This is a genomic window from Cupriavidus sp. GW821-FHT02F09 (genome assembly GCF_059421605.1).
This window is the reverse complement of sequence record NZ_JBWKVH010000022.1, coordinates 56,706-112,769: the sequence shown is the minus strand read 5'-3', so window position 1 is coordinate 112,769 and position 56,064 is coordinate 56,706. Positions and strand designations below refer to the sequence as shown.

At 65.8% G+C, this 56,064-nt stretch carries 53 protein-coding genes (1 of these 53 cut by a window edge); 29 read left to right on the top strand and 24 right to left on the bottom strand.

Annotated features, from left to right (window positions below):
- Positions 1 to 44: 44 nt before the first annotated feature.
- On the bottom strand, positions 45 to 434 hold the full coding sequence (locus AC07XB_RS23245) for a YfeK family protein (RefSeq protein ID WP_492811097.1): 390 nt from the start codon (positions 432 to 434) through the stop codon (positions 45 to 47).
- A gap of 152 nt (positions 435 to 586) precedes the next feature.
- On the bottom strand, positions 587 to 1,309 hold the full coding sequence (locus AC07XB_RS23240; RefSeq protein WP_492829972.1) for an SDR family oxidoreductase: 723 nt from the start codon (positions 1,307 to 1,309) through the stop codon (positions 587 to 589).
- A gap of 278 nt (positions 1,310 to 1,587) precedes the next feature.
- Between AC07XB_RS23240 and AC07XB_RS23235 the strand changes: the two genes are divergently transcribed.
- Positions 1,588 to 2,523 (top strand): 2-hydroxyacid dehydrogenase, encoded by a 936-nt coding sequence (locus tag AC07XB_RS23235; protein WP_492829974.1) that lies wholly within the window; start codon positions 1,588 to 1,590, stop codon positions 2,521 to 2,523.
- Positions 2,524 to 2,543: 20 nt separating this feature from the next.
- Here AC07XB_RS23235 and AC07XB_RS23230 read toward each other — a convergent pair whose 3' ends face one another.
- The 6 genes from AC07XB_RS23230 to AC07XB_RS23205 all read right to left on the bottom strand — a co-directional run bounded on the left by AC07XB_RS23230 (position 2,544) and on the right by AC07XB_RS23205 (position 8,865).
- Positions 2,544 to 3,917 (bottom strand): ATP-binding protein, encoded by a 1,374-nt coding sequence (locus AC07XB_RS23230; RefSeq protein ID WP_492829976.1) that lies wholly within the window; start codon positions 3,915 to 3,917, stop codon positions 2,544 to 2,546.
- Positions 3,917 to 4,615, bottom strand: a complete 699-nt coding sequence (locus tag AC07XB_RS23225) for a response regulator transcription factor (protein ID WP_174425788.1) — start codon at positions 4,613 to 4,615, stop codon at positions 3,917 to 3,919. Before AC07XB_RS23225 ends, AC07XB_RS23230 begins: the two co-directional genes overlap by 1 nt.
- Before the next feature lie 13 nt (positions 4,616 to 4,628).
- The gene (locus AC07XB_RS23220) at positions 4,629 to 5,687 is read right to left on the bottom strand and encodes a glucokinase (protein WP_492371932.1); all 1,059 of its coding nucleotides are present in this window, start codon (positions 5,685 to 5,687) and stop codon (positions 4,629 to 4,631) included.
- Positions 5,671 to 6,351, bottom strand: a complete 681-nt coding sequence (gene pgl, locus AC07XB_RS23215) for a 6-phosphogluconolactonase (protein WP_492371931.1) — start codon at positions 6,349 to 6,351, stop codon at positions 5,671 to 5,673. The genes AC07XB_RS23220 and pgl overlap by 17 nt, the downstream gene beginning before the upstream one ends.
- Positions 6,352 to 6,403: 52 nt before the next feature.
- Positions 6,404 to 7,852 (bottom strand): glucose-6-phosphate dehydrogenase, encoded by a 1,449-nt coding sequence (gene zwf / locus AC07XB_RS23210; protein ID WP_492371957.1) that lies wholly within the window; start codon positions 7,850 to 7,852, stop codon positions 6,404 to 6,406.
- Positions 7,853 to 8,067: 215 nt separating this feature from the next.
- Positions 8,068 to 8,865: a PaaX family transcriptional regulator gene (locus AC07XB_RS23205; RefSeq protein ID WP_492811105.1), complete on the bottom strand. Its 798-nt coding sequence runs from the start codon at positions 8,863 to 8,865 to the stop codon at positions 8,068 to 8,070.
- Between the two features lie 180 nt (positions 8,866 to 9,045).
- Between AC07XB_RS23205 and AC07XB_RS23200 the strand changes: the two genes are divergently transcribed.
- A complete protein-coding gene (locus tag AC07XB_RS23200) occupies positions 9,046 to 9,846 on the top strand; it encodes a crotonase/enoyl-CoA hydratase family protein (protein ID WP_492829978.1) in 801 nt (266 codons plus the stop codon).
- 137 nt (positions 9,847 to 9,983) lie between these two features.
- Here AC07XB_RS23200 and AC07XB_RS23195 read toward each other — a convergent pair whose 3' ends face one another.
- A complete protein-coding gene (locus AC07XB_RS23195; RefSeq protein WP_492829980.1) occupies positions 9,984 to 10,850 on the bottom strand; it encodes an inositol monophosphatase family protein in 867 nt (288 codons plus the stop codon).
- A gap of 101 nt (positions 10,851 to 10,951) precedes the next feature.
- Here AC07XB_RS23195 and AC07XB_RS23190 point away from each other — a divergent pair, with 101 nt between their 5' ends.
- From AC07XB_RS23190 to AC07XB_RS23175, 4 genes are all read left to right on the top strand, one after another.
- Positions 10,952 to 11,689: a helix-turn-helix domain-containing protein gene (locus tag AC07XB_RS23190; RefSeq protein ID WP_492829982.1), complete on the top strand. Its 738-nt coding sequence runs from the start codon at positions 10,952 to 10,954 to the stop codon at positions 11,687 to 11,689.
- Between the two features lie 100 nt (positions 11,690 to 11,789).
- A complete protein-coding gene (locus tag AC07XB_RS23185; RefSeq protein WP_174425730.1) occupies positions 11,790 to 12,068 on the top strand; it encodes a type II toxin-antitoxin system HicA family toxin in 279 nt (92 codons plus the stop codon).
- 105 nt (positions 12,069 to 12,173) lie between these two features.
- The gene (locus AC07XB_RS23180; RefSeq protein ID WP_150989243.1) at positions 12,174 to 12,878 is read left to right on the top strand and encodes a glutathione S-transferase N-terminal domain-containing protein; all 705 of its coding nucleotides are present in this window, start codon (positions 12,174 to 12,176) and stop codon (positions 12,876 to 12,878) included.
- A 20-nt stretch (positions 12,879 to 12,898) separates the two neighbouring features.
- Positions 12,899 to 13,201 (top strand): cupin domain-containing protein, encoded by a 303-nt coding sequence (locus tag AC07XB_RS23175; protein ID WP_492371926.1) that lies wholly within the window; start codon positions 12,899 to 12,901, stop codon positions 13,199 to 13,201.
- A gap of 92 nt (positions 13,202 to 13,293) precedes the next feature.
- Here the strand turns inward: AC07XB_RS23175 and fusA are convergent, their stop codons facing one another.
- Entirely contained in the window at positions 13,294 to 15,333 is a 2,040-nt protein-coding gene (gene fusA, locus AC07XB_RS23170; RefSeq protein WP_492829984.1) for an elongation factor G, read from the bottom strand.
- 647 nt (positions 15,334 to 15,980) lie between these two features.
- Between fusA and edd the strand changes: the two genes are divergently transcribed.
- Entirely contained in the window at positions 15,981 to 17,807 is a 1,827-nt protein-coding gene (gene edd, locus AC07XB_RS23165; RefSeq protein WP_492829986.1) for a phosphogluconate dehydratase, read from the top strand.
- Between the two features lie 22 nt (positions 17,808 to 17,829).
- Here edd and AC07XB_RS23160 read toward each other — a convergent pair whose 3' ends face one another.
- The 5 genes from AC07XB_RS23160 to AC07XB_RS23140 form a co-directional block, all read right to left on the bottom strand.
- Entirely contained in the window at positions 17,830 to 18,969 is a 1,140-nt protein-coding gene (locus AC07XB_RS23160) for a porin (protein WP_492829988.1), read from the bottom strand.
- A 189-nt stretch (positions 18,970 to 19,158) separates the two neighbouring features.
- On the bottom strand, positions 19,159 to 20,043 hold the full coding sequence (locus tag AC07XB_RS23155; protein WP_492830032.1) for a mechanosensitive ion channel family protein: 885 nt from the start codon (positions 20,041 to 20,043) through the stop codon (positions 19,159 to 19,161).
- A 46-nt stretch (positions 20,044 to 20,089) separates the two neighbouring features.
- Positions 20,090 to 20,623 (bottom strand): hypothetical protein, encoded by a 534-nt coding sequence (locus AC07XB_RS23150; protein ID WP_492371922.1) that lies wholly within the window; start codon positions 20,621 to 20,623, stop codon positions 20,090 to 20,092.
- A 90-nt stretch (positions 20,624 to 20,713) separates the two neighbouring features.
- Entirely contained in the window at positions 20,714 to 21,094 is a 381-nt protein-coding gene (locus tag AC07XB_RS23145) for an asparagine synthase-related protein (protein ID WP_492371921.1), read from the bottom strand.
- A gap of 403 nt (positions 21,095 to 21,497) precedes the next feature.
- Positions 21,498 to 22,751 carry an MFS transporter gene (locus AC07XB_RS23140; RefSeq protein ID WP_492371920.1) on the bottom strand — a complete coding sequence of 418 codons (1,254 nt, stop codon included), beginning with the start codon at positions 22,749 to 22,751 and terminating at the stop codon, positions 21,498 to 21,500.
- A gap of 235 nt (positions 22,752 to 22,986) precedes the next feature.
- Between AC07XB_RS23140 and AC07XB_RS23135 the strand changes: the two genes are divergently transcribed.
- A complete protein-coding gene (locus AC07XB_RS23135; RefSeq protein ID WP_492829990.1) occupies positions 22,987 to 25,173 on the top strand; it encodes a TonB-dependent receptor family protein in 2,187 nt (728 codons plus the stop codon).
- A 49-nt stretch (positions 25,174 to 25,222) separates the two neighbouring features.
- Here the strand turns inward: AC07XB_RS23135 and AC07XB_RS23130 are convergent, their stop codons facing one another.
- The gene (locus tag AC07XB_RS23130) at positions 25,223 to 26,134 is read right to left on the bottom strand and encodes a LysR family transcriptional regulator (protein WP_492371918.1); all 912 of its coding nucleotides are present in this window, start codon (positions 26,132 to 26,134) and stop codon (positions 25,223 to 25,225) included.
- A 179-nt stretch (positions 26,135 to 26,313) separates the two neighbouring features.
- On the opposite strand from AC07XB_RS23130, the gene AC07XB_RS23125 reads away from it, so the two are divergent.
- A complete protein-coding gene (locus AC07XB_RS23125) occupies positions 26,314 to 27,090 on the top strand; it encodes a sulfite exporter TauE/SafE family protein (protein WP_492811121.1) in 777 nt (258 codons plus the stop codon).
- Positions 27,091 to 27,144: 54 nt separating this feature from the next.
- Here AC07XB_RS23125 and AC07XB_RS23120 read toward each other — a convergent pair whose 3' ends face one another.
- The 3 genes from AC07XB_RS23120 to AC07XB_RS23110 form a co-directional block, all read right to left on the bottom strand.
- Positions 27,145 to 28,719 (bottom strand): peptide chain release factor 3, encoded by a 1,575-nt coding sequence (locus AC07XB_RS23120; RefSeq protein ID WP_492371916.1) that lies wholly within the window; start codon positions 28,717 to 28,719, stop codon positions 27,145 to 27,147.
- 136 nt (positions 28,720 to 28,855) lie between these two features.
- Positions 28,856 to 29,821: a YihY/virulence factor BrkB family protein gene (locus tag AC07XB_RS23115; protein WP_492830034.1), complete on the bottom strand. Its 966-nt coding sequence runs from the start codon at positions 29,819 to 29,821 to the stop codon at positions 28,856 to 28,858.
- A 79-nt stretch (positions 29,822 to 29,900) separates the two neighbouring features.
- Positions 29,901 to 30,068, bottom strand: coding sequence for a DUF1328 domain-containing protein (locus AC07XB_RS23110; RefSeq protein ID WP_492371915.1), 168 nt, complete (start codon positions 30,066 to 30,068; stop codon positions 29,901 to 29,903).
- A gap of 267 nt (positions 30,069 to 30,335) precedes the next feature.
- Between AC07XB_RS23110 and AC07XB_RS23105 the strand changes: the two genes are divergently transcribed.
- The 7 genes from AC07XB_RS23105 (at position 30,336) to AC07XB_RS23075 (ending at position 35,932) form a co-directional block, all read left to right on the top strand.
- Positions 30,336 to 30,521: a hypothetical protein gene (locus AC07XB_RS23105; protein WP_492371914.1), complete on the top strand. Its 186-nt coding sequence runs from the start codon at positions 30,336 to 30,338 to the stop codon at positions 30,519 to 30,521.
- Between the two features lie 480 nt (positions 30,522 to 31,001).
- Positions 31,002 to 31,550, top strand: coding sequence for a FapA family amyloid fibril periplasmic chaperone (locus tag AC07XB_RS23100; RefSeq protein ID WP_492371913.1), 549 nt, complete (start codon positions 31,002 to 31,004; stop codon positions 31,548 to 31,550).
- Positions 31,547 to 32,158 carry a FapB/FapC family functional amyloid domain-containing protein gene (locus tag AC07XB_RS23095; protein WP_492371912.1) on the top strand — a complete coding sequence of 204 codons (612 nt, stop codon included), beginning with the start codon at positions 31,547 to 31,549 and terminating at the stop codon, positions 32,156 to 32,158. The genes AC07XB_RS23100 and AC07XB_RS23095 overlap by 4 nt, the downstream gene beginning before the upstream one ends.
- Positions 32,159 to 32,176: 18 nt before the next feature.
- Positions 32,177 to 32,974 (top strand): FapB/FapC family functional amyloid domain-containing protein, encoded by a 798-nt coding sequence (locus AC07XB_RS23090; RefSeq protein WP_492811125.1) that lies wholly within the window; start codon positions 32,177 to 32,179, stop codon positions 32,972 to 32,974.
- A gap of 80 nt (positions 32,975 to 33,054) precedes the next feature.
- A complete protein-coding gene (locus tag AC07XB_RS23085) occupies positions 33,055 to 33,747 on the top strand; it encodes a C39 family peptidase (RefSeq protein WP_492371910.1) in 693 nt (230 codons plus the stop codon).
- 1 nt (position 33,748) lies between these two features.
- On the top strand, positions 33,749 to 34,540 hold the full coding sequence (locus tag AC07XB_RS23080) for a hypothetical protein (RefSeq protein WP_492811127.1): 792 nt from the start codon (positions 33,749 to 33,751) through the stop codon (positions 34,538 to 34,540).
- Positions 34,541 to 34,600: 60 nt separating this feature from the next.
- On the top strand, positions 34,601 to 35,932 hold the full coding sequence (locus AC07XB_RS23075) for a transporter (RefSeq protein ID WP_492811129.1): 1,332 nt from the start codon (positions 34,601 to 34,603) through the stop codon (positions 35,930 to 35,932).
- Positions 35,933 to 35,990: 58 nt separating this feature from the next.
- On the opposite strand, the gene AC07XB_RS23070 is transcribed toward AC07XB_RS23075, so the two are convergent.
- The 3 genes from AC07XB_RS23070 to AC07XB_RS23060 form a co-directional block, all read right to left on the bottom strand.
- Positions 35,991 to 37,361, bottom strand: a complete 1,371-nt coding sequence (locus AC07XB_RS23070) for a sigma 54-interacting transcriptional regulator (RefSeq protein WP_441632568.1) — start codon at positions 37,359 to 37,361, stop codon at positions 35,991 to 35,993.
- A gap of 125 nt (positions 37,362 to 37,486) precedes the next feature.
- The gene (locus AC07XB_RS23065) at positions 37,487 to 37,957 is read right to left on the bottom strand and encodes a hypothetical protein (protein WP_492371907.1); all 471 of its coding nucleotides are present in this window, start codon (positions 37,955 to 37,957) and stop codon (positions 37,487 to 37,489) included.
- 590 nt (positions 37,958 to 38,547) lie between these two features.
- Positions 38,548 to 39,900: an NCS2 family permease gene (locus AC07XB_RS23060; protein ID WP_492371906.1), complete on the bottom strand. Its 1,353-nt coding sequence runs from the start codon at positions 39,898 to 39,900 to the stop codon at positions 38,548 to 38,550.
- A 390-nt stretch (positions 39,901 to 40,290) separates the two neighbouring features.
- Here AC07XB_RS23060 and AC07XB_RS23055 point away from each other — a divergent pair, with 390 nt between their 5' ends.
- Together AC07XB_RS23055 and AC07XB_RS23050 are read left to right on the top strand one after the other, a co-directional pair.
- Positions 40,291 to 40,494, top strand: a complete 204-nt coding sequence (locus tag AC07XB_RS23055) for a cold-shock protein (protein WP_006159057.1) — start codon at positions 40,291 to 40,293, stop codon at positions 40,492 to 40,494.
- Positions 40,495 to 42,178: 1,684 nt separating this feature from the next.
- Entirely contained in the window at positions 42,179 to 43,273 is a 1,095-nt protein-coding gene (locus AC07XB_RS23050; protein WP_174425750.1) for a replication protein RepA, read from the top strand.
- A 218-nt stretch (positions 43,274 to 43,491) separates the two neighbouring features.
- Here AC07XB_RS23050 and AC07XB_RS23045 read toward each other — a convergent pair whose 3' ends face one another.
- Positions 43,492 to 43,695 (bottom strand): cold-shock protein, encoded by a 204-nt coding sequence (locus AC07XB_RS23045; protein WP_043352637.1) that lies wholly within the window; start codon positions 43,693 to 43,695, stop codon positions 43,492 to 43,494.
- 365 nt (positions 43,696 to 44,060) lie between these two features.
- Here AC07XB_RS23045 and AC07XB_RS23040 point away from each other — a divergent pair, with 365 nt between their 5' ends.
- A complete protein-coding gene (locus AC07XB_RS23040; protein ID WP_006159055.1) occupies positions 44,061 to 44,720 on the top strand; it encodes an AAA family ATPase in 660 nt (219 codons plus the stop codon).
- 2 nt (positions 44,721 to 44,722) lie between these two features.
- Positions 44,723 to 45,736, top strand: coding sequence for a ParB/RepB/Spo0J family partition protein (locus AC07XB_RS23035; protein ID WP_492371905.1), 1,014 nt, complete (start codon positions 44,723 to 44,725; stop codon positions 45,734 to 45,736).
- 55 nt (positions 45,737 to 45,791) lie between these two features.
- Here AC07XB_RS23035 and AC07XB_RS23030 read toward each other — a convergent pair whose 3' ends face one another.
- Positions 45,792 to 47,507 (bottom strand): phage integrase family protein, encoded by a 1,716-nt coding sequence (locus tag AC07XB_RS23030; RefSeq protein ID WP_492371904.1) that lies wholly within the window; start codon positions 47,505 to 47,507, stop codon positions 45,792 to 45,794.
- A gap of 500 nt (positions 47,508 to 48,007) precedes the next feature.
- On the opposite strand from AC07XB_RS23030, the gene AC07XB_RS23025 reads away from it, so the two are divergent.
- The 9 genes from AC07XB_RS23025 to AC07XB_RS22985 form a co-directional block, all read left to right on the top strand.
- Positions 48,008 to 48,868: a response regulator transcription factor gene (locus AC07XB_RS23025; protein ID WP_492371903.1), complete on the top strand. Its 861-nt coding sequence runs from the start codon at positions 48,008 to 48,010 to the stop codon at positions 48,866 to 48,868.
- Between the two features lie 230 nt (positions 48,869 to 49,098).
- Entirely contained in the window at positions 49,099 to 49,548 is a 450-nt protein-coding gene (locus AC07XB_RS23020) for a DNA-binding response regulator (RefSeq protein ID WP_492371902.1), read from the top strand.
- 99 nt (positions 49,549 to 49,647) lie between these two features.
- Positions 49,648 to 49,959 carry a hypothetical protein gene (locus AC07XB_RS23015; RefSeq protein ID WP_492371901.1) on the top strand — a complete coding sequence of 104 codons (312 nt, stop codon included), beginning with the start codon at positions 49,648 to 49,650 and terminating at the stop codon, positions 49,957 to 49,959.
- 663 nt (positions 49,960 to 50,622) lie between these two features.
- Entirely contained in the window at positions 50,623 to 51,291 is a 669-nt protein-coding gene (locus tag AC07XB_RS23010; RefSeq protein ID WP_492371900.1) for a phosphatase PAP2 family protein, read from the top strand.
- A gap of 126 nt (positions 51,292 to 51,417) precedes the next feature.
- Positions 51,418 to 52,827, top strand: coding sequence for an undecaprenyl-phosphate glucose phosphotransferase (locus tag AC07XB_RS23005; RefSeq protein ID WP_492371899.1), 1,410 nt, complete (start codon positions 51,418 to 51,420; stop codon positions 52,825 to 52,827).
- A gap of 128 nt (positions 52,828 to 52,955) precedes the next feature.
- On the top strand, positions 52,956 to 53,207 hold the full coding sequence (locus tag AC07XB_RS23000) for an acyl carrier protein (protein ID WP_017225097.1): 252 nt from the start codon (positions 52,956 to 52,958) through the stop codon (positions 53,205 to 53,207).
- Entirely contained in the window at positions 53,204 to 54,403 is a 1,200-nt protein-coding gene (locus tag AC07XB_RS22995) for an acyl-CoA dehydrogenase family protein (protein ID WP_492371898.1), read from the top strand. The genes AC07XB_RS23000 and AC07XB_RS22995 overlap by 4 nt, the downstream gene beginning before the upstream one ends.
- A 10-nt stretch (positions 54,404 to 54,413) precedes the next feature.
- Positions 54,414 to 55,418 (top strand): amino acid--[acyl-carrier-protein] ligase, encoded by a 1,005-nt coding sequence (locus AC07XB_RS22990; protein WP_492371897.1) that lies wholly within the window; start codon positions 54,414 to 54,416, stop codon positions 55,416 to 55,418.
- Positions 55,418 to 56,064, top strand: partial view of a DUF1839 family protein gene (locus tag AC07XB_RS22985; protein WP_492371896.1) — the 5' portion only. Its footprint extends 346 nt past the window's final position; the window shows 647 of its 993 coding nt (coding positions 1-647); its start codon is at positions 55,418 to 55,420; its stop codon lies beyond the right edge, outside the window. The genes AC07XB_RS22990 and AC07XB_RS22985 overlap by 1 nt, the downstream gene beginning before the upstream one ends.

The window sequence follows — 56,064 nt, the reverse complement described above, 5'->3', positions numbered from 1 at the left end:
CGTGCCGTCAAACCCACCTGCAACGGCCAGGAAGGGGCTCGCGCCTACTTGCCCACAGCCTTCTGCCGATAGCGCGCCAGTTCGGCGCCTAGCCACGGTGCGCTCTGCACCGGCTGGGCCTGGCCGCACTTGACCAGGTAAGGCTTGCCGCTGACGCTGCTCTTGCTCGCGCCCAGTTCGATAAAGCTCTCGCTGGTGCTGATGACGCCCTTGTCGGCCAGGTAGTCGTACTTCTTCTTGAGGTGGGCGGCCGCATCTGGCGCCGAATACCAGCTGCCATTGCGGTTGAACTGGCAATTCGAGCCCGCCAGGTAGCCAAAGAGATGGGTGACCTCGGCCTGCGTGGCGGCGGGCGGTGGCGCGGCGGCGGCGGGGGCCATGGGGGCCGCCAGCGCAGTGGCTAGCAGCAGGACGGACAGGAAGGCAGGCTTCATTTTCACGGAGTCGATAAGTCGCATCCGCTGCATTAGAGCGGTATTCCCGCTCCGGTTCAAGGCTTGACAAGCGGCCAGAGCGCCCGCCGCGCGGGCGGAACCAACTGCCGGCGCGGCAAAGCGTACCCGTTTCTGCGTAGCAATCCGGAGCGTCAGCCGATCGCGCCGCCGCCATCGAGCAGCACCGTCGAACCCGTGGCAAAGCCCGTCCCGGCCAGGTAAAGGATGGCCTGCGCCACGTCATCTGGCTGGCCGACGCGCTGCGCCGGGAGCCGCGCGGCCACGTTTTCGAACATGGCCTTGCGCGCGGCGCCGTCCAGCTTGTCCCACAGCGGCGTGGCGATCAGGCCCGGAGAGACGGTGTTGACGCGCACCGGCGACAGTTCCAGCGCCAGCCCGCGGCTGAGCGCGTCCAGCGCGGCATTGATGGCGCCCTGCAGCACGGATGCCTTGCTCGGCCGCACGCCCAGGAAGCCCGAAACCAGCGTCAGCGAGCCATGCGCGCTGATCGGCACCAGGCGCGCCACGCGATAGGCGCCCCAGAACTTGCTGTTCATCGCGGCGTAAGCATCGGCCAACGGCAACTGGCGCACCGGGCCGGTGGGCGTCTGCGCGGCGGAGATCACAACGTGGTCCCACGGGGTGGCGCCGTCCATGAACTGCGCCACGCTGGCGTCGTCGGTGATATCGACCGTGGCGCCGCTGACCGTGCCGGCGCTGGCCAGCGTGCGTACAGCGGCATCGACTTTTTCCTGCGAGCGCGAGGCGATCGTGACGCTGGCGCCGCGCTCGGCAAAGGCAGCCGCGGTGGCCAGGCCGATGCCGGAACTGCCGCCAACCACCAGCACCCTGGCGTTCTTGAAATCGGGAAACATGGCAAGACTCCTTGAATTTCCTTCAATGGCCAATCCATGCGGCAGGAAGGAAGGCCGCATGCTTGCCAGCCATTATGGTCACGGCGCGCCGGCGGATCATCCACCCAGGATTGGAAGCACTCTTGGCAAGCATTTGATAATCGATGGCGCGCCGGAGCACGCCAGCAAGCCCGGCGCGCCGCCGCTACAATGCTGCGGTGCAGCTTAGGCCTCGTCCCGGGGCCGCTCACCCTCCTCCCAGCCGTCGCCAACGGCCCCGAAACAATCTCCTGCCCATCATGAAGCCGCTCCTGCTCGTCCTCAGCCACGTCAGCGCACAGCATCTGTCCTCGATTGCCGAACAATACGAGGTGCTCTACGCGCCCGAGAGCGCGGCCCGTGCCACGCAGGTCCGGGAGGCCGGCGCCCGCGTGCGCGCGGTGCTGACGATCGGCACGGTCGGCCTCACCGCCGCGGAGATCGACGCCATGCCCGCGCTGGAGCTGGTGTGTGCGCTGGGCGCGGGGTACGAGAACATTGCCGTGGCCCACGCCCGCGCGCGCGGCATCGTCGTGGCCAACGGTGCCGGCACCAACGACAGCTGCGTGGCGGACCACGCCATGGCGCTGCTGCTAGCCACCGTGCGCGCCATCCCGGCGCTGGACCAGGCCACGCGCGCCGGCAAGTGGCGCACCGCGCTGCCGCTGCAGCCCAATGTGTCGGGCAAGCGCATGGGGATTCTCGGCCTCGGCACCATCGGCCAGCGCATTGCGCAGCGCGGCCTGGGCTTCGACCTGGAGGTGGGGTATCACAACCGGGCCCCGCGCGACGACGCGCCGTATCGCTATTTCGACAGCCTTGGCGCGCTGGCCGAATGGGCCGACTACCTGATCATCGCCACGCCCGGCGGCGCGGGCACCCGCCACCTGGTCGACGCCAAGGTGCTGGCCCAGCTGGGCCCGGGCGGCTTCGTGGTCAATATCGCGCGCGGCAGCGTGCTTGACACCGCGGCGCTGGCGGATGCCCTGCGCGCCGGCAAGCTCGGCGGCGCCGGACTTGACGTGTACGAGACCGAGCCCGAGCCGCCCGCCGAGCTGTTCGACTGCCCCAATGTGGTCCTGACCCCGCACGTGGCAGGCAGGTCGCCGGAAGCCATCGACGCTTCAGTGCGACAGTTCCAGGAGAACAGCCGGCTGCATTTTGCCGGCGAGCCTGTGCTTACACCGGTCGGCTGACGAGAGGCCCCGCCGCGCGCTCAGGCGACGGGAAACGCCACCCGCACGCGCAGCCCGGGCGCGGCGTCTTCCAGCGAGACGCGCGCGCCGTGCGATTGCGCGATCTCCGCCACGATGGCCAGGCCCAGCCCGCTGCCCCCGGTGGGCGCTTCCGGCACCCGGTAGAAGCGGTCGAACACGCGCGCGCGCTCGGCGGCGGGAATTCCCGGCCCGTCGTCCTGCACGATCAGTTCCGCGCTCTGCGTATCCGATTCTCCTCCGCCCGTCATGGCCCGTCCCCGGCCAACCAGCACATCGACCCTGCCGCCTGCCGGCACATAGCGCAGCGCATTGTCGACCAGGTTGGTCAACAGGATGCGCAGCGCATCGACGTCGCCGCGCACCATGGCCGGCCCGGCCGCGGCGTCGAGCCCCAGGTCGATGTGGCGGTCGAGCGCGGCCTGGGTCATCTCCGCCACCACGCTTTGCGCCAGCGCGCGCAGGTCCACCGGCTCATGCGGGGGCGCTGCCGCGCCGGGCTCCTGGCGCGCCAGCGTGAGCAACTGGGCCACCATGTGCGTGAGCCGCTCCAGCCCCTGGCGCAGCTTGCCCACGGCCTCCTGCCGCTCCTCGGCCGTATCGGCGCGCTCCACCAGCTGGGCCTGCAACTGCAGCGCGGCCAGCGGCGTGCGCAGCGCGTGCGCGGCGTCAGCCACGAAGGCGCGCTGGGTATCGATGGCGTGGGACAACCGCGCCAGTAGCTGGTTGAGCGCCTCGGTCAACGGCGCGATCTCGTCCGGCATGCTGCTGACCGCCAGCGGGGCCAGGGCGTTGGCGTCACGCTGGCGCACCCCGGCGGCGATCTCGCGCAAGGGCCGCAGGCCACGTCCCACGGCCACCCACACCAGCCAGCCGATCAGCGGCAGCAGCAATAGCAGGGGCGCCACGGTGCGCAGCGCCATGCGCGCGGCTACCTCGCTGCGCGCCGACAGCGGCTGGGCAATCTGCACCACGCCGAGCCCGAGCTGCACGCTGTAGATCCGCCATTCGCCCTGCGCGGTCTTGACGTTGGAAAATCCCAGCTCGGCGCGCGGCGGCAACGCGGGATGCGCGTGCGACAGATACAGGCTGCGGCCGGAGCCATCCCAGATATGGATCACGACGTCTTCGTCGGCATGGAACAGGCTGTCGCTAGGCGAGCCCGGCGCGCCGGGCGACTGCTGCGCAACGAACGGCGGCATCACCGGATCGGCAAACTGGCTGGGCAGCGCGGCGGCCACCTGCTTCATCTGGTAGTCGAACAGCGCGTTGGCTTCCTGCCGGGCCTGCCCGTAGATCAGCGCAGTGGCAATGGCGATGCCGGCCAGCAGGCCCAGGGCAAGCCACCACAGCAGGGTTCTCTGGATGGAACGCATCAGCCCGCGCCCCCGGCTTCGAGCTTGGGCACCACATAGCCCACGCCACGGATATTGCGGATCAGCCCCGCGCCGAATTTCTTGCGCAGCGCGTGGATGTAGACTTCCACCGTGTTGCTGCCCACTTCATCGCCCCAGCCGTACAAGCGCTCCTCCAGCTGCGCCACCGACCACACCTTGCCGGGCCGCGCCAGCAGCGCCGAGAGCAAGCCGAACTCGCGCGCCGACAAACGCACCGCCTCACCGTCAAGGGTGGCCTCGCGGGTCACGGGATTGATCACGATGCCGCCGTAGCGCAGCAGCGGCTCCGCCCGGCCTTCGGCGCGGCGCACCAGCGCGTGCATGCGCGCGGCCAGTTCCTGCAGGTCGAAGGGCTTGACGAGGTAGTCGTCGGCGCCGGCGTTCAGCCCCGCCACGCGATCGGCCACGGCGTCGCGCGCGGTCAGGATCAGCACCGGCGTATTCACGCCACGCGCGCGCAGCGCGGCGAGCACCTCCAGCCCGGAGCGGCGCGGCAGGCCCAGGTCGAGCAGGATCAGCGCATAGCAGGCCTCGCCCTCGGGGCCGCCCGACTGGGTGGCCGCGGCCAAGCCGGCCTCGCCGTCCTGCACCCAGTCCACCGCGAAGCCTTCCTGGCGCAGTGCCAGCTTCACGCTATCGCCGATCATGGCGTCGTCTTCCACCAGCAACACTCGCATGGTCAGGTCCGGATCAGGCAGGGTTAGGTTGGTTGGCCGGGTTGGCTTGGCTGGCACCATCGCCATCGCCGTCGACGCCATGCGTGATCGCTTCGTCCAGCGCCTGCGCCAGTCCGGGCAGCGCCGGGTATTGCGCGTTGATGACGTAAACCGGCAGGCTTTCCAGGTACGCGCTCAGCCGCCCCTTGGCGGTAAAGCGCGCGTTGAACGCGGAGTTGCGCAGCGCGGGCACGAAGCGCGGCACGATGCCGCCACCCAGGTAAACACCGCCACGCGCACCCAGTACCAGCGCAATATCAGCCGCCACGGAACCCAGCAAGCCGCAAAACACGGCAAGCGCGCGCTCGCAGAGCGGGTCGTGCCGGTGGATCGCGCCTTCGGTTACCTCTGCCGGCTCGAGCTGGCGCGCCAGGGGCGTACCCGTTTCTGCGTGCAACGCGGCATGTATCAGCGACAGCCCCATGCCCGACAAAAGACGCTCGGCGGAGACACGGCCGAAGGCCTGGCGGGCCGCGCGCCACGCGGTCCATTCGTCTTCGGTCTCCGGCATCAGCTCGATATGGCCGCCCTCGCCGGCCAGCGCCACGGCCGGCCCGGAGCGCGCGGGCACCAGCCCGGACACGCCCAGCCCGGTGCCCGGGCCCACCAGCGCGAGCGGCGCACCGGCCACGGCCACGCCCTGGCGCATCAGCGTCAGGTCCTGCGCGCCAAGGTGTGGCAAACCCAGTGCCAACGCGGTGAAATCGTTGATGGCCAGCAGCAGGTCCAGGCCCAGCGAGCGCTGCATCTGCGAGATGGAAAACGCCCAGGCGTGATTGGTCAGCTTGACGCGATCGCCGGTCACCGGGTTGGCGAGGCCAACGGCCGCGTGGCGCGGCCTGGCGCTACCGGCCGGCAAGCCGCCGAGGTAATGCTGCATGGCAGCCTCGAGCGAGGGGAAATCGGCCACTTTGAGCGCGGTCACCGGGCCGATGCGCTGCGGCGCGGTTTCCAGCGCAAAGCGCACATTGGTGCCGCCGACATCGCCCAGCAGGCGTGGAAAGTTCTGCATGGCATCAAGCCGAGAAGACATCGGTGCCATGCCGGTGCCGGCTCAGCACCAGGCTGATGGGCAGCGCCGGGATGGGTCCCTTGCAGGCGCGTGCGAACACGGCTGTCTTGACGGGTCCCGCGAACGACAGGAAGACGCGCTCGGCGGCCAGTAGCGCCGCCAGGTTCAGCGTGATGCGCGCGTGCGGCGCCTCGCGCGGATGCGTCACCATATAGCCCGGCTGCGGCTCGGCAAGAGCCTGCTGCAACTCGGGCGCCTCGGGAAACAGCGAGGCGGTGTGGCCATCCTCACCCATGCCCAGCACGATCACGTCGGGCTGGCGCCAGGCCGCGTTCAGCCGGGCCACCGCGCTGGCCGGGTCGGCCGCTTCGGCGGCGTCGGCCACCAGCGGCACGAAGGCCGCCTTGCCAGCCGCCTCGCGCAGCAGGTGGCGGCGCACCAGCGCGCCATTGCTGTCGTCATGGTCGGGCGGCACCACGCGCTCGTCGACCAGCGTGATGGTGACCGCGTCCCAGCGGATGGTGCGATGGCGCAGGCGCTCGAACATCGCCACCGGCGAGCGGCCGCCGGACACCGCCAGCACCGCCCAGCCGTTCACGCCGATGGCGATCTCCAGCGCGTGGGCTACCGAGATCGCCATTGCTTCGGCCAGGTCCGCCTCGGAGGTATGTTCGTAGCGTCGCATGGGCAGTGTCTCCTGTTCGAATGAGGGTCTATCAATGATCAACGGGCGCGGCTCACACCTCTTCGTGCCAGAGCGAGCCGTCGCGCGACATCAGTGCGGACGAGGAAGCCGGGCCCCACGTGCCGGCGGTATACGCCTTGGGCGGCACGGTGCTGCCTGCCCACGTATCGATGATGGGCTCGACCCAGCGCCAGGCCTGCGCCTGTTCGTCGCGCCGCACGAACAATCCGAGGCGGCCGCGGATGACATCGAGCAGCAAGCGCTCGTAGGCGCCCGCGCGGCGCACCTTGAAGGAGTTGGCGAAGTCCAGGTCGAGCGAGGTACCCGTGAGTGCCACCGTATCACCGGGCTGCTTGACCAGGAAATACAGGCGGATGCTTTCCTCCGGTTGCAGCCGGATCACCAGCCGGTTCTGCGGCGACAAGGTCAGCGGGCGCGGGAAGATGGCATGCGGCACATCGCGGAAGTGGATGACGATCTCCGCCACGCGCGACTGCATGCGCTTGCCGGTGCGCAGGTAGAACGGCACGCCGGACCAGCGCCAGTTGGCGATCTCGGCCTTGATGGCGACAAAGGTCTCGGTATGGCTGTCGGGCGCGATGCCCTTCTCGTCGAGGTAGCCCACCACCGGCTTGCCGCCCACGGCGCCGGCCCGGTACTGCCCGCGCACGGTTTTCTCGGCCACGTCCTGCGGCGTGATGGGCTTGAGCGCCTTGAGGATCTTGATCTTTTCGTCGCGGATCGCATCCTCGGACAGGCTGGAGGGCGGCTCCATCGCCACCATGCACAGCAGTTGCAGCAGGTGGTTCTGCACCATGTCGCGCAGCGCGCCGGTGTTGTCGTAGAACTCGCCGCGCGTTTCCACGCCAAGCTCCTCGGCGATGGTGATCTGCACGTCCTGCACCCATTCGCGGCGCCACAGCGGCTCGAACAGCGCGTTGCCGAAACGGATCGCCATCAGGTTCTGCACCGACTCCTTGCCCAGGTAGTGGTCGATCCGGTAGATCTGGTCTTCGGCGAAGTACTGCGCCACGGCCGAGTTGATCGCATCGGACGAATGCAGGTCGTGCCCGAGCGGCTTCTCCAGGACGATGCGGACATTGGGATGATTGAGCCCGGTGCGCGCGAGCTGCTCGCAGATGGGGACAAAGATATGCGGCCCGGTGGCGAGATAGCACACCACCACCTCTGGCGAGCGCTGCAGCACCTTGGCCGCCAGCGCGTCGAAGTGCTCGGGCACGCGGGCGTCGGCCTGCACATAGCTGATGCGCGCAAGGAAGGTGGCCCAGGCTTCGGGCGGTGCATGCTCAAGACCCGGCCGCACGCTCTGCTCCAGCGAGCCGACGTAGTCTTCGGTGGAAAGGGGATGGCTGCCGGTGGCAAGAATGCGGGCGTTGGGATGAAGCAAACCCGCGCGGTGTGCATCGAACAGCGCCGGCAGCAGCTTGCGCCGCGCCAGGTCCCCGGTGCCGCCGAACAGCACCATGTCGAAATCGGGCATGCTCACCCTGTACTCCTTGTCTTGGCCAACGTGGGTGCGGCGCAAGAGCCCGGCGGGGCCTGCGGGGTTCCAGGAACACCAGCGCGCGTCACTTTACTGAGTGCCGCGGTGCGCCGCATAAGTTCCGGCCAGTTTAGTTGAGTCGCTGCCGCTTGGCGAGGCGTGGAACGCTTGCGCCACCCGGCGCGGAACCCGAGATTTGCCGCCTGCGCGCACTAGCCGGCCAGCAGATCCACCCACAGGCCGCGAGCCTGGAGCTGGTAGGCGCGCGTGGCCTCGATCAGGGCGCGGCGGGGCGCCGGGTCCATGATGGCCTCGGGCAATAGCGGATCGCGCACGATGGCGCGGATGATGGCACGGCCCACCAGCATGGCTTCGCGCGCGCCGGCATCCGGCGCCATGCGCGCCAGCTTGGCCCGGCTGCGCTCAAGTTGCGCCAGCGCGCGGCGATAGGCGGATTGCAGTGCCGGCACGTCCCACAACTGGGGCATGCGCGCGGCGGCATCGGCATCGAACTCGCGGCCCACGAATAGCAGGCCGGCGCTGGCCATCCCGAGGCGGGACAGCGCGGCGCGCATGGCCGGGGCACCGCCCGCGAGATTGTCCGGGCGCACGTTGATGCCGGCGGCCAGCACCCGAAAGCCGGACAACGACAGCGCGCGCGCATGGTGGCGCCAGGCGGTCTTCTCGCTGCGCGCCACGGCGGCGTCCTGCACCACCAGCCAGTCGCCGGCCCAGTGCCCCAGCCGGCTCTCTTTTTCAAACCAGTGCTCGACCTCATCGTAGACCGGGTTGCCTTCCGGCAACACCGCGTAGCAGCCGCGCTCCGTCTTGACGATGCGGCCCTGGCGCTGCAGGCGCGTCAGCGCCACCCGCACGCTAGGCGTGCCGATGCCCATCACCTCAGCGCCGCGCGCCAGCGCCTGCACCGGCAGGGTACGCTCCGGATGGCCGTAGAGCAGGTCCAGGACCAGGTCGGTCGCCGAGGGCTCGCGGATTTCTATTTCATGCATGGGTCGAAAGCGGGAGCAACGTGGGCGGTAAAGGATGCCGCGAAGGGTAAACCAGAAATATTTCTTTTCTTGGCATAAATATATCATTCGGCGATATATTTATGCATGTGGAAAAACACCTAGAAAGTACCCGATTCGTACAATTCACCCTTGCCAGGCGCAGGCACCGAGGATACGAGCATGGATAGTAAGCCCAGTCAGCCCAACCAGTATGTCAGGACCGAAACGTCCGGCCCGGTCCTCACCATCATTCTGGACCGCGCCGACAAGCGCAACGCCGTGGACGGCCCGATGGCGCTGGCGCTGCGCGAGGCATTCACCCGGTTCGAATCCGACCCGGCGCTGCGCGTGGCCGTGCTGTGGGGCGCGGGCGGCCATTTCTGCGGCGGCGCCGAGCTGTCGGCGGTGAGCGACCCGGCGCGCCGTCACGAACTGGATCCGCAAGGCGGTGGCTCGGGCCCGATGGGCCCGAGCCGGATGGCGCTGTCCAAGCCGCTGGTGGCCGCGGTCAGCGGCTATGCGGTAGCGGGCGGGCTCGAGCTGGCGCTGCTGGCGGACCTGCGCGTGGCGGAGCGCGATGCGGTCTTCGGCGTGTTCTGCCGGCGCTGGGGCGTACCGCTGATCGACGGCGGCACGGTGCGCTTGCCGCGCATCGTCGGCATGGGCCGCGCGCTCGACATGATCCTGACCGGCCGCCCGGTGCCCGCCGAGGAAGCGCTCGCCATGGGGCTGGCCAACCGCGTGGTCGAGCCAGGCCAGGCCCGGGCCGCGGCCGAGGCGCTGGCGCATGCGCTCGCCGCCTTCCCGCAGCGCTGCATGCTGGCGGACCGGGCCTCCGCCTACGGGCAATGGGACCTGCCGCTAGCCGACGCACTGCGGGCCGAAGGCGCCAACGGCACGCCGATCGTGTTCGAGGAGGGCATCCCGGGCGCCGCCCGCTTTGTCGGGGGTGCCGGCCGCCACGGCAATTTCTCCGGCTAGGCAGGCATCGGGAACGGCAACGGGAACAGGGACGGGAACGGGAACGGGGACGGGAACGGGAACGGGCCAAACACGCCCCGGCTCGACAAAGCGTACCCGTTTCTGCGTAGCTGAACCGGGACGCAATGGCCATGGAATCAGCCCTGTGCCGCCAGCGCCGAACGCAGCCCACCATGCATGGCCGGCCCGGCAGCCACGATCCCCTGGCACCCCCAGGTAAACGGCTTGCCATCCAGCGCGGTCACCACACCACCCGCCTCGGTTACCAGCAACGCGCCTGGCAACCAGTCGTAGTAGTCCTGCCCGCACTCCCAGTAGCCATCTAACGCGCCGCCGGCAACCAGCGCCAGCAACAACGATGTGGGACCGTATACGCGCTGCCCAAACACCTGCGGCAACAAACGGCCAAAGCGATCCAGAAAGGCCGCGGTATCGCTACGCACCTGCCCTGGCCAGTTGGGATGCGCCGTGGAGATCAGCGCCGAGGCCAGATCTCCACGCGCATTGGCCCGCAATGGCGCCCCGTCGCAATCAGCGCCCTGGCCGGCCACCGCCCGATACGTCCGCCCGGTGGCCGGGTCATGCACCAGCGCCAGTGCAGGCACCCCCTCTACCACCAGGCACAGCGCAATGGTCCAGCCCGGCATGCCGCTCAAGTAGTGCAGGGCACCATCGATGGGGTCGCAAACCCAGTAAGCGTCGGCATGCTCCGGTGCCTGCTGCTCGCCGCTCTCCAGTTCCTGGTCGGAGAACGGGATCTGCGGCCAGCGCTCCAGCAAGGCCCTTTTCAGCGCCGAGCCGACGGCGCCGCTGTGCTGGTCGAACGCCGCCCGCAGGGCCTGGAAGTCAGCGGGGGCGCTGCGTGGCTGCTGCGTGCGCAGCCGCCGGCCTTGCTGGGCAAGCAAGGTGCTCAGGCTATCGAGCACAGCCACCACGGGCTGGCCGAGACGTTCGGAAAGGGGCTGAGTGTTGATGTTGGTGTTGGTGTTGACGTTGGCATTCACGATGCATCGCTCCTGGCTGGGTTGGAGCAGCCAGTCTAGGCAGTTGCCGCGTTGCCATCTAACGATAGAATGCCAACTTATATTCGAAACGGGCCAAACCGATGTCGCTACGAGAAATCCGGCCGATCGCGCATGAAGCCGCCCGGGAACAGGTGCCGCATGCGCATGCCGAGGGCCAGCTGTTCACCGTGAAGTCCGGCGTGGTCAGCATCGAGGCCGGTGGCGGGCGCTGGCTGATGCCAACCGGCTGCATCGGCTGGGTGCCGCCGTATACATCGCACGGTGCGCGCATCCATGGCGCGATGACCGGAATGAGCCTGTATTTCAACGAGGCATGGAGCCGCGCCGCCATGCCGGAAACCCTCAAAGTGGTACGCCTGTCGCCGCTGCTGGCCGCGCTGCTCGACACGCTGGCGCAAGCCGAGCCGCCGTCCGGGGCGGTGCGCGAGCACTACCTGGCGGTCTTTGCCGATGACTTCATCCGCCAGCCGGCGCAAACACTGTTCCTGCCCATGCCCCAGGAGCCGCGCCTGCTGCGCATGGCCACCGCCTTGCTGGCCAGCCCGGACGACAACACCGGCCTGGATGGTTGGGCGGCGCGCATCGGCATGGCCCGCCGCACGCTCACCCGCCACTTTCAGGCCGACACCGGCTGGAGTCTGGCGCAATGGCGACAGCAGTTGCGCATGCTGGCGGCCATGGAGCGGCTGGTGGCAGGCGAAAGCGTCACTACGGTCGCGCTCGGCCTGGGCTACGCCAGCGTCAGCAGCTTCATTGCCCTGTTCCGCCGTTACACCGGCACCACGCCGCGTGCCTACCTGGCACTGGGCAAGGACTAAGGTACGACAGGCACGGAAGGCCTCTCGCGGGTGCAGCAAGCGCCAACCCACCCGCTCTTGTATGCTACGGCTATTGCCGCCGAAGAAGCCTGACCGCGCCATGAGCCACAAATCCCGCAGCCTCCTGCAGTCGATCTTCAGTCACCCGCTCAGCAACAACATCCACTGGCGCGAGGTGGAGTCGCTGCTGCAACAACTCGGCGCGAAGGTCGAGCCGATCCAGGGCGCCCGCTTCAGGGTGGTGCTCAACGAGTATGAGTTCTACCTTCATCACCCGCACCATGGCAATGTCTGCGCCAAGCAGGAGATCAAGCACCTGCGCGATTGCCTGGTCGCCGCCGGCGTCAGCCCTCCCGACGGCGACGACAAGCCGAAGTGACCCGGCGCTTGACCGGGCAAGCCCCGCGGCGAACCCCGGCACGGCCATCCTCTTCGGCCGCCAAGGCCAACCATTGCCCCAGCCCATCCATTCCTACGGATTTCCATGACCAATCTTTCCGCCTTCCTCGTTACCAATAAGTGGCCCGCCTTGCGCCCGGAGCGAATCCAGCTCTATTCGCTGCCCACGCCCAATGGCGTCAAGGTCTCGATCATGCTCGAGGAAACCGGCCTGCCGTACGAACCGCACCTGGTGCGCTTCGACACCAATGACCAGTACACGCCGGAATTCCTCTCGATCAGCCCCAACAACAAGATTCCCGCCATCCTCGACCCGAACGGCCCCGGCGACCAGCCGCTGGCCCTGTTCGAATCCGGCGCGATCCTGCTCTATCTCGCCGACAAGAGCGGCAAGTTCATCCCGCAAGATCCCGCCGGCCGCTACGAGACCATCCAGTGGCTGATGTTCCAGATGGGGGGCATCGGGCCGATGTTCGGGCAACTGGGATTCTTCAACAAGTTCGCCGGCAAGGAATACGAGGACAAGCGCCCGCGCGACCGCTATGTCGCGGAAGCCAAGCGCCTGCTGGCCGTGCTCAACGGACGCCTCGCGGACCGCGCCTGGATCATGGGCGACACCTACACCATTGCCGACATCGCGACCTTCCCCTGGGTGCGCAACCTGATCGGGTTCTACGAGGCCGGCGAGTTGGTCGGCATCCAGGACTTCCCCCACGTCACGCGCGCGCTCGAAGCCTTCCTGGCGCGTCCCGCGGTGGCAAAGGGCCTGGATATCCCGAAGCGCGTCTAAACCAACCCGGAGCCACACCAGTGCCGCTGATTCAGCTTGACGACCTTGCCGCCGCGCTGCCCAGCGCATGGAAGTCCACAGTCTTGGGCCAGGTCGGCCCCGCCCGCATCAAGGTTCTGCGCATGGATGAACAAGCGTATGAAGCGGAGACGCACGACTACAACGAAGGCCTGCTCGTGGTGAGCGGACGGCTCATGTTGCAAGTGCAAGGCGAAGCCGGCACGGTTGTCGTCGAGCCCGGGCAGATGTACCTCGCCCTTGCCGGCATCCCCCATGCCGTGCTGCCCGGCAGCCACGGCACGCTGGTGATCGTCGACATCTGAGCGAGCCTGTGCGCCCCGGCGGATGATGCCGCGCCGGTGGCCAAGGGGCGGGCACCCACGCGGCGCCCGCCCGATTGCAGCTGCCGTCAGACTCAGCCAGCCATCTCCACCACCGCCGCGGCTGGTGCCGCGGCATAGTGATCGAGCTGCATGGCAAAGCTGGCGCGGCCCGAGGTCAGCGCGCGCAGGCTGCCGATGTAGCCGAACAGGCTGGCCAGCGGCACATGCGCCTCCACCACCGTGGTGTTGCCGCCACCGCGTTGCGATTGCCCGCGCACCATGCCCCGGCGCCGGTGGATATCGCCGATGACGTCGCCCACATGATCGGCGGGCGTCACCACTTCCATGCACATCACCGGCTCCAGCACTACGGGCGCAGCCTGCCGCGCGGCTTCGCGGAAGGCGGACGCGGCCGCGGTCTCGAAGGCCAGGGCCGAGGAGTCGCGCTCGTGATAACTGCCGTCCAGCAAGATGGCCTGGACATCCACCACCGGGTAGCCCGCGAGCACGCCCTGCGCGGCCGCGCGCCGGATGCCGGCCTCCACCGCCGGCACGAACTCGCGCGGCACCGCGCCACCGCTGATGCGGCTCTCGAACCGGACGCCCTCGCCACGCGCCAGCGGCTCGAAGCGCAGCACCACTTCCGCGTACTGTCCCGGGCCACCGCTTTGCTTGCGATGCAGGTAGCGCGCGTCGGCGGCGCGGGTCAGCGTTTCGCGATACGCCACCTGCGGGCGGCCTACCGTGACCTCCACATGAAAGCGCGTGCGCAGCTTCTCCAGCGTGACCTCCAGCTGCAGCTCGCCCATGCCGGACAGCAACGTCTGCCCGCTCTCCGGATCCTGGCGCAGGCGCAGGCTCGGATCTTCCTGCAGCAGCACTTGCAGGCCGCGCGACAAGCCGGCCTGGTCGGACTGGCTCTTCGGCTCGATGGCCACGTCGATCACCGGCTCGGGCGCGTCGATCGTCTCCAGCACCATGGGGTGCGCGGGATCCGTCAGCGTGTCGCCGGTGATGGTGGCCTTGAGGCCCGCTATCGCCACAATATCGCCGGCCACGGCGACCCGCAGTTCCTGCTTGCGGTCCGCGTGCATCTCGTACAGCCTTGCCACCCGCTCGCGCTTGCCATTGCCCGCGTTGAGCACGATGTCGCCGGCAGCGAGCCGTCCGCGATACACCCGCACGAACGTCAGCGTGCCGTGCGCGTCGTGCACGACCTTGAAGGCGAGCGCCACCAGCGGCTGGTCCGCGTGCGCGCTCACTGCATGACGGCCCGCTTCGCCAGGTGCAGGCAGGTACGCTGTCACGGCATCGAGCAAAGGCTCCACGCCCTTGTTCTTGAAGGCGGAACCCGCCAGCACGGGCACCACGGCGCCGCTGATGGTCGCGCGCCGGATGGCTGCGCGCAAGGCGTCACTGGCTGGCTCGCGGCCCGCCAGGTAGTCTTCCAGCAAGGTATCGTCCTGCTCGGCCAGCGTTTCCAGCAAACGCTGGCGCCAAGCCGCGGCCTGCTCCGCCAGCGCCTGCGGCACGGCATCGGTCACGTAGCTCGTGCCGCCTTGCCATAGCAGGGCCTGCATGGTGACGAGATCGACCACGCCGTGGAAATCGCCTTCGCTGCCTATCGGCAACTGCAGCACGAGCGGCACCACGCCGAGGCGTTCCTCGATCATGGCGACCACGCGCAGGAAATCCGCGCCGGTGCGATCCAGCTTGTTGATGAAGGCCAGGCGCGGCACGCGGTAGTGGTCCGCCAGGCGCCAGTTGGTCTCCGTCTGCGGCTCCACGCCGGCCACGCCGTCGAACACCACCACGGCGCCGTCGAGCACGCGCAGCGAGCGGTTCACCTCGATGTTGAAATCGATGTGGCCCGGGGTATCGATCAGGTTGATCTGGTGTCCGCGCCAGAACACGGTGGTGGCCGCGCTGTTGATGGTGATGCCGCGCGCCTGCTCCTGTGGATCGAAATCCATGGTGGCGGCGCCGTCATGCACCTCGCCCAGCCGGTGGCTGGCACCGGTGTAGAACAGGATGCGTTCCGACGTGGTGGTCTTGCCCGCGTCCACGTGGGCAATGATGCCGATGTTCCTGAGATTCCTGCTTTCCTTCCTGCTTTCGTTTCTGCTTTCCATGATGGGCTGCCTGAATGCAAACACCCTGGCGGGTGCGTGCCTGCCAGGGTGCTTGTGGTCCCTGGGAGGCGATCTACGAGGCCTCCCGGACTGCATGTGCAGCCAGGAGGCTATGGGATCGCTTGCGAGGCGGCGCCAGCATGCCGCATGCGGCACGCAATGGTCTCGGTGACTACGCCAGACGACGCCGTTACCGCACCAAGGGACGAGCGCAAGCCCCCGTTCCCTTGGCCGGTTTGAATCGTGGCAATCAACTTGTCGTAGGTACGCATGGCGTGTCAGATGGTGGCGAAACAAAAAAACAAAACCCCGGCGGGCCTGCGGGCCGTCCGGGGTTGGCGATGATCGGTTTCGTCGTTCCCGGAACTGGCCTTGCAGCCTTCCGGGCGGGACGCTCGGAAGACTAGACGTGAATAGCCAGCAGCACGCGTTCACCGTGAGGTGCCGCGGCAAACGCTGCGATGGCGGGGCGTTGCGCTGCTTGCTTCATGTCGTTTGAACTCCAGAGAATGCGGCGGAGTCTAGCACTTGTGGAGAAAACGTGCAGCGGCTCATACTGGCGCCAAGCACGCACCAACCGCGCACCAACCGTGCGCCCCTCCCCAAAGTGCACTAGGCTAAAAAAGGCACCCACGCAGGAGATCCCCATGCCAAGTCACCCAGTCCTGGAACGGGTCACCGCCCGCATCGTCGCGCGCAGCGCCGCCACCCGCCAGACCTACATGGATCGCACCCGCGCCATGGCGGGACAGAAGGTGGAGCGCGCGCAGCTCTCGTGTACCAACCTGGCGCACGCCGTGGCGGCCATGCCTGAGCAGGCCAAGATCCGCCTGAAAGCGCAGGAGCGCCCCAACCTCGCCATCGTCTCCTCCTACAACGACATGCTGTCGGCGCACCAGCCCCTGGCGGAGTATCCACAATGGCTCAAGGAAGCCGCGCTGGAGGCGGGCGGCACCGCGCAATTCGCCGGCGGCACGCCCGCCATGTGCGATGGCGTGACGCAGGGCCAGGACGGCATGGATCTCTCGCTGTTCTCGCGTGACGTGATCGCGCTATCCACCGCGGTGGCGCTGTCGCACCAGATGTTCGACGCCGCGCTGTACCTCGGCGTGTGCGACAAGATCGTGCCGGGGCTGGTGATGGGCGCGCTGTCGTTCGGCCACCTGCCCGCCATCTTCGTGCCAGGCGGCCCCATGACCACCGGCATCGGCAACGAGGAAAAGGCGCGCGTGCGCCAGCGCTATGCCGAGGGCAAGCTCAGCCGCGCGGAGTTGCTGGAGGCAGAGAGCCAGTCGTATCACGGCCCGGGCACCTGCACCTTCTACGGCACCGCCAACTCCAACCAGATGCTGATGGAGATCATGGGCCTGCACCTGCCCGGCACTGCCTTCGTCAATCCCAACACGCCGCTGCGTGAAGCCCTCACGCGCGAATCCGCGCGTCAGGCGCTACGCCTTGTGCATGGCGGCGATCGCTATACGCCCGTGGCGGACGTGCTCGACGAGCGCGCCTTCGTCAATGGCATCGTCGGCCTGCTGGCCACTGGCGGCTCCACCAACCATACGTTGCACCTGGTGGCAATGGCGCGCACTGCGGGCATCGTGCTGGGCTGGGACGATTTTGCCGAGCTATCGGAAGTGGTACCGCTGCTGGCGCGCGTGTATCCGAACGGCAGCGCGGATGTGAACCAGTTCCAGGCCGCCGGCGGACTCGGGCTGGTGATTCGCGGCTTGCTGCAGCTTGGCCTGCTGCACGACAACGTGACCACCGTGGTCGGCAAGGGCCTGGCCGACTACACGCGCGAGCCGGTGCTGCGCGATGGCCAGCTCACCTGGATCGACGGGCCCGAAGCGCCGCTGGACGACACCATCGTGCGCGCCGCCGGCCAGCCTTTCGCGCCGGAGGGCGGCATCAAGCTGCTCGACGGCAATATCGGCCGCGCCGTGCTGAAGATCTCGGCGGTCAAGCCCGAGCACCACATCGTGCAAGCCCCGGCAATGGTGTTCCACACGCAAGACGCGCTGATCGAAGCGTTCAAGCGCGGCGAGCTGGAGCGTGACTTTATCGCGGTGCTGCCATGGCAAGGGCCAGCCGCCTGCGGCATGCCGGAGCTGCACAAGCTCACACCCACGCTGACCGTGCTACAAGACCGCGGCTTCCACGTGGCGCTGGTGACGGACGGACGCATGTCCGGCGCGTCGGGCAAGGTGCCTGCCGCCATCCATGTGTGCCCCGAGGCATTGAGTGGTGGCGGCATCGCCCGCGTGCGCGATGGCGACCCGATGCGCGTGGACGCGCATGCGGGCGTGCTCACGGTGCTGGTGCCCGAAGCGCAATGGGCCGCGCGCTCGGTGACGCCGCCCGACCTCTCAGCCAACCGGCACGGCGTGGGACGCGACCTGTTCGCCAATTTCCGGCGTCATGTGAGCACGGCGGAGGCGGGGGCCTGCTCGCTGTTTGCCGAGGAAGGCTGACGGGAGGTAGCTTGTGCGCGGCTTAGAAGCCATGGCTGATGCCGGCACCGAACCCGGTGCCGCCACCTGCGTAGCGGCTGTGGCGATACGACACCGCGCCATACAGCGTGGTGCGCTTCGATAGCGCATAGTCCACGCCGCTGGTGACGTAGTCGGTCACGCCCGCCGTGCCATATCCCTGGAAATCGCGCGCGCCCGAGAGCTTCAGCGTATAGGCGCCCACGCGCCAGTTCACGCCAAGCGTGGCGGCGCTGCGCCTGGCGCTGGCGTCGCCGAGGAAGGCCTGGCTCGCGGCGCTTAGACGGGTCTGGCTGTACGAGGCCATCAGCCGCACCTTGGTGAACGCGTAGGCCAGCCCCGCGAACCACGTGTTGTCATCAGCCGAATTGCGCTCCGCCGTCAGCATGGCCGACCAGGGTCCGGCATCGTAGTTGAGCGAGGCCGCCAGCGGCCGCGTGCGGTCCCGGTTGCCGGCGGCGTCCGGCGTTACGTTCTTCTCCACGCCGGCGGATACGTGCACGTGCATCCCGCCCCATTTCGGCGAGTCGTAGAACACGCCGTTGTTCAGGCGCGAGTATTCGCCCGCGGGGCCATTGTGATACGGATCGGTGCGATAGGACGGGTGGTACACGTACCACGCCACGGAACTCACGCGATTGAAATTGTCCCAGCTGTCGTACTGCCAGTCGTATTGCCACATCGGCGTCAGCGCACGGCCAACGCGCAGATCGCCGTAGGGCGACTGGATGCCAATAGTGGATTCGCCCTGGAAATACGGCGTGGCGCCGCTGGCTTCGAGCCGGCCATTGCCCATGTCGAAGCGCGTTTGCAGGTTCAGGGTGGCGGCCCAGCCGGGGGCTAGGGTCTCGCTGCCGCGCAGGCCGATGAAGCTGCGCTGCATGGTGCCGAGCTGAATGGGCTGGCCGGGCGCGGGGCGGAAGATGCCGACGTCGGCAAACCCATACAGCGTGAGGCCGCCCTGCGCATGCGCCGCCGGCGCGGCGGGAGCAAGCACAGCGGCGCAGGCCAGCGCAGGCAGGCACCGCGCGAGGCTTGCGCGCGGCGCACAGAGCGAGACGCCTTTGTTTGCGGGAGAGACTTTGCGCAAGCTGAATGGCTTCCGGGCGATGGGGTTCAGTTCGAGCTTGTGTGCAGACAGCAAATCCAATTCCAGAGATTGAAGGCATGCCGTGTTCCGCCGCGTGGCGCAACGAAACGCGGATGCCGGTGAAGAACCCAAAGGGACGAGAGAAATGGATTGGCCAATGGCGGCGCAAGCGCTCGCCACCAGACAGGATCGCCGCCTGGGTGCTTGCGCACCGCTGCGGCGGGATCCGAAGAGGTTGGTTCGTCAGCTCAGGCGATGCGAGGGACTTGGCGCGACGGGCGCGGCCGCTTGCGCGTCCTCGGACACGCGCCACTCCTGCACAGGCACGGCGATGGCGCAACCGGCAGCTTCGAGCACCAGCTTGATGCGGTGGTAGAAAGCGAAGCGCACGTTCCAGTAATCCCCGGCGGCAACCCAGCAACGCACGTTGAGCGTCACGCCCTGCGCAGCGTAGTTGATCACCATGGCCTCGGAGGCCGGGTCCGCCAGGATGCGCGCCTCAGCCACAAGCATGGCGCGCAGCGCATCGAGTGCGGCCTGGATGTCGGCGCCAAAGGTGATGGTGACTTCGATATCGAGCCGGCGGGTGGGATTCTCGCTGTAGTTGGTGATGGCGCTGCCCCAGATCTTGCCGTTGGGCACGCGCAGGCAAACCCCGTCGAAGGTGGTCAGCTCGGTCATGAACAAACCCGTCTCGCGCACCGTGCCGGCCACGCCCTGCGCATCGATGTACTGGCCCACGCGAAACGGCCGCAGCAGGACCAGCATGATGCCCGCGGCAATGTTCTGCAGCGTGCCCTGCAACGCCAGTCCGATGGCCAGGCCGGCGGCGCCGAGCATGGCGATGATGCTGGCGGTCTGCACGCCAAATTGCGACAGCACCAGCACCACCGTGATCACGCGCACGATCCACTGCGTGACGCTGGCCAGCATCGGGCGCAAGGTGGCGTCCACGCGCGGGCGGTCAAACGCGCGCAGCACCGCGGCGCGGGCGCGCCCGGAGAGCCACCAGCCCAGGATCAGGATCAGCATGGCGGCGATGCAGTTCAGGCCTTGCTGCACCACCAGTTGCAGCAGGTACGCCCAGGCTGCTTCCAGCTTGTGGGGCTCGATGAAGTTCAGGTTCATGGATTCGACTCCGGCGATCAGTGTGGAAAAGCTGGACATGCGCGGCTCAGGATGCATCGTCGTTGCGGCGGCGGTGCGCCGGTCCTCCGGCGTCCGGCAGCGGCGTTTCGCTGCGCGCAAGCTGGCCCGGATCGAGCTGGTGCGAGAAGCCGGCCACCGAGCCGATGCGGCGCTGGCGGTCCTCCGGGAAGGTCGGCCCGCTCTGAATATAGACGGTGAGCCATTCCGCAAGGGGCGCCGGCACGGACATGCGTGTGCGCTCGTAGCCATGCGATGCGTCGGCGCCGAAACAGAGCAACGCGGTACGCACATCGTGCTCGGCACTCACCGCCGCGCCTGCGTCGGAATGATAGAAGCGGAACACGTCCCGATGGCTGGGAATGCCGTGCTTGTCGCACAGGCGCGGCAAGCACAGCGGCAACTCCGCCTTGTTGTCGAGATGGCGCGAGACGATAAGGCCGTTGTCGACGATCTCGGGGTTGGCATCGAAGGCGACGAAATCGCCCACCTGTATGCCGATTTTGCGCGGCGCCTGCGGCGTGGTCTTGAGGTAAAGCGGGTCGATCTTCAGTGTCTGCATGCGGGCGGATTCATGGTTCGGTTCGAAGAATTTCAGGAAGAGGTTGGTACGCTATTGGTCGCGAAGAGGTTGGTACGCACGAGCGTGGCATCACGTGGCATCAGGCCGTGAACGGGAACAGCAGGTCAACAAAGCGCTCGGCAGTCGGCTGCGGTCGAAGAAGCCGCGCCGGTGAGTGATGACGGCGCCGCCAGCATCCGTGTTCGCGGCCAGCGGCGAGTACCAGTGGTGGCCGCCCACGGTTTCGAAGCCGAAGGCGTAGGTGCGCAGGTCGGGCGTACCCGTTTCTGCGAGCAATCCGGTGATCAGGCTGGAGTCCGTGCCGCCCGACAACAGCACGCTCATCGGCACCTCCGCCACGGTGCGGCGATGGCCGAACACGCGCGCGCCCAAGCCGAACAGGCCCTCTGCGTCGGGGCCACGCCTGGCCTGATCGCGGTTCATATCGGCAACGGCGTGCAGGTCGGCCATGACCCGATCAAAGCGTAGTTCTCCAGCAATGCCGCACATGTTTGTGTCATTCTCCTGTCACTGGCGGTGTCCGGCCTGCCAGAGCCGGCGATGGCCTGACTTGATGTCACACGATTGCCGGCATTTGATTGAAATTGACGATACTTTCAGGACAAATGACAGGGGAATTGGTTTCCCCCGGGTGCGCGGGAACAGCTGGGCGAATCGGCGCCAGCCCTGCGTGGGCAAGGGCTGGCCCCGAATGAAAAAATTTCGCCCGAGTAGGCTTGGGAGTACTTTCTATGAGGGGAGAATCGTGCGGCACCCCTGCGTGGGAGCACGCAGAATTGGGTACGCTTTGGTGCGCAGGAAGAACGGGTGCCGCACCCGGCCGGTGCTCTGACTGGCCGGTTTGGACCTTATTTCAGGCCGTGACGGGGTGATCGTGCAAGCGGTCGCGCGCGGCTAGCGAGGGGAACAGGCGCATCCATACCGCCACCACCACCAGCGTGCCGATGCCGCCAAGCAGCACCGCGCCAACCGGCCCGAACAGCGCGGCCGTCACGCCGGACTCGAACTCGCCAAGCTGGTTGGACGCGCCGATGAAGACCGAATTGACCGCGCCCACGCGCCCGCGCATATCGTCGGGTGTATCGAGCTGGACCAGCGTGGAGCGCACCACCACGCTGATCATGTCGGAGGCGCCAAGCATGACCAGCGCCGCCATCGACAGCGGCAGCCAGTGCGAGATGCCGAACACCATCGTCGCCACGCCGAAAACGGCCACTGCGCCGAACATCACGCGGCCCACGCGGCGATTCATCGGATGGTGGGCGAGCCACAGCGCGGTCGCCAGCGCGCCGATGGCGGGCGACGAGCGCAGCAGGCCCAGGCCCCAGGGGCCGGTATGCAGGATGTCGCGTGCGTAGATGGGCAGCAACGCGGTGGCGCCGCCCAGCAGCACGGCAAAGAGATCCAGCGAAATCGCGCCAAGCAGCACAGGCCGGCCGCGGATATACGAAAACCCCGCAAACAGCGTAGCGATGCTGACCGGCGTGGTCAGCCGCTGCGCGGCCTGGCGCAGCTTGAGCGCGGTGACCAGGCAAGCAGCCACGGCGAACAGCGTGGCGCTGATGGCGTAGACGACGCCCGGGCCGGCCACGTAGGCGAAACCGCCCAGGGCGGGGCCGATGATGATGGCGGTCTGCGTGGCGGAGCTGGACAGCGCCACCGCGCGCGGAAACATGCGTGGCGTGACCACGCTGGGCAGCAGCGCCTGCAACGTCGGCGTCTCGAAGGCGCGGGTGGCGCCGATCAGGGCCACGAACACGAAGATGTGATCGCGCGTGATCCAGCCCGACAAGCTCGCCACCGCCATCGACACCGCGATCAGCGCTTCCAGCGTCTGGCAGGTGCGCACGATCAGGCGCCGGTCGAAGCGGTCGGCCACATGGCCGGACATCAGTAGCAGCATCACCGAAGGCAGGAACTGCACCAGCCCCACCATGCCAAGCATGAACGGGTCGCGGGTGAGATCGTAGATCTGCCAGCCTACCGCCACAGTAAAGATCTGGTAGCCGATGGTGGTGCATAGGCGAGCAAACCAGAACAGCCGAAATGAAGGGTCGCGAAAGACTGAGTCCGGCTCGGGGGCCGGAACGGAAGCAGGGGTCGACATGGATGGCGGTGATGACAGGACGGGCGGCGGGGCAAAGCTGGCACGAATTCTATCCGAGCCGCGGCGTGCATGCAGGCGCATGCATCACGTTCCACCCCGTTCCATGTATCAACAATGATGCATTGTCGCAACAGGCAAGACACACAGTGAAATCGAGAATGATTCGCATTTATAATGCGAGCCCTCGATGCGGCGGACGCACGGATCCCCGCCAGCGCTTCCCAGGAATTCCATTTTGCAGCCCACCTTCAAGCTCTCCAGCGCCGCCATCGGCGCTGCCCTGCTTTGCCTGACCCTGTGCGTGCATGCGGCCGGCCCGCAGCCCGCGGCCGCGCCGGCAACCGCCCCTGACGCGCCAACCCCAGGTGCTTTCAGCGCCGAAAGCACCCTTAACGCCGTCACGGTGGTCGGCAACTGGCTGGAGAGCCCGAACGAGGCCAAGGTGCTGGAGCACCCCGGCGCGCGGACCATCGTCGACCGCGAGACCATGGTGGAAAGTGGCGCGAGCAACGTGCGCGATGTGCTGCGCCGGGTACCTGGCGTGCAGGTCCAGGACAGCAACGGCACCGGTGGCAGCGACATTTCTCTGAACGTGGGCGTGCGCGGGCTGGCCTCGCGCCTGTCGCCGCGCTCCACCATCCTGCTCGATGGCGTGCCGCTGGCCGTTGCGCCCTATGGCCAGCCGCAGTTGTCGATGGCCCCGGTGTCACTGGGCAACCTGGAAGCGGTGGACGTGGTGCGCGGCGCGGGCTCGGTGCGCTATGGCCCGCAGAACGTGGGTGGGATCATCAACTTCGTCACGCGGCCGATCCCCAAGACCTTCGCGGCAAGCGCCTCGGTGGAGTCCGACATCTACAGCCATGGCGGCGGCGTGAAGACCATTCCGAGTGCTTTCATCGGCGGCACCAACGAGCAGGGGCTGGGCGGCGCGCTGCTGTACTCGGGCGTGCACGGCAACGGCTACCGGGCCAGCAACGACCACGTCAACATCGACGACCTGATACTCAAGGGCGCCTACCGCATCACGCCGGCGGACGAGCTCACCGGCAGCCTGCACTACTACGATGCCACCGCCGGCATGCCCGGCGGCCTGACCTCGGCGCAGTACGCGGCCGACCCATTCCAGTCGGTGCGCCCCTTCGACAACTTCAGCGGACGCCGCAAGGACATCACGCTCAAGTACGCGCACAACGACAACAACCGCAAGTTCGAGGTGCTGACCTACTACACCGAGAGCTTCCGCGGCAGCAATATCGAAAGCGAATCCGGCAACCAGCGTCGCCTGGTCTCGTACCCGCGCAACTACCACACCTTCGCCGTCGAGCCGCGCTACTCGCAGCTGTTCCGGGGCGAGAACGTGAGCCACGAAGTGGGCGTGGGCTATCGCTTCCTGCGCGAGGCCAGCGACGAGCAAGCCTCGCGCACGGCCTTCTATCGGCCAGGCACCGGCTTTGACGCACCCAACGCGCCGTCCACGCTGTACCAGTCACGCACCGGCGGCACCACCGCCAATGCGGTGTACATCGACGACACCATCAACGTGGGCAACTGGACCATCACCCCGGGCCTGCGCTACGAAATGATCCGCTCCTACGTCACGGACAACCTCACCGGGCTGCGCAACGACGTGAAGTCCGAGGAGCCGCTGCCCTCGCTGGCGGTGATGTACCACGTGACCGACCAGTGGAAGCTGTTCGCCAACGCTGGCGTGTCCTTTGGCCCGCTGCAGTATTTCCAGATCGCGCAGACCACCAACGGGCTGACCCCGGAAAAGGCCAAGACCTATGAGATCGGCACGCACTTCGACAACGTCAATGGCTGGGGCGGCGAACTGACCCTGTTCAACATCGACTTCGATGACGAACTGCAACTGCGCGGCGGCACCAGCGGCAGCCCGGACGCCTGGACCAACCTTGGCGCGACCACGCACCGCGGGGTCGAATCCTCGTTGCGCTACGACTTCGCCAAGCTGACGCCGACGCTCGCCGGACTCTCGGCTTACGCTACCTACACCTTCACCGACGCCACCTATAACCAGGGCAACTTCGCCGGGCGCGACCTGCCGTTCTATTCGCGCCACGTCGCCACGCTAGGCATGCGCTACCTGCGCAACCGCTGGATGCTGAACGTGGATGCCTTCGCGCAATCGAAGCAGCGCTCGCCGGGCGACCCGGCAGTCGCCAATGCGCAATACCAGGCCGCGGAAAGCGCCAACGGCGCGCTGGGCGATATCCCCGGCTATGCACTGATGAACCTGCGCCTGGGCTACGACTTCGGCAAGGCGGCGCAAAACCTGAAGATCGCGGTGGGCGTGAAGAACCTGTTCGACCGCCGCTACTTCACCCGCTCCACCGACAACAACGCGGGCAAGTACGTGGGCATGCCGCGCACGTTCTACGTCCAGGCCTCGCTGGCCTACTAGGGCACTAAGGCTGCTAAGGCCACTAAGGCCACTAAGGCGACCAAGGCGACTACCGAGGCGACAGCGCCGCGCGCAGGCTCTGCGCCAGCGCCGCGGAGGCTGGCGCGGCGTCGCGGCGCGACAGCAGCAGCACGCGCGTATCACAACGCGTATCACCGCCGGCATCGGCCAGCGGTACGCACCGCACGCCCGGCGGTGCCAGGCGACTGAGCGAAGCCGGCACCAAGGCCACGCCAAACCCTGCCTCCACCAGCGCCAGCTGCGACAGCTTGCGCGAGATCGCCGCCGCCGCGCGCGGATAGAAACCGCGCTCCAGGCAGCACTGCGCCACGCGATGGCTCAGGCCGCCCCGGTCCGGATGCGGCAGCGACACGAAGGGCTCTTCCCGCAACCTCTCCAACGCCACGCTTTCCTCGTGCGCGAGCGGATGCGCGCTACATACCGCCAGCACCAGGCGCTCTTCATAGAGCGAGTCCACCTCGACGCCGGGAAGCCGGCGCAGCAGCGGCTCGCGCGCCAGGCCCAGGTCGGCGCGGCCCTCCTCGATCTCCATCGCCTGCTGTTCGCTGGATGCCTGCGAGATCTCGAAACGGATCCCGGGGTGCTCTGCCTGGTACTCGCGTAGCACCGCCGTGCAGGCCGGCGTCAGCGGCACCGAGCTGGAATGCAGCAGGCGCACCGTGCCTTGCTCGCCGCGCTCGACCTGACGCGCCTGCGCCGAGGCCTCGGTCAGCTCGGCCAGGATGCGGCGTGCCGCCTCCAGGAAAGCGCGGCCGGCCGGCGTGGTCTCTACATGGCGCGGCTTGCGCACCAGCAGCACCACCTGCAGCATGCCCTCCATCTCCTTGATCTGCCGGCTCAGCGCCGACTGCGCGATAAAGAGCCGCTCCGCGGCCAGGCTGAAGCTGCCGGCATCGACAATTTCAACGAAGTAGCGCAACTGCTTGAGGGACGGACTCATTGAATGGGCGGGCTCATGGGACGCACGGGCTGACATCGGCCTGGATCGTGCGCGCAAGTGTGCCATGGCGCGCGCGCCGCGCCCAGCACGCTGCCATGCCGCTTTGCGATGGATCGCGGGGCGCTTTGATATTGGTCCGCGCACGCGCGCGTGCCTATGCTGTGGGGCACGCAACCCTGATGCCAATGCCCGTGGACCTGACCGCCCTGCTGCCCGATGTTTCCCTGCCTGCCTACCTCGCCATGTGCGTGGCGATCGCCGGCGCCTATGTGATCTTCGGCATGGCGGGCTTCGGCACCGCGCTGGTAGCGGGGCCGCTTCTGGCTTACCTGATGCCAGTGAGCCAGATCGTGCCGCTGCTGGCGCTGATGGACTGCACAGCCGCAGCCTTTGCCCTGCTGCGCGATGGCCGCGCCGCCGACCGCGCAGAGCTTGGGCGGTTGCTGCCCTGCATGCTGGCCGGCAGCCTGGTAGGTGCCGCACTGCTGCTCAAGCTGCAGTCGGACCTGCTGCCGCTGCTGCTTGGGGTGTTCGCCATGGGGTATGCGATCTGGGCGCTTGGCGGCAAGCGACCCACCGGCTTTACGCCACGCGCGGCGCTGCCCTTTGGCCTGGGCGGCGGCGTGTGCTCGGCCATGTTCGGCAGCGGCGGCTTTCTCTATGCGATCTACCTGTCGGGCCGGCTGGGCAAGGACGCCATGCGCATGACGCAGTCCACGCTGATCGGCGTGAGTACGCTGACGCGGCTGGTGCTATTTGCCCTGGCGGGAGTCTATGCGGGTGCGGCCATCATCAAGCTGGCGCTGCTGCTGGCGCCAGCGATGGCGCTGGGCCTGTGGGCCGGGCGCAGGATCACGCTGCGCTTGTCGCGCGAGCAGTTCCTGCGCATGGTCAATGCGGTGGTGCTGTGCTCCGGCGGCGCGCTGGTCCTGCACTACTTGCTGCGCCTGGATTAAACGCGCCGCCCTAATGGGCGGCGCTTGCGCCAGATCGCTCCGGCAGCGCGAAAATCAAACGATTTCGCGCGTCTCCATGAACTGCAGCTTGGGGAAGCGCTCCTGCGTCAGGCGCAGGTTGACCATGCTGGGCGCCAGGTAGACGTGGTCGCCGGCGCCGTCGAGCGCCACATTGTGGCCCGCCTTCTCGATCAGCTTCTCGATCTCCGCGGGGTCGCCCTTGAGCCAGCGCGCGGTGGCGCAGTCGTGCGACTCGAAGATCGCGTCGACACCGTACTCGTGCTCCAGGCGGTGCGCCACCACGTCGAACTGCAGGATGCCGACGGCGCCCAGCACCAGGTCGTTGGAGGCGATCGGGCGGAACATCTGCGTTGCGCCCTCTTCCGCCAGCTGCTGCAGGCCCTTTTGCAACTGCTTGACCTTGAGCGGGTTGTTCAGCCGCGCGCGGCGGAAGAACTCGGGCGCAAACGACGGGATACCAGTGAACTTGAGCGCCTCGCCCTCGCTGAACGCATCGCCCAGCCGGATGGTGCCGTGGTTGGGCACGCCAATGATGTCGCCGGCGTAAGCCTCTTCGGTCGTATTGCGGTCCTGCGACATGAAGGTGATGGCGTTATTGATGGCCATGGTCTTGCCGGTGGACACATGCTGCACCTTCATGCCGCGCTCGAAGCGGCCCGAGCAGACGCGCACGAACGCGATGCGGTCGCGGTGGCGCGGGTCCATGTTGGCCTGGATCTTGAACACGAAGCCAGTGAACCTGGGCTCCTGCGGCTCCACCGCGCGCGACTCGGCATTGCGGCCCTGCGGCGGCGGCGCCAGCTCGCACAAGGCGTCGAGCAGAGATTGCACGCCAAAGTTGTTGACGGCCGAGCCGAAGTACACAGGCGTCTGCTTGCCGCTGAGGAACGCGTCCTTGTCGAAGGCATGCGATGCGCCGCGCACGAGTTCGATCTCGATGCGCAGCTCTTCCGCCTGGGTGCCCAGCACGCGGTCCAGCTCCGGGTTGTCCAGGCCCTGGACCATGGCCGAGGTGCCCTTCTCGCCGTGCGGGTCGAACAGCTGCACGCGGTCGTCGATCAGGTGGTACACACCGCGGAAGGCCTTGCCCATGCCGATCGGCCAGGTCATCGGCGCGCACTGCATCTTCAGCACGTCCTCGATTTCGTCGAGCAGCTCGATGGGCGAGCGGCCTTCGCGGTCGAGCTTGTTGATAAAGGTGATGATGGGCGTATCGCGCAGGCGGCAGACGTTGAGCAGCTTGATGGTCTGCGCTTCCACGCCGTTGACCGAGTCGATCACCATCACCGCGGAGTCCACCGCGGTCAGCGTGCGGTAGGTGTCTTCGGAGAAGTCCTCGTGGCCCGGGGTGTCGAGCAGGTTGATGATGTTCTCTCGGTACGGGAACTGCATCACCGACGAGGTCACCGAGATGCCGCGCTGCTTTTCCAGCTCCATCCAGTCGGAGGTGGCGTGGCGGTCGGCCTTGCGCGCGCGCACTTCGCCCGCGACCTGGATGGCGCCACCGAACCACAGCAGTTTTTCGGTCAGGGTCGTCTTACCCGCGTCAGGGTGCGAAATGATGGCAAAGGTGCGACGACGCGCAATTTCGGATACGAGCGAGCTCACGGCAGTGGATTCGGCAAACAGAAGATGGAAAAGGGGCCCGGGGCGCAGCGGACCGGCGCCAGGGGCCGGCGCGACCATCAGCTTGCGGTCGGGGGCCGGGCACTGCGGGCATGCACGAAGGGAATCGGGCCGTATTTTACCGGTTCGCGGGACCGGCCGCGCGCGGATCGGGCGGCGGGCTGATGCTTTGCCCTTGCAAGCTGCCGAATTGCAGCGCGTATTGGCGGGTCAGCTCGGCACCGAAGAAGAAAATTTGTGCCGAATAGTACACCCATAACATCAGTGCGACCACAGAACCCGCAGCCCCATAGGACGAAGCCACAGCGCTATTGCCCAGGTAAAGGCCGATCAGCCGCTTGCCCACCGAAAACAGCAGGGCGGTGATGATGGCGCCCATGACCACGTCACGCCAGGCGATGCGGGCATTGGGCAGCATCTTGAAGATCACGGCGAACAGCAGGGTCACCACGCCAAATGAAAATGCTGTTGAAAGCACGTCCGCCACCGGCGCAAACCACGATTGCGTCCACATCTGACCCCAAAACCGGTCGACTACCGCCAACGCGGCATTGACGATCAGCGACACCAGCAACATGAAGGCCAGCACCAGCACCAGGCTGAACGAGAGCAAGCGGGCGCGCAGCAATTGCTGCCAGCCGGCGCCATGTGGCGCCGGTGTCTCCCAGATCTCGTCGAGGCTGCCTTTGAGTTCCGCGAAGGCGCTGGTAGCGCCGACAAACAAGATACCGGTGGCGATGGCCGCGGCCAGCCCGCCACCACCCGAGCGGTGCGTGGCGGCAAGGATTTCCTGGATGGCAGCCGCGCCCTGGGCACCGACGAGGCCGTCGATCTGAGCGAAGATCTCGCCCCGTGCCGCTTCCGCGCCAAAAAAGATGCCGGCAATCGAGATCACCAGCACCAGCACTGGCGCCAGCGAGAAGAGCATATAGAAGGACAGCGCCGCGCCCTTGCTGGCGGCTCGGTGCGCCAGCCATGCGCTGACCGCGGCCAGCACCACCCTGGCCGTGCGCGTAGCGGTATGGCGATCGGGCAGCCAATGGCCGATGCCGCGAGCGCGTTGCTTGGGCGGCGTGCGGTCCAGGGACTGGTCGGGGGAATCGGCTGGATTCAAGCGTGGATCCCGTTGTTGGCTGGGCGACTAAAGGGTCCGGCGACCTGCCCTAGCCCCGGTCTTTGCTCAGGCCCCAAATCAACGACACCGCGCACAGCACGAGGAAGATGATGAAGAGGATCTTGGCGAACTCCGCCGCCGCGGCGGAGATGCCGCCGAAGCCAAACACGGCCGCGATCAAGGCGATGACGAAGAAAACCACGGCGTAGCGCAACATGATGGGACTCCAATGAAGCCTTCTCCCGTTTTGTTATCCGTTCCAAGGTTCATGATACAGCCCATCCCGCGCTTTTCCCAAGCCGCCCGGGCGCGGCTCGCGCCCCGGGTTCCGGCCCTGTCCGGGCGGTGACCGGCTAGACTGAAGACGGGCTACGCGCCGTCTCGCTGCGGGTGACCGGCGCCACCGGGGCGGTTGGCCGCAAGCACCAGCCGTCCAGGTACCGTCCTCCCGCACACAACCTTTCGACAACCAGAAGGAGGCACCATGAACCGGAAATCCCTCCGCCGCCTTGGCACCGCCGTCTTCCTGGCGCTCGGCCTGCTCGCCGCCGCCGGCTGCGAACGCAGCCAGCCGGGACCCAAGCCCATCTCCGGTGCACTGGCCGAGCAAGCCTCCGGCACCGCGCAGGCACCCCTCGCTCCATCAGCCTTGCCCGTGCTGCCGGCCTGAGCGCCAACAGCTTCGCAACGGCGCGCCCAGGCCAATGCCGCCGACCCAGGCATCACGCTCCTGCAAGCCCGGAGCGTACCCGTTTCTGCGTATGGAGCCGCGCGCCGGGCGACGCGCGTAAAGCGGCGCAGACGAGACGCAAACGGCCTGGGCCGCCCGCCTTGCCGCCGATACCAAAGACGGGGCGGCACACTTGCCGGCCCCTGCCCTGTTTCAGCGATGCAACCAGCACCGGCCTGCCCTTGCGGGCGCTCATGGCGCGTCATCGTGCCTGACTGAGCATGGCCGCGCGCCCAATCGGCGATCGCTTTCATCCAGCGCCATCGGCAATGCCGCGTTACAGCGCTGCAACCAAAATGTTCTTCCTCTATCAGGGAACTTCCGCGCGCTCTTGCGCACCACCCGCAAACCGTTGACAGCGCTCAATTGCAGGGTATTGGCACGCTTGTCGCTCTGTTCGCCACAGGGAGACATAAAAAAATGACGCGACGAGTCCTACAACGCGGGAGTGAGTTCAGCCATGCGTCAGCCGCCAGCGCGAATGACGGCACGGAGGCGTTCGTATCGACTGGCGCGGCCTGCGCCATCGGTCTTGCAGCTTTTGTCGCCGCCCTTGCTTCCTTCCCCGCGATTGCAGACCCAGGCGATATCGTCGTTCTGCGCAGCGTCGAGCCGCGTATTGCCTATCGCGGCATACCGCAGGGGGACATGCCGATAGCCGCCGCTGTCGAGCCGTTTCCGTCCGCACGTTTCCAGCAGTCCACCGCCGCCATCGCCAGCGACCTGACCGACAGCGATCTCGCTGCCGCGGTAGGCCGCAGCGCGGCCGGCGCCGCCGTGTCCGGTGCCAGCCAGTCCGCCACCGGGCGGCTGGCCCTGGCGCCCAGCCAGATCGAGGGCCTGGCTAGTGGCAGTGGCGCTGGGAGCGTTTCGGGCGGCATCGCCGGCCAGGTCGCGCAGGCTACCGGCAACATGACTGGCGCCTTGATGCACGGACTGGCGCCGCTCGCGGTGGGAGGCCGGCCATGACATGCGTCCACACCACACGCGGCAATCACGCTGCCTGGCTTGCCGGCCTGATGCTTGCCTGCCTGCCGCTCCACGCGCAGGTCCAGGGTGCGGCCACCGACAGCACCCGCATCGATGCCGGCGCGCTCACCGGCGTTGCCGGTCGCGCCGCCGTGAACCTGGCCGCTGGCAGCGGCAACGCGCAAAGCAACCAGGCCGCCATCGCGAGTGGCAGCGCGGACGTGCAATCGCTGCAGCGTGCCGGCGCCACCGCGCCCGCGACAGGCGCCGTCAGCCAGATCGGCGGCGGTGCCTTCGCCAATGGCAGCGGGCTGCTTTCGGCAAACGTGGCCAGCGGCAACGGCAACGTGCAAATCAATGCGGCAGTGCTGGCGCCGGCCGCCAGCGTAAAGATCGAAGCCATCTCCGACGGCTTGCTAGCCGCGGAATCGGCCGGAGGAAGTCGCCCGGGTTCAGCGGGCCACGCAACGGGTCCGCGCGAGGCAGTCATCCAGCCAGATGCCTACCGCAACGCAACGGGCCTGGTGCAGCTGAACCAGACGGCAGGATCGGGGAATGTCTCGTCCAACGTTTTTGTGCTCCGTCCCCCGGCGGGCACTTTTTTCTAAGCAGGGAAGGAGAAAATCATGAGAACGAAAATCCTCGCCATCGCAGCGGGCATTGCGCTTTCAACCAGCGCATTCGCGGGCGGCTTCAGTTACTTCGACCGGCCGGACGACGCCGATATCTACAGCCAGACAGCGATCAGCAACGACATCTATGTCCGTGGCTTCGGCTTTGCCTGGGGAGATATCCACTTCCGGTCCGAATCGGGCGCGGTGGTCAACAGCCAGCAAAGCGCGCGTGACAATAGCGTGCGTATCGGCCCGTCCACCAACAGTGCATTCGGCGGCGGCAACGCGCTGGTCAATGCGCAAGGCAATATCGGCGTGAACATATCCGCGGGCGCGGGCAACGGCCAGTCCAACCAGGCCGCGCTGGCCAGCATCGATGCGTCGGATGTCTTCGCCTCGGCGCAGGTGTTCTCCAGCCAGAAGACCGGGGATAACGGCATGCACATGGTCGGCGCCGCAAACAGCGCCAGCATGGGCGATAACATGCTGGCCGGTGCCAAGGGCAACGTCGGCGTGAACATCGCGGCAGGCGCCGGCAACCTGCAGAGCAACGCGCTGGCGGCCTCGGTCAACATGGGCAGCGGCCGCGACGGCAGGCAGCCCGTCGGCGCGCTGGCCAAGGCAACCGCTTCCAATGACCAGACCACCTACGGCAATGACCTGTCGATGTGCGGCTGCAGGCCGAACAATGCCGCCACGCTCAACGGGGGCGCCCTGGCCAATGCGGTCGGCAACATCGGCGTGAACATCGCCGTCGGGGCCGGCAACGCACAGAGCAACGGGCTCGCCATTTCCACGGCGACCCACTGAGCATTGCGGCAACAGCACGAACGCGGCAGGAGAGCCGGGACCCGGGGGTCGCCGGCTCAACCCGCCCAAGGGGGAGTGTCATGCGCGCGCTATTCCGCGTGACCGGGGCATGCATGCTGCTGGCAGCGGCATTCAGTGCCAATGGTCAGAGCACGATGACGATCGACATCGACGGACAGCCGATGCTCAGGAAGCCCGTCAAGAGCATGCTCGAGATGCGCTACCAGAACATGATGCGCCAGCAGCTTGACTTCAGTTGCGGCGCGGCCGCGGTCGGCACGCTGTTGCGCTACGGCTACGGCTATGACCTGGCGGAGCCCAGGATCGTCGAGGACATGTTGCGCATCTCCGACGCCGACACCGTGGTCAAGAACGGCTTCTCCATGCTCGACATGCGCAATTACGTCGAAACGCTGGGCTTGCGCGGGCGAGGGTTCCGCGTGGACTACAGCGCCCTGCGGCAACTCAAGATCCCGGTCATCACCTTGCTCGACGTCAACGGCTACCTGCATTTCGTGGTGGTGCGCAAGGCCATCGACGGGCGCGTGTTCGTAGCCGATCCGGCGCTGGGCAACCGCATCATCAAGGAGGAGGATTTCGCGGCGAACTGGAACGGGCTGGTGTTCGCCATCGTCGGCCGGCCGTTCGATCCGAACTCGCCCCTGCTCGATATCGCCGCGCCCGCCTTGCGCGACCGGACCAACGCCGCGCTGGCCGGGGGCATGGTGCCCGCGGCGCTTGACTTTGGCCTGATACGGATGGACTACTTCTGACATGGACACCGCACAGCGCCTCCTCTGCCTGAGCTGCACCGCCAGCATGGCGCTGGTCACGCCAACGCTTGCGCTAGCATCCACCGCGGCTGACGATGCCAGCGACGTGATGGCCTCGCCAGCAATGGCGGAGCTCGTCTCCGACGCGGAGATGGCCGGCGTGCGCGGCAAGTACCTGGGCGCGAGCCTGGTCAGCGGCTTTGTGGTGGAGATGGTTTCACGCTGGCAGAACGATACGGCGATCGCCACCGCAACCGCCCGCGTCGCCGCCGCCAACCTCGCCGCCAACAGTGCGGTGGCGCAGGCCACGGCGAGCCTGTCGGCTCGCGTCCAGAGCCTTGCCCCGGGCAATGTGCAAGGCAATGGCGGCACTGCCAGCTCCGCGGTGCAGGTGGCGGGCGTGGGCCAGGTCGCGCAGATCGCCGGCGATGGCAATTCGGCCAGCAACGTCAGCACCATCACGACCCAGACCACACCCATCGCGGCGGCGCCCACGGCAAGCGTGGCAAGCAGCAACCCGGCAGCACAAGTGGCTCACGGCAACGGCATCACCGCCAGCGCCACGGTCGCGCCAGGCGGCGGCGTGTCGCTGGCCATCCAGTCGGCCGCGGGCAGCGCCACGCAGAATGCGCAAGGCGGCAGCCTGATGCAGGCGGCACGCATCACGGGCGATGCGCAGCAAGTGCTCAACCTCACCAACATTACGCTGCAGGTGCAGCAACTGACGATCCGGCAACTGACGCAATCCAGCATGCGGGACGCACTAGCGGCGATCGCCACGATGCGACGATAATCCAGCATACGCAGGGCTGGCGCACCCGCTTCGCGCCCATTCAGATTTCCGGGGGGAAAGATGAAGACCGAACTCGCTCTGATGGGTACCCTGGCGGGTACGCTGATCTCGGCCGGCGCGTGGGCGCAGGTCAGCGTCCAGCCCAGCGCCGACGAGCGGATCGAACGGCTGACAAAACTGGTCGAGCAACAAGACAAGACCATCAAGGCTCTCGAACAGCGCCTGAACGACCTGGAAATGGTCGGGGCGCGCGGGCGGGGGGTAGTAGCAGGAACGGGGAGCAGTGCCAACGGGAACGCCGGTGGCGGAATGACCGCCGCCGGCGTTCCCTCCTTGGCACAAAGCGCAAGCCCTGCCGCGGGCGGCACGGCCACCGCAGCGCCCGCCGGCGACACGCCGGTGGTGGGCTCGGACGCGCGCGAGACACAACAACAGGCGCGCGTGCAGAGCAAAGACCTGGTCTACCAGAGCGAGCATGCGCCACTGTTCGAGCGGCGCCTGACCATCGACAGCGGCTTCATCTACAGCTACTACGACCGGCGCGCGCTGTCGCTGTCCGGCTTCCTGGCGCTGGACGCCATCTTCCTCGGCACCATCAACCTCAACCAGACCAAGTCGCACACGCTCACGTACGACACCATCGCACGCTACGGCCTGTCCGACCGCCTGTCGATGGACTTCGATCTGCCGGTGATGTACCGCAACACCAACTTCATCTCCGGCGGTGCGGGCGGCTCCGCTTCGAGCCTGTCCGATGCCACGCTGAGCACGACGGCGCCGGGCGATATCAGCATGGGCCTGTACTACCAGTTCCTGCGCGAAAGCGGCGCCGCGCCCGATGTGGTCGGCAGCATCCGCGTGCGCGCGCCCACCGGGCGCTCGCCGTTCGGCATCAAGCTGGTGTCGGCGAATGCCAATAACAACAACCTGAATATCGCCGACCAGTTGCCCACGGGCAACGGCGTATGGGCCGTGACGGCCGGGTTGTCGCTGCTCAAGACCTATGACCCAGTGGTGTTGTTCGTCAATGCCAGCTACACCTACAACATCAAGCGCTCGGTGAGCGATATCTCCTCGGTGCAGGGACAAGTCACGCCGGCCGATGTGAAACTGGGCGACACCATTGGGTTCGGCGGCGGCCTCGCGCTCGCGCTCAACGACCGCACGTCGATGTCGATGGCCTTCAATGCTGCCATCTCATCGAGCACGCAAGTCACCACCGCGGGTGTCACGCAGACTGTGATCGGCAGCCGGGCCAACGTAGCCACCATGACATTCGGCTTCAATCACGTGATCACCAAAGGCTTGTCTGTGAGCACCGCGATCGGCCTCGGACTCACCCCGGATGCGCCGAACTACACGGTGACGCTGCGTTTTCCCTATACGTTCTGAGCGCCCCAAGGCCGGACAAGAAAAGCGGGCCGCAGCCCGCCTGTCCTTCGCTGGCCAGCTATTCGCCGGCGCCGGGATGCGCTTCAATCCGGATATTGTGCTTGTGCATCAGCCGGTACAAGGTGACACGCGAGACGTTGAGCTCGCGCGCGGCGGGTACCACGTGAAAGCCGTGGCTCGCCATCACGGTACGGATCGCCTCGCGTTCCGCCTCCTCGCGGATCGCGTCCAGGGTCTTGCGTGGCGAGTCGCTGCCGCCGTGCAATTGCAGGTCCTCCGCGGTGATCTTGCGGTTATCGGTCATCACGATCGCGCGCCGTACCCGGTTGATCAGCTCACGTACATTGCCCGGCCACTCGTATTGCATCATGGCCTGCGTGGAACATGGCGAGAATCCGCGAATGCGCCGATGGGCCTCGTGGCCATGCTCGGCAAGCACCGAGTTGGCCAGCAGCAGGATGTCCTCGCCACGCTCGCGCAACGGCGGGATCGACAGGGTCAGAACGCATAGCCGGTGGAACAGGTCGGCACGGAAGCGTCCGTCGGATTGCGCCGCCACCAGGTCCACGTGCGTCGCCGAGATGATGCGCAGATCCAGCGGAATCGACTGGTGCCCGCCGAGCCGGGTGATGGTGCCTTGCTGCAAGAAGCGCAACAGGGCGACCTGGCTTTCCAGCGGCAGGTCGCCGATTTCATCGAGAAACAACGTACCACCCTGCGCCTGCTCGATCCAGCCGATCTTGCGCTGGTTGGCCCCGGTGAACGCCCCCTTTTCATAGCCGAACAGCTCGGATTGCACCAGGTGCGGGGGAATGGCGCCGCAGTTGATCGCCACGAACGGGCCTTTGCGCCGGCTCGAGGCTTCATGGATGGCTTGCGCCGCCAGCTCCTTGCCGGTGCCGGACTCGCCGGAGATAAAGACGGGCGCCTCGTTGTGCGCGACCTTGGCGAGCGAGCGGAACATGCTACGCATCACCGCGCACTCGCCGATCATGGGGCCGTGGCCGACCAGTTCGTGGCTGCGCGCGCCATGCAGGCAGGCCATGCCGTGGGCATGTTTAAGCGTGTAGAGCAGTTCGCTGAACGAAAACGGCGTGCGCACATAGTCCACGCAGTAGTCGCGTATCAGCCGCCTCACGCGCTCGTCCTCCAGCATGCGCGACGACGTGATCGCCACCCACATCACGTGCAGGTACTGCAAGCTCTGCTCGAGCTGCATCAGCTCGGCATCGCTGTATTCGGTCTCGAGATCGAGCACGCCAGCCATTGGCGCGCTGCCCCGCACCACCCGGCTAAGGTCCCGGATCTGCTGGATGTGGCGAATCTCCCAGCCGGAGCCGAACTGGGCCGGATCAAATCCATAGGGTTCGTGGCGAGATACGACCAACACCTGTGCGGTGCGTGTCGCCGCCTTGCACAGTCGGTCCATAACGTTCTCCCTGACATTGAGCATCTTGACTATTCCGGCTTGCACCGCGGTCCCGCTCTCGTGCGGGCGCTGTGTGCGGTCAAGCTGAGTCGGTTGGGGGGATTCCCCCACGCGCAACGTCGGCATTACGGCTTGGACAGACTGCGGGACTGCTCGCCAAGAATGGCGGTGTGGTCGCTGCCGGCATGGAGCTGGTCGCGAATACGCCGGCGCACCTGGTCTTTTTCGCGCATCAACTCAGTGCGTGGCGCTTCGGGCGATTGCCCCGAATACCGGTAATAGAGCGCCTTGTAGGTCAACTGGCTGAGAATCCATTCCTGCAGCAGCGCGCGCTGGCGGGACAGCTCGCCATCCATCGATCGCTGCCGCTGCAGCAACTGTTCGATCGCGGCACGCACGTAGGCCGGCAACGCCTGGTCCTGGCTCAGGAACGCTTCGACGGTAGTGGCGGCAGGGTCGCCGCGCTCGCTGACGCGGCTTCGGCGCGGTGGCTCGGCTGCGGCTTCTCCCAAAGCCGCCCAGGCACGGTGAATGGAAAGACTGGCGGACTCGCTGATGGGCCCCATGGCGGGTCGCCGGATTTCTCCTGCAGTCATGATTGATCCCCGTTGAACAACACCCCCGGCACTACACGTTCGCGATTACCACTTTTGTTTAGTCTTATTGTTTGCTCTTGTCGGGCGGGCGTGTCTCCGCGCGCTCCTTTCGTGGTGGCGAAGCCATCTTGGCGATGGTCTGCTCATTCAGTCCCTGCCCTCTTACTTGAGGTGGACTTGTTGTTGTCGCTATTGCAGGCCTGAAGGCGCTGAGCCAGCTGGCGCGGCCCCGGAGTGCCGGAGTCAAGAAGGGGCGCCCTGAAGCGCCCCGCAATCTGCCACGCCTCTAGTTCAGTGCATTTAGGCCAGTTTGTCCAGCCCTCAGTATGGGTACTCAGCCGAATATCATCCTTTAGTATGAGCATCTTGGCACACACATTCTGCCACACGAGGTAATTGGTCACTTACATTCCGCGCAGAAATGGGTACGCGAGTCTTATCCCGCGGTGTGCGCCGGCTACGCAGAAACAGGTACGCCGCCGTCCGGAGGGAAGGACAGGAGGGCCACGCCTGGACGCGCAGAAACGGGTACGCTTTTCTCGTCACCCGGCAGACGCTCGCCATTGCGGTCCCTCAAGCGGGCGCCAGGCTCAATGCCCCGGCAGGTAATAGAACTTGAAGATGAAGACCGCCGCGATGATCCAGACCATGAGCGGGACGCTCCTGGCACGTCCGGTCAGGAGCTTGAGCCCTGCATAAGTGATGAAGCCGAAGGCCACGCCGTTGGCCACCGAATAGGTGAAAGGCATGCCAAGCGCCGTCAGCACGGCCGGCACCACCTCGGTCGCATCGCTCCAGTCCAGTTCCACCAGTTCGCGCAGCATCAAGCAGGACACGTAAAGCAGGGCCGGCGCCGTGGCATAGCCCGGGACGGTCCCCGCGAGCGGCGAAATGAACAGGCATGCGAGAAAAAGCACGCCCACGGTGACGGCGGTCAACCCGGTACGCCCGCCTGCCTGCACGCCGGAGGCGCTCTCGATGTAAGCGGTGGTGGAGGAAGTGCCCAGGAACGAGCCCGCCATGATCGCCGTGCTGTCGGCCATCAGCGCTTTGTTCAGCCGGTCCATCTTGCCCGCCTTGAGCAGCCCGGCGCGGTTGGCCACGCCCATGAGAGTGCCGGTGGCATCGAACAGCTCGACCAGAAAGAACACCAGCACAACGTTGATGATGCCGATCGACAGTGCGGCTGAGATATCCAGCTTGAACAGGGTCGGCGCTATCGAGGGCGGGGCGGAAAACACGCCATGGAAGGTGTTATCGCCCACTGCGAAGCTAAGGAGGGTGGTCACCAGGATGCCGATCAGGATGGCGCCTTTGACCTTGAGGTGGTCGAGCGCGACGATCACGAAGAAGCCGACGATCGCCAGGATGGCAGGGGTCCGGTGCAAGTCGCCAATGGTGACAAGGGTAGCGGGGCTTGCGGTGACGATGCCGGCGTTCTTGAGCGCGACGATGGCAAGGAAGAGCCCGATGCCCGCGGTAATCGCCACCCGGATCGAGTGCGGGATGCCATTGACGATCATCTCGCGCACGCGGAACAAGGTGACGAGCAGGAACAGGCAGCCGGAGATAAAGACGGCGCCCAGCGCGGCCTCCCAGGGAAATCCCATGCCCTTGACGACCGTGTAGGCAAAGTAGGCGTTCAGTCCCATGCCCGGCGCCATCGCGATCGGGTAGTTGGCATACAGGCCCATGATGAACGTGCCGATCGCGGCCGCCACGCAAGTTGCGACGAATACGGCGTCCTTCGGCATGCCGGCATCGCCCAGGATGCTGGGGTTGACGAAGATGATGTACGCCATGGTCAGGAACGTGGTCAGCCCCGCCAGGAGCTCGGTACGCACGTCGGTCTGGTGCTCGCTGAGCTTGAACCAGCGTTCCGCCAGCGAAGTGCCGGCGGCGGCGGGTGGCGTGGGTTGGCTGATGGGTTCCTGTATCGGCATGGGGTCTCCTGTTATCGTGGTCGCGGCCGTGTTTCTGGCATGCACATGCGGCTGGGGTTGCGTGCCGTGCACACAGGCCCTGCCGAGCGTACTGTCGGGCAATTTCCGCCTCGATGCAGCACTAGCGGCGAATAGGAATCATCTGAAAAACGTGATGACCCGACGATGGCTCGCAGTGGATCCAGGCAGACATCCAGAATGACCCTACCTTGACGCTGACGCTAATCCGCCGTATAAACCCCGCTAGATTCAAGCGACGAGGCAACAGCACATTCGTTAGCCACCGTCATGGTACTTCCGTTGTCCATGGTGTCCTTTCCTTGAGTTGCTTTGCTCGGATATGCGTGAGCTATCCGTTTCTTTTAAATTTTTCCCAGGAAAAGCAATACCATGCAAACCGGTATCGTTAAATGGTTCAACGACGCCAAGGGCTTCGGTTTCATCAAGCCGGACGCTGGCGGTGACGATCTCTTCGCGCACTTCTCTGAAATCCGCTCCGACGGTTTCAAGTCGCTGCAGGAAAACCAACGCGTGTCGTTCGAAGTCAAGAACGGCCCGAAGGGCCTGCAAGCTGCGAACATCACGCCGCTGTAAGCAGTAGACTGGCACCCCACTAGGGGTGCGCCCAGTCAGGAAAACCCCGCCTCTCGAGGCGGGGTTTTTTTGTCCGGCAATCCTCCTGGCCTCGCGCGGATCCTGCATCGCAGCGGAATCGCCGCAGGGACGGCGCCGCTGATCCCACCTGGCAACGTCGTCTCCCCCCCCAAAAAGCACGCAGAAACGGGTACGCCCCGCTCTCTGTGACCATTTCGATTCCAGAAAGCCTCCGAATCCCCGCGCAGAAATGGGTACGCACCCTCCGGGAACCGTGATTTCTTTAACCCGTAGTCGCCTCTCCTGACGTCAGGCAGCAGCCAGGCACGCAGAAACGGGTACGCATGGCGTGAAATTCCACCGCGCGTCGGCATTCGGGCGCTGTGAGCACCTCCGCGGGCCTCTCGCAAGGGGCTGAGTGACGCAATATCACAACGCAGAAACGGGTACGCCAAGTTTTTTTTCTTCTCATCGCCCCAGTAGCTCAAACACCTGAAATCGCGCAGAAACGGGTACGCGCGATGGCCGGAATCGCGTTTTCCGGTATTCAGCCGGCCCCTTCACGCGGCCCCTCGACCGCATTCCACGTCTCCTCCCCTCCTAAAGTCCTCGCCCCGCAAGGACTTTGCCCTTTTCCCGCAGAAATGGGTACGCATAGCGCCATTTTCGGCCCTGCCACGGCCGCAGAAACGGGTACGCACACCTGACCGGTGCTCGCCGCAGATTCTCGCGCCGGCGCCAGCCCGATCAGACGCTTACGCAGAAACGGGTACGTCTGCAAAAGTCCTTTTATTTATTTGCTCTTTTTGAGTGCAAGCACTCGCTTTCGATATAAGTCTTGTGTATAATAGAAAGAAGAGAATTTTCTGCACCAGATAACTAGTTCCAGGGCCGCAGAAACGGGTACGCGAGGCGGAAAACGAGGTCGCAACGAGCACGCAGAAACGGGTACGTTTTTGGCTCCGCGCGGATCTGAATGCGGGTTCGCAGAATTGGGTACGCCGCAGAAACGGGTACGCTGCGGGTCGGCGACCCCCCCGAAAGCCGGTTTTCAAATGCCGCAGCGCAGAATTGGGTACGCAAATGGAACGGAAGGGGCCTTCGCCACGCAGAATTGGGTACGCAAGGCAGCAGGAAGGGCTTTGGTAAACCTGGGGGCGTACCAATTTCTGCGGGGATAACTACTCCGGAATGCCGGTTTACGCGGTATACGTGATGAAAGGCGCTCGGCGCGCGCAGAAACGGGTACGCTTTTGGTGTCCCCAGCTGTGGAAAAGCCTGTGGGAACAGGGAGTTATCCACGCAGAAACCGGTTCGGGCTTTGCGCTGAAACGGGTTCGGTATACCGCAGAATCTGGTACAGCACTTCGCAGAATCGAGTACGGTTTCACGCAGAATCGGGTTCGCAGAGGGTGATTTTCCTCATACGAATCAAGGGCCTGGGTCTCCCGTATACGGTTTACAAGTAGTTAACCCATACTCTTAACGTTTACCGGTAGCTGATGGCTGGCCTCCCGTGGACAACCCTTCGGGATTGCCCACCGTAGCCCACCATGCAATCAGCCATGAGACCCAGCACACCCAAAACACGCGGCATTGCAGGAAATTCGTCTACCGAACCCGTTTCTGCGTGACAAGGCGGATTGCTTCGCGTAAAAAGTCGTGTATTCCGAAGCACGCCAATATGCCCATCAAACGCAACCAGACCATCCTTGGGTCCCGCGGTCCAGCCGATATGGACAGTGAGCCCTCCCGCATCATCGTTCCCGGCGACGAGAACAGTCTGGTTCCGTCCGAGAAATTCCAGCGCCTGTTCGACGAAGCCCAGGCCATGGAGCGGGAGGATGCCTGGCAAAGTGGCGAAGTCGGCTTTTTGAGCCGGGCCAGTGTGCAGGTCACCTTGCCTTACCGGGCGCCAAAGGGTGCACCACCCGTATGGACGCGGACCAGCGGAAATATTTCGTTGATGATCCAGCCCGGGTATTTCACCCAGCAGCGTTCAGAAAAGGCCAGCAACGGTCGCCAGAAACTGGTGTCCGAAACGGTTTCGCTCGGCTATCCCTATGGCTCCTATCCGCGCCTGATGCTTGCCTGGATCGGCAAGGAGATCATGGCAAAGAAAAAGCGCGGCGAGTTTACCGGGACGGTCGAGGACCGCCGCATTTCATTGGGCAATTCGCTGTCCGAGTTCATGTACAACCTGGGCATTCCAATGGCCACAGGTGGCAAGCGCGGCACCATGACGCTGGTGCGGCAGCAGATGATCCGCCTGTTCTCCGCCACCATTGCCATCGTTCAGAACAAGTCCACGCCGAGCCAGAATCAGAACCAGAGCCATGAGCCGCTTTCGATCGATCGCGTCGGCTATCTGCTGGCAGACCAGCTGTCGACCTGGTGGGATCCCATGCAGCCGGGGCAGGGCTCGATGTTCGAGAGCTTTGTGGTGCTGTCCGAGCCATTTTTCAATGAGCTGGTTAACCGCCCGGTTCCGGTCGACATGCGCGCGCTGAAGGCACTCAAGCAGTCGCCGTTCGCGCTGGACGTATACTCTTGGCTGACCTACCGTTTCTTCACGATCCAGCGGCGTACCGAGATTCCGTGGGAGGCCTTGCAGATGCAGTTCGGCACCGAAACCGAAAGTGAGCGGAAATTCCGTGCGCTGTTCCGCAAAGCGCTCAAGGATGTGCTGGTTGTCTATCCTGGCGCCAAGGTGGATGCGGATTCGTCCAAGGCCCTGATCCTGCAACCTTCCCGTACGAGCGTTCGCAAGCTCGCCTGAGCCTGGGCGCATGCATTGCCGAACCCGCCTGCTGAATGAGCTGGCGGGTTTTTCGTTGGGCCTCCTGGAAATGGCGCGAAGGGGCCTGGATGCAGAGCAGACGTTGTCGCATCGCAAAAGACACAAAAGGCAAGCGTGAAACGCTTGCCTTTTGCTTTACCTACCACGTCAGGCCCTAGAGCCCGACGTAGTCTGCGATTTCGGCGTGATTCGTGAGATCAGGCCGGCTTGATGGCGGAAGCCTGCAAGCCCTTCGGGCCCTGCTTTACTTCAAACGTGACGCGCTGACCATCCTTGAGCGTCTTGAAGCCCGAACCCTGGATTTCGGAGAAGTGCGCGAACAGATCCGCACCGCCGTCGTCCGGGGTAATGAAGCCAAAGCCTTTGGTCTCATTGAACCATTTGACCGTACCGGTTGTCATGTGAATTTCCTTTCGAAGCAAGTTCTTGTACACAACGCAAACAACGCTAACAACCGTTCAAGCACGCTAAGTTCTCGTAGTTACCGAACGGACGCCGACGAGGTGACACGACTTGACTCGACTGTTGCGGGCATCATAACCAGTTTGTCTAGTTGTGTCATGTGCGCCGAAAGACGCACTATCGCTACTTTAGGCGTATTCCGTGTCGCATTTCAAGTGGAAATCTTTCGTTTCCATAACGCGAAATATTCTCTCTAATATTATATTTAAAATATAAATTCAAAAAACAGTTGAGCCAGCACGTCACTTTGACTAAAGTTGCGGCTAGCGATAATCGCGCTTTCAGCGCTGAAAGAGAGGTCGTAGTGCCAGCTAAAATCATCACGGTCTTCAACCAAAAGGGCGGGTGCGGAAAGACCACGGTCAGCATGCATCTCGCAGGTACGCTCGGATTGCGCGGCGCGCGGTCGATGCTTGTCGATATGGACGAGCAGGGCACGGCAACGCGCTGGGCCGCGCAAGCAAGCGACGAGCGGCCTTTTCCTGCGTCCGTGATCGGCCTGGCGCCGTCCGGTGGCGCAATGCACCGCGAAGTCAGGAAATTCATCCAGGACTACGATTACATCGTGGTCGATTGCCCTCCAGCAGTACATTCGGCTGCACCATCGAGCGCCCTGCTGATTTCCGATCTGGCAATCATCCCGGTCGTCCCATCACCCCCCGACCTTTGGGCGGCGGTGGCCGCGAAGACCCTGGCCCAACACGCTCAGGTCCAGAACGAAACGCTGCGTATCCGCGTCATGGCAAACATGGTGCAGCGGCGCGTTTCCATTGCGCGCCAGGCGATTGAGATTCTGGGGGACGATCTGGAGATCCCCCTGATGCAATCGATGATCGGTTCGCGCTCGCCGTTTCGCGAATGCCAGGCGATTGGATGCACCGTGCACGGCGTGGCCGGTGCGCGCGAGTCCGTGCAGGAAGTCGACATGATGGTCGACGAAGTATTGTCTTTGATTGAGCACTAGGTATGGCAACAAAATTGAAAAGCCTCAAGGCAGGCATGTTGGCGGGAATGGCGGCAGAAAAAACACGAGGGGACGCGATCGATCGCTTTGCCCGCGCCGAAGCGGCAATTTCACAGCACCCCAACGGATTGCTCCAGGTGCGCGCCCGAGAGCCGAGCCCCATTTTCAGCGCTGAAAGTGAGTCCGAGGAGGAAGGCGGCCGAATCCTGTTGAAGGTGCCGCTGGCGCAGCTCCACGACAATCCGTTCAATGCCCGCCGCATCTACGACCCTGTAGTGGTGCAGGAACGCGCGGCTTCGATTGCCACCCACGGCCAGAAAACACCGGGCCTGGCTACGCCAGATCCGGCCCGGCCGGGGCACTACATCCTGATCGATGGCCACTACCGCAAGCGGGCGTTGGCCTCCGCGGGCAAGCTCGAGATGGAATGCTTCATCGAGAGCAACCTGAATGACCTGGATTTCTACCGGCTGTCGTTCCTGCTCAATGAGCAACGGTCCGACCAGTCGGCGCTGGACAACGCGATTGCCTGGCGGCAACTGCTGGACGAAGGCAAGGTCCAGAAAGAGGAAGACATCTGCGAACTGACAGGCATGTCAGCTGGCACGGTTAACAAGACACTGGCGCTGCTGAGGCTGCCCGAATCGGTCCTGGGCGTCATGCGTGAGCGTCCCAGCGCAATCGGGATTGCAACCGGCTATGAGCTGACGCTCTATTGCAAGATCGTTGGAGAGGACCGCACACGGGACCTGGCCACGCGCATCATGGCAGAGGGCTTGTCCAGCCGTGAGGTCGAGGCGATTCGCAAGCACGCGCAAGAAGGCAAGGCACGCAAGATCAAGGAGATCAGCCGCCAGTACAAGATCCGCAGCGACACCGGGCAGTTGATGGGCACGATCAAGGAGTGGGATTCCGGGCGCGTGGTGCTGGACGTGCAAGTGAGCGACCGAGGCGCACGCGAAGCGCTGGTCGAGACCCTCAAGGCGCGCTTCGGCCTGGAAAAGACCGCTAGCTGACAGCTTGCATAGCCATAGTCGAGAGGGGAGGGCAGCGATCACCCACCCCACCCGGTCACTCCAGGGCCGGAACGACATGAACATGATCCACGGTGCTGGCCCCGGAAGCCTCAGGGGCCATGACTCCCGCCCCGCCCGCCTCAATACGTTTCACCCGGGTTCTTCGCCCCGCAAGGTCGCGCGGCGAGCGGGCCGCAAACTCGGCATCCTCGGCCTGTCGATACCGTTCGATCACCTGGCTCAGCAAGGCATGCAATCCCCTGACTGAGTAGCCTGCACCCGGCGACCTCTCCGCCTTGCGCCTGGCACGGCCGGTGGGCGGAAGCCGGGGAGGGCCGACGAGCACGATCGGCTGGCCAGCCTGTCTGCTCCAATCCAGCCCGCGGTCGTGCCAGTGACGCTCCAGTGAGCTGCGAGCAGCTTGGCTAAGACCCTCCCCCTCGCGGGGCCCATCCCCGGCAGGGGCCGTACCAACTTCTTCATGCGTACCAACTTCTTCGTGCTCGCCAAGCTTGTCGCGCGTGAACGTCGCCAGGCTAGCAAATCCGATGGGCTGCTCCTGCAACAAGCGAACTGCTGCTTCGGCGGCGCGATAGCGAATGCCTTCGGGATCCCGGCCCTGGGCCGCTAGCCAGGCAAGGAATCTGGCCAGCGATTCGGGCTCGAGGGTGGTCCCGGCGGCCACGGGCACAGCCATGCGCAGCGCCATCCTCTTCGATTGGCTCTCGGGCTGCCAGACGTGCTCCGCCACATGTCCCTGGTCTTGCAGCCATTCAAACAGCGCGCCCAGGATGCGCGAAGCATGGAGCACGCTGCTCTCCGACAGCGGACCGGTGAACGGGCGCCATGCCGCCGACTCCCTTGGCGCACGCGGCCCGACCCACAATCGCACGGGAGCAGGATGGCGAAGGAACGCCAAATAGTCCTGGCGATCCTGCCGATCCAGCATGGCCAGCGGCTTGCATCGCTCCATCGCCGTCCAGAGCAAAAGTCGTTCGGCCTCCTTGCGGTAGGCCAGCCAGGTACTTTGCTGCGCCTGATTCGCTGCGAGCCAAGCCCGAACGGCGACGAGATCGCTTTTATAAGAGACTCTTAGATCACTATCAGGCGAAATCGCTGTCGCCGTACCCGATTCTTCTTCGCGCATCAGCTCAAATGGCACCAATTGGCGCAAGCGCGGGCCAAGCGTGGTTTCGGCCAGGCGGCCCCGCGCGAAAACGTGGTCCCGCAGCAAAGGTTCGCCCCGCTCATCCCGGACGACATCACGATGATCGGCCAGCCACCGGTTGATTGCCGCTCCGGCAAGGGCGCCGATGCGGGGCACCGAACGCCACCACGCATTGCCATGGCGGTTGGCAAGATCCACCAGAATATGCAGATTAGATATCTTCTGTGCCCGCAAGCGCCTTGCAAGGGCGGGGGAAAACCAGAGCTCGATGCCATGATCAGCGCGGGGCTGGGCAGTACCAAGCCGTTCCAGCTCGGCCAGCGCTTCGACCCGGCGGTCCATGCCCCGGTTGGAGCGCCCGGGGCCACCTTCCAGCAGTTCAGCCAGATCCTGCCGGCTATGCAGGTGCGCCAACTGCACCATGCGGTCGCGCAGCCCGAGCAACAGCCGCAAGGCGGATTCGCCACCGGCGTCATCGTCGTCGTTGTCGTCAACGAGGTAGCGCCCGGCTACCATGGCGGCCGGCATGCCTTGCACGTAGGCCCGCACAGCGGCAAATTCGCTGCGGGTAAGACTCAGGCTAGGGGCTTTACCGGGTTGCATGACAACGTTCGATTTGGTCGCTAAGATCTTGATTCATAAGGCACTTAATCAATCGCTAAATGCATCCGGGTGTAAATGCATAGTGGAATTCAATGCCGATAATTATACCGGCAAAGCCCCCTGCTTTCGCCGGTCAGCCGCCTGTGGCGGGCCGATCCGGCTGCGCAGTCCAACGCCGTTGGTCATGCACTACACGCTTCGCCGGGTGTAACCCTGACTTGCATTCACCCCCGCCAGTGCATATCCTGAGACCCAGAGTTAGATTTCTTTAACTCTGAGTTAAGAAACATCTACAGCGTAAAAAAAGCGCAAACGGGGCGATTCGATAGCGACTCCACGGGATGGTCAGTCGGGCAGCGGGACCTTGACGGGTACGCAGCCACGGCCTGGAGGCGAAACGGATCGTATGGAAATGCAACCGCAGCATAGTGGGGCATTTCCGTTAGCATGTGCGGGTTGTCGCGGGGCTCGCCATGCCGTAACAAAAAAAGAGAGCGGCCATGGCCACAATCCTCTTGATCGAGCCTCATCCCCTCCTGCGCCTGGGTCTGCGCCATCTGTTGACCCAGGCCGGCCTCCACGGCGACCTCGTCGATATCGATCCCGGTGCCCTGCCATATCCAGCCGAGTGGCTCTGCCATGCCGACCTGATGATCTACGGATTGTCGGCGGACCCGGTGTTGAGCTGGCAAGAACTGGATCAGTCTTGCCAGACACTGATGCCGAAGCGGGTCCTGGTGCTGTCCGAGCAGATTTTGTCGCCGCAGAACGGTACCCCCATGCCCGACAGCGTGCGCGGCCTGTTGTCCAAGGCCTGCAGCGCCGACATGCTGGATGCGGCGATCCGCCTTGTCCTTGCCGACGGCGAGTGCTTTCCCGCCCGGGCCCAGGCGGCGCACGCCGATGCGAGCCCTGTGCCGTGGCCCTCGGTCCCGGCCAGGCCGTCGCTGGCCACGCTGCATATGCACGCCGGACCGACCCAGGTCGATGGCGAACGTGAGGCAGCCGCCCACCCGGCACAGCACCTGCCGGGCGCCGATGCCCCAGAGCCGGAAACGCCTTCGGCCGGATCGCACCTGCTTAATATCACCGAGCGCCAGTACGAGGTGCTGGCGCTGCTGGCGCGCGGCTATCCGATCAAGACCGTCAGCCGCTTGCTGAACATCTCGGTGGCTACCGCCAAGACGCATGCATGCACCCTTTACCAGCGCCTGCACGTGCGCAACAAGGGCGAGGCGGTCTACGTAGCGCTGCAGCGTGGCGCGAAGCTGAGTTGGCCGGGCCCGGCAACCGCTGCCGTGCCGATTCGCGGCGCGGGGCTGTCGCCGGTCGAGCTGGCCGGTGTCTGCCAGGCGGCCTGATCGTTAGTCCCTCCGAGCGCGCGCAGTGGCGCCCGGCGGCCCAAAGCACCAGTGACTCCAGCCTCTGCAACACGCCGCCTCATCCGAATGCACGAGGCGGCGTAGTGCTCTACTTGCTACCCTGATCAACAAACAAGTGGCTCTCGCGGGAAGCCGGTCCTGGCACTCGCTGGCTTAGCGCACCCCGCGCAACCAACGCAACCAACGCAACCCGCTGTCGCCCACAGCCGATGACAACGCTCCTGCTTGCCCACAACATGATGCTGCGACGAGGTGTGCTGCGGCACCTCCGCGAGCTTGCCGCGCTCGCCCCCGTGCTATCGCAGACCCCCGAATGGCTGCTGGAGGCGACCCCAGCCGAATTACCTCCGGGTCCCATCGAGTTCGCGCTGCTTGACTGCAGCGGCACCGATACCGATCCGTTCCGTCTGCTCGATGCACTGCACTCCCGTCTGGCGCCCCGGCGCTGGCTGGTCATGAGCGAGACCCCCGACCCCGAGTTCGCGCGCTACGCCGCTGGCCTCGGCGCTGGCGGCTGCCTGCCGGTGCCAGCCTCGCCCGAGCAAACGCGGGCCGCGGTGGCGCTGGTGCGTGCCGGGGGCCAGTGTTTTCCGCGCAGGGCCTTTGCCATGCCACCGCCCTCCCCCATCGGTTCAGGTGGGTCTACGGCAAGGGGATGATGCGCGCGCCAATGCGGCTACCTATGCTGATAGTGCGCGGATAACGAAGCCGGGACGCTCAATGTCAAGCCGGCCGCCGCGCGCTGCACAGGGGGTCATATGGAAAACGGGCTGGATATCCTGGTCGTGCGCGGCTTTGCCGTGCCGGAGGGCCGGGGCAAGTGGGCGTGCTGCTACGAAATCAGGCTGACTACCGGGCGCGACGAGCCGCTGCTGTACCGCGGAGAGTTGCATGGCAGGCGCTACGCCTGCGAGGCTGCTGCGATCGCGGCAGCTACCTTTGCCGGTGAGCAGGAAGCACGCAGGCAGGTGGCATCCGTGCGGGCCGGACTACTCGCTCGCCACGAGTACTGCGTGGTGGTGGCGAGCGAACCGGCGCTGGAGCGCGTGCATGAGCCGGCGGCCGGCTAGGCCGCGGCCGCTAAGCCAGGGCATCCCGGCAGCAGTGCGGGATGCCACCGGCTGCTCATCCGCGGCAAGACAACGAGAGTAAGGCAAGAGGGGGCGACGACGAGCGCGTGTTCGGGGGACCGGAGATTTTCCGGTGCGCATGCCGGCAGGGATGCGCGCACGCGTGTTTCGGTCGCAGCACATGCTGCGCCGGATCTTGATGGCCACGGTCGAGCCGGCTGGCAGAGGCGGCAAACCGTGGCCTGTTTCTTTTCCTGCCTGCGATGGCTGCCCGCAAAATTGCCGAAATCCAAAGGCGCCGCACAAAAAAAAGAGTCCGCCGACCGGGGGACCATGCGGACTCTAAAGTGGCCAGCTCGATTCCGCTCGGCGGGCCACTCTCCGACGATAGCCAAACACCCGCGGTAGCTGTATCGACCAGAAGATGCATCTGCCACATGGCTGAAGGGCAGGCCCCCCAGTTCCCAGGGAAACCCGCCAGCCCAGTGCGTGCTTCGCATTGCCGCATGGCCCGCGGGTGGCACCGTGGCCGCCTCATGCTTCTGGTTGGGTTGAGGCCAGCCCGAAAGCCCGCGCAGCGGGCAAGCCTGCAGGCAAGCCTGCGGAGAAGCCATTGTGCAACTGTGTTACTTTGCTCGCGTGCTCGACCCTCCAACAGCCATCATGATTCCCTGGCACCTCATCTCCCGCTTCGGCGAAACCTCCCTGCTGCTGCCCTGCGCCGTGTTGATCGCCGCATGGCTGTTCCATGCCGGCGCCGTTGCCAGCGCGCGCCGCTGGGTGCTGAGCTTCGGTGTGACCGCAGCAGTGGTGCTGGCCTCCAAGCTGGCCTTCATGGGCTGGGGCATTGGCTGCGCGGCGCTCAACTTCACGGGGTTTTCCGGGCATAGCATGATGTCGGCGTCGGTATTGCCGGTGCTGTTCTACCTGATCGTGTCGGCGCGGCATCCTCGTCTTGCCGTTGGCGCCGGCGGGATCGGCCTGTTGCTGGCGTTGCTGGTGGGCGTCTCGCGGCTGAAGCTGCAGGCGCATTCAGGCTCGGAAGTGCTGAGCGGGCTTGCGCTCGGATTTGCCGTCAGCCTGAGCTTCATCTTCTGGGGCCGGCGGCCGGCCCGCTCGGCACCGGCCCTGGCAGGCGTGCTGGTGGTCGTCCTGATGCTGGGCGTGCCGGCGGTTGGTGTCGCCGCGCCCACGCATCACTGGCTCGAAATCCTTGCCGCCCGGCTGGCCGGGCGTGACAAGCCGTTCCAGCGCGGGCAATGGCGCGAATGGGCTGGCCAGCGCGAGGGATCCGCTGTGCTGGCTTGCCTGTCCCCCGCCACGCCGCGCTGAGGCGGGAGGCCCGGCCCGCCAGCACGCGTCCAGAGCCCGTCTGTGCGCAAGCAAACAGACGGTAGCGCTGCCGCGGCGTAACCATGATCTGCATAACAAGTCCGGCTCGCCGGATGGAGGCAGATCATGTCGACGGTTCGCGCATTCGTTGCCGAGAGGCAGGCCGCCCTCCAAATCCTGTATCGCTTCGCCGATGCGGCCATCGTTGCCGCCTGCGGCGCGGTGGTTGGCGAACTGCTGTTTCCCCAGGGCCTGCGTGGCGCCGCTCCGGTCCATGGCTTCATCACCGTGTTGTGCTCGGTCAGCACCTTGCTGGTGTTCCCCGCCTGTGGCCTGTACAACTCCTGGCGCGGCCGCAGCCGCGCCGCGTTGGCGGTGCGCACGCTCGCGGCCTGGGGCGCGGTGTGCATGCTGGGCTTGGTCACGGCGTACCTGATGCACCAGTCGGCCGCGCTGTCCCGGCTTTGGTCGATGAGCTGGGTCCTGAGCGTGGCCGTCATGCTGCTGGCCTCCCGGGTGGTGCTCTACGGCATGCTGGGCAGCGTGCGCGAGCACGGCATCAATGCCAAGCGTGTGGTGATCCTGGGCTACGGCTCGCTTGGCCACGAGATGTACCAGCGCGTACGGAACAATCGCGGCGCGGGATACGACGTCGCCGGCATCTACGACGAAGGCACGGAGCAGCCGGTGCCCGCGGGCGTAACGCGGCTGGATTCGCTGCAGCAGGTTTGCACGTTCGTGCGCAACAATGGCGTGCGCGAAATCTGGCTGACGCTGCCGATGGCTGCGTGCCGCGATCTCTATGACGTGGTCTCCCACTTCCGCAACGACCTGATCGACATCCGCTGGGTGCCCGACATCATGGCGGTCGAACTGCTCGGCCATCGCTTCAGCGACTTCCTCGGCCTGCCGGTCATCGACCTGAACAGCCCACCGCAGTCGGGCATCACAGGATTGCTCAAGGGCAGCTTCGACCGCGTTTTCGCGCTGGCGGCGCTGGTCGGGCTGTCGCCGCTGCTGCTGCTGATCGCGGTGCTGGTCAAGCACTCGTCTCCCGGCTCTGTCCTGTTCCGCCAGGCTCGCCTGGGCATGGATGGCCGGCCATTCCACGTCTACAAGTTCCGCACCATGGTGCAGCACCAGGACGCGGGCAGCGTGACCCAGGCCGTGCGCGGCGATGCACGCGTCACGCGCATCGGTGCCTTCCTGCGCCGCACCAGCCTGGATGAGCTGCCGCAGTTCGTCAACGTGCTGCGTGGCGAGATGTCGGTGGTGGGCCCGCGCCCGCACGCCATCGAGCACAACGAGATCTACAAGGAAGTCATCGATCGCTACATGCTGCGCCACCGGGTCAAGCCCGGCATCACCGGCTGGGCGCAGATCAACGGCTTTCGCGGCCAGACCGACACGGTAGAGAAGATGCGCCAGCGCATCGAGTTTGACATCTTCTACATCCGCAACTGGTCCTTCCGCCTGGACCTGCACATTATCTTGCGCACGGCGCTGCATGGCTGGACGGGACGCGAGGTGTTCTGAGTTCTTCACCCTCCAGGACACCCGGGCCGCCAGCCGACATGCAAAGTTGGTGGGCCAGCGCACCGAAGCCGGCCAGTAGCTGCGGCCCAATGATGAAACCCGAGCATCCTCACCGAGGAGAACCAGAGATGAAGGCAACCATTCGACAGATTCTTGCCGAGGTGGCGCGGCTCGACGTGTCGGTAGACGCGCTCGATGACCAGGCCGATCTTTACGAAGCCGGATTGTCATCGCTTGCCACCGTTCATGTGATGCTGGCAATCGAAAACGCATTCAATATCGAGATCCCGGATGCCATGCTGACCCGGCAGCTCTTTCGCAGCGTCAACTCGCTGGCAGCGGCGGCCGAACAGCTAAGACAGCAACAGGAGGCAGCATGAGCCCCCCCTTAACCAGCGTGGACCTGGCACGCCCGATGACTGAGCACACCACCGCCACCGAGCTGATGGCGGCGGCGCAGCTTGCGGCGCTCGAAGCGGCCAAGCACGCCGATCAGGTTGACCGCGATGCGGCGTTCCCGCACGACGCGTTTGCTGCAATCCGGCAGCACCGGCTGCTTAGCGCCATGGTGCCCGCGGCGCACGGCGGCGCAGGCGCGTCGCTCGACACGGTCGCGGCCATCTGCCGCGTGCTGGGCGCGGCCTGCTCCTCGGTGGGCATGGTCTACGCCATGCACCAGATCCAGGTGGCCTGCATCGTCGAGCACGGAACGGGCAACCCCTGGCATGAGCAGTTGCTTCAACGCATTGCCTCAGAGCAATTGCTGCTTGCCTCGGCCACCTCCGAGGAAGCGATCGGCGGTGCCCTGCGCAACAGCGGCTGTGCCGTCAATGTCGAGAACGACCGATTCCATCTGCTCAAGATGGCGCCCACGATTTCCTACGGCGCGCAGTCCGACGCCATCCTGGCCACCGCGCGCCGCCATGCCGATGCCTCGCCCTCGGACCAGGTCATGGTGTGCCTGCTCAAAGACGATTTCACGCTGCAGAGCCTCAGCGCGTGGGACACCCTTGGCATGCGTGGCACCTGCAGCAACGGCTTTCGCCTGGAAGCGCGCGGCGCCTGCGAGCAGATCCTTCCGGTGGCGTTCGGCGAGATCGCGGACGGCACCATGACGCCGGTTTCGCACATCCTGTGGGCCGCCTTGTGGACCGGCATCGCCGGTGATGCCGTGCAGCGCGCCAAGGCCTTCTTCCAGGGGCAGGCGCGTGCGCGCCCGGGCTCGCTGCCGCCTTCGGCCACGCGGGTGGCCGACGCGGTGGCGATGGTGCAGATGATGGAGGGGCGGCTTGAGCTCGCATTGGAGCACCAGCGCCAGCGTCACACGGGCCTCTCGGTGTCGGCACTGTTCTCGCTCGCCGCGGAGATGAACGGCCTGAAGACCAGTGTGAGCACGATGGCGATCGAGGTGGTGCAGCAGGCGATGATGATCTGCGGCATGGCCGGCTACAAGCAAGGCACGCCTTACAGCCTCGGGCGTCACCTACGCGATCTCTGGTCCGCGCCGCTGATGATCAACAATGACCGGATCCTGACCAATACCGCTAGCTTGCTGCTGGCCGAGCGTTCCAGCTAAGGAGCACGACATGGATGCCAACGTCAGCGTGGAAGATCGCGCCAATTCCGCGCCCGCGGACGCAGCCGCCGCTTCGGCCGCTACGCCTTCGTACGGCGATCCGCAGGCAGGCCAGCGGCGCTACCAGCAGGCATTGATCGAGGCGGGCCTGCTGATCCCGAGCGGGGTCGACGGCGTTTATGGCCGCAGCGCGGTGTTCGAGGCCATCGCGGACGGCCTGAACGTGGCCGTCACCGCGCTCGGCGCCGACCAGCGCGCGGAAGTGATGCGCTTTCCGCCCGCCATGTCGCGCGAGGATTTCGAGGCTAGCGACTACCTGAAGAGCTTTCCACAGCTAGCCGGCACCGTGCACAGCTTTTGCGGCAGCGATCGCGACCATCATCGCCTGCTTGCGCGGATGGAGGCGGGCGAGGAATGGGCTGACGAGCAGCGGCCGACCCGCGTGGTGCTAACGCCGGCCGCGTGCTACCCGATCTATCCGGCGGTGGCGCGGCGCGGCCCGATGCCGCCGCAGGGGCTGGTGGTGGATGTGATGTCGTATTGCTTCCGCCACGAGCCTTCGATCGATCCGGCGCGCATGCAGATGTTCCGCCAGCGTGAGTATGTGCGCCTGGGCGATGCCGGGCAGATCATCGCCTTTCGCCAGTTGTGGATGGAGCGCGGCCAGCAGCTGGCCACCATGCTCGAGCTTCCGCACGAGGTGGACGTGGCCAATGACCCGTTCTTCGGGCGCGGCGGCAAGATCGTGGCGGACAGCCAGCGCGAACTGAAGCTCAAGTTCGAGTTGCTCATCCCGATCAACGAGGGCGCCCCGCCCACGGCGTGCATGAGCTTCAATTACCACATGGACCACTTCGGCCAGGTGTGGGCGCTGCGCACCGCCGACGGCGAGCCGGCGCACACCGGCTGCGTGGGATTTGGCATCGAGCGCCTGACGCTGGCGCTGCTGCGCCACCACGGCTTCGACCTGTCGCTGTGGCCCAAGGACGTACGCGCCACCCTGGGAGGGCTGTAATGCTCGTTGACCCGCGAACCCTGGAGCGCGGCATGCACGTGTCGCACGCCTTGCACAATGGCAATCCCGTCTGGCCGCAGACCAACTGCTATGTGGACTTGTGGATCGAACTGCTGCACGGCTGGGAGCTGGACCCGGTTGCGGCGCTCGGGTTCACCGTGTCGCAGGATTTCGAGGGCGATCAGTTCACCTTCTTCAAATACCCGCCGGACGATCTCGAACGTCTCTACGGCGTGGTGGTGCAGGAGCTGTCGCTATATGAGTCGATGGAAGACCGCGTCGCCGGGCAGACCTGCCGCGGCCACGTGGTACTGCTCGAGGTGGATGGCTTTTACCTGCCGGACAACCGGGCTACGTCGTACCGGCGCGAGCATACCAAGACCACCATCGGCATCGATGTGATGATGCCCGAGGCGCAGTCCGTGGGTTACTACCATAACGAGGGCTATCACGTGGCCACCGGCGAGGACTACGCCGGGCTGTTCCGTCGTCTGCCCGCGCTGGCGGACGACGTGAACCTGCTGTTCCCCTACGCCGAGGTGGCGCGCCGCCGGTTCCCCGCGCTGGAAGGGGCGATGCTGGTGCGCGCGTCGCTGGCGCTCCTGCGCAAGCACCTGGCGCGCCGTCCGCGTCAGAATCCCATCAC

What these genes read in the sequence shown, in the direction of transcription:
- AC07XB_RS23245 (WP_492811097.1), bottom strand. Translation starts at nt 434, where the DNA reads ATGAAGCCTGCCTTCCTGTCCGTCCTGCTGCTAGCCACTGCGCTGGCG.
- AC07XB_RS23240 (WP_492829972.1), bottom strand. Translation starts at nt 1,309, where the DNA reads ATGTTTCCCGATTTCAAGAACGCCAGGGTGCTGGTGGTTGGCGGCAGT.
- AC07XB_RS23235 (WP_492829974.1), top strand. Translation starts at nt 1,588, where the DNA reads ATGAAGCCGCTCCTGCTCGTCCTCAGCCACGTCAGCGCACAGCATCTG.
- AC07XB_RS23230 (WP_492829976.1), bottom strand. Translation starts at nt 3,917, where the DNA reads ATGCGTTCCATCCAGAGAACCCTGCTGTGGTGGCTTGCCCTGGGCCTG.
- AC07XB_RS23225 (WP_174425788.1), bottom strand. Translation starts at nt 4,615, where the DNA reads ATGCGAGTGTTGCTGGTGGAAGACGACGCCATGATCGGCGATAGCGTG.
- AC07XB_RS23220 (WP_492371932.1), bottom strand. Translation starts at nt 5,687, where the DNA reads ATGTCTTCTCGGCTTGATGCCATGCAGAACTTTCCACGCCTGCTGGGC.
- pgl (WP_492371931.1), bottom strand. Translation starts at nt 6,351, where the DNA reads ATGCGACGCTACGAACATACCTCCGAGGCGGACCTGGCCGAAGCAATG.
- zwf (WP_492371957.1), bottom strand. Translation starts at nt 7,852, where the DNA reads ATGCCCGATTTCGACATGGTGCTGTTCGGCGGCACCGGGGACCTGGCG.
- AC07XB_RS23205 (WP_492811105.1), bottom strand. Translation starts at nt 8,865, where the DNA reads ATGCATGAAATAGAAATCCGCGAGCCCTCGGCGACCGACCTGGTCCTG.
- AC07XB_RS23200 (WP_492829978.1), top strand. Translation starts at nt 9,046, where the DNA reads ATGGATAGTAAGCCCAGTCAGCCCAACCAGTATGTCAGGACCGAAACG.
- AC07XB_RS23190 (WP_492829982.1), top strand. Translation starts at nt 10,952, where the DNA reads ATGTCGCTACGAGAAATCCGGCCGATCGCGCATGAAGCCGCCCGGGAA.
- AC07XB_RS23185 (WP_174425730.1), top strand. Translation starts at nt 11,790, where the DNA reads ATGAGCCACAAATCCCGCAGCCTCCTGCAGTCGATCTTCAGTCACCCG.
- AC07XB_RS23180 (WP_150989243.1), top strand. Translation starts at nt 12,174, where the DNA reads ATGACCAATCTTTCCGCCTTCCTCGTTACCAATAAGTGGCCCGCCTTG.
- fusA (WP_492829984.1), bottom strand. Translation starts at nt 15,333, where the DNA reads ATGGAAAGCAGAAACGAAAGCAGGAAGGAAAGCAGGAATCTCAGGAAC.
- edd (WP_492829986.1), top strand. Translation starts at nt 15,981, where the DNA reads ATGCCAAGTCACCCAGTCCTGGAACGGGTCACCGCCCGCATCGTCGCG.
- AC07XB_RS23155 (WP_492830032.1), bottom strand. Translation starts at nt 20,043, where the DNA reads ATGAACCTGAACTTCATCGAGCCCCACAAGCTGGAAGCAGCCTGGGCG.
- AC07XB_RS23150 (WP_492371922.1), bottom strand. Translation starts at nt 20,623, where the DNA reads ATGCAGACACTGAAGATCGACCCGCTTTACCTCAAGACCACGCCGCAG.
- AC07XB_RS23145 (WP_492371921.1), bottom strand. Translation starts at nt 21,094, where the DNA reads ATGGCCGACCTGCACGCCGTTGCCGATATGAACCGCGATCAGGCCAGG.
- AC07XB_RS23140 (WP_492371920.1), bottom strand. Translation starts at nt 22,751, where the DNA reads ATGTCGACCCCTGCTTCCGTTCCGGCCCCCGAGCCGGACTCAGTCTTT.
- AC07XB_RS23130 (WP_492371918.1), bottom strand. Translation starts at nt 26,134, where the DNA reads ATGAGTCCGTCCCTCAAGCAGTTGCGCTACTTCGTTGAAATTGTCGAT.
- AC07XB_RS23125 (WP_492811121.1), top strand. Translation starts at nt 26,314, where the DNA reads ATGCCAATGCCCGTGGACCTGACCGCCCTGCTGCCCGATGTTTCCCTG.
- AC07XB_RS23110 (WP_492371915.1), bottom strand. Translation starts at nt 30,068, where the DNA reads ATGTTGCGCTACGCCGTGGTTTTCTTCGTCATCGCCTTGATCGCGGCC.
- AC07XB_RS23105 (WP_492371914.1), top strand. Translation starts at nt 30,336, where the DNA reads ATGAACCGGAAATCCCTCCGCCGCCTTGGCACCGCCGTCTTCCTGGCG.
- AC07XB_RS23100 (WP_492371913.1), top strand. Translation starts at nt 31,002, where the DNA reads ATGACGCGACGAGTCCTACAACGCGGGAGTGAGTTCAGCCATGCGTCA.
- AC07XB_RS23095 (WP_492371912.1), top strand. Translation starts at nt 31,547, where the DNA reads ATGACATGCGTCCACACCACACGCGGCAATCACGCTGCCTGGCTTGCC.
- AC07XB_RS23090 (WP_492811125.1), top strand. Translation starts at nt 32,177, where the DNA reads ATGAGAACGAAAATCCTCGCCATCGCAGCGGGCATTGCGCTTTCAACC.
- AC07XB_RS23085 (WP_492371910.1), top strand. Translation starts at nt 33,055, where the DNA reads ATGCGCGCGCTATTCCGCGTGACCGGGGCATGCATGCTGCTGGCAGCG.
- AC07XB_RS23080 (WP_492811127.1), top strand. Translation starts at nt 33,749, where the DNA reads ATGGACACCGCACAGCGCCTCCTCTGCCTGAGCTGCACCGCCAGCATG.
- AC07XB_RS23075 (WP_492811129.1), top strand. Translation starts at nt 34,601, where the DNA reads ATGAAGACCGAACTCGCTCTGATGGGTACCCTGGCGGGTACGCTGATC.
- AC07XB_RS23070 (WP_441632568.1), bottom strand. Translation starts at nt 37,361, where the DNA reads ATGGACCGACTGTGCAAGGCGGCGACACGCACCGCACAGGTGTTGGTC.
- AC07XB_RS23065 (WP_492371907.1), bottom strand. Translation starts at nt 37,957, where the DNA reads ATGACTGCAGGAGAAATCCGGCGACCCGCCATGGGGCCCATCAGCGAG.
- AC07XB_RS23060 (WP_492371906.1), bottom strand. Translation starts at nt 39,900, where the DNA reads ATGCCGATACAGGAACCCATCAGCCAACCCACGCCACCCGCCGCCGCC.
- AC07XB_RS23055 (WP_006159057.1), top strand. Translation starts at nt 40,291, where the DNA reads ATGCAAACCGGTATCGTTAAATGGTTCAACGACGCCAAGGGCTTCGGT.
- AC07XB_RS23050 (WP_174425750.1), top strand. Translation starts at nt 42,179, where the DNA reads ATGCCCATCAAACGCAACCAGACCATCCTTGGGTCCCGCGGTCCAGCC.
- AC07XB_RS23045 (WP_043352637.1), bottom strand. Translation starts at nt 43,695, where the DNA reads ATGACAACCGGTACGGTCAAATGGTTCAATGAGACCAAAGGCTTTGGC.
- AC07XB_RS23035 (WP_492371905.1), top strand. Translation starts at nt 44,723, where the DNA reads ATGGCAACAAAATTGAAAAGCCTCAAGGCAGGCATGTTGGCGGGAATG.
- AC07XB_RS23030 (WP_492371904.1), bottom strand. Translation starts at nt 47,507, where the DNA reads ATGCAACCCGGTAAAGCCCCTAGCCTGAGTCTTACCCGCAGCGAATTT.
- AC07XB_RS23025 (WP_492371903.1), top strand. Translation starts at nt 48,008, where the DNA reads ATGGCCACAATCCTCTTGATCGAGCCTCATCCCCTCCTGCGCCTGGGT.
- AC07XB_RS23020 (WP_492371902.1), top strand. Translation starts at nt 49,099, where the DNA reads ATGACAACGCTCCTGCTTGCCCACAACATGATGCTGCGACGAGGTGTG.
- AC07XB_RS23015 (WP_492371901.1), top strand. Translation starts at nt 49,648, where the DNA reads ATGGAAAACGGGCTGGATATCCTGGTCGTGCGCGGCTTTGCCGTGCCG.
- AC07XB_RS23010 (WP_492371900.1), top strand. Translation starts at nt 50,623, where the DNA reads ATGATTCCCTGGCACCTCATCTCCCGCTTCGGCGAAACCTCCCTGCTG.
- AC07XB_RS23005 (WP_492371899.1), top strand. Translation starts at nt 51,418, where the DNA reads ATGTCGACGGTTCGCGCATTCGTTGCCGAGAGGCAGGCCGCCCTCCAA.
- AC07XB_RS23000 (WP_017225097.1), top strand. Translation starts at nt 52,956, where the DNA reads ATGAAGGCAACCATTCGACAGATTCTTGCCGAGGTGGCGCGGCTCGAC.
- AC07XB_RS22995 (WP_492371898.1), top strand. Translation starts at nt 53,204, where the DNA reads ATGAGCCCCCCCTTAACCAGCGTGGACCTGGCACGCCCGATGACTGAG.
- AC07XB_RS22990 (WP_492371897.1), top strand. Translation starts at nt 54,414, where the DNA reads ATGGATGCCAACGTCAGCGTGGAAGATCGCGCCAATTCCGCGCCCGCG.